Origin of the sequence: Kitasatospora sp. NPDC127035, assembly GCF_042726075.1 — a bacterium.
GTDB lineage: Bacteria > Actinomycetota > Actinomycetes > Streptomycetales > Streptomycetaceae > Kitasatospora.
Genome location: NZ_JBHXDN010000048.1, coordinates 1 through 56192 on the forward strand (window position 1 = coordinate 1; position 56192 = coordinate 56192).

48 protein-coding genes, 2 tRNA genes and 2 pseudogenes are annotated in these 56192 nt (G+C 74.0%); 18 read left to right on the forward strand and 34 right to left on the reverse strand.

Going from position 1 to position 56192, the window contains the following annotated elements; translation table 11 throughout:
• Positions 1–54 precede the first annotated feature (54 nt).
• Positions 55–774, reverse strand: a complete 720-nt coding sequence (locus ACFWIC_RS27840; protein WP_329948350.1) for a VTT domain-containing protein — start codon at positions 772–774, stop codon at positions 55–57.
• Positions 775–1177: 403 nt separating this feature from the next.
• Between ACFWIC_RS27840 and fbaA the strand changes: the two genes are divergently transcribed.
• From fbaA to ACFWIC_RS27860, 4 genes are all read left to right on the forward strand, one after another.
• Positions 1178–2200, forward strand: a complete 1023-nt coding sequence (gene fbaA / locus ACFWIC_RS27845; protein WP_329884871.1) for a class II fructose-bisphosphate aldolase — start codon at positions 1178–1180, stop codon at positions 2198–2200.
• Positions 2201–2256: 56 nt separating this feature from the next.
• On the forward strand, positions 2257–2670 hold the full coding sequence (locus tag ACFWIC_RS27850; RefSeq protein WP_329884870.1) for a DUF3151 domain-containing protein: 414 nt from the start codon (positions 2257–2259) through the stop codon (positions 2668–2670).
• Between the two features lie 356 nt (positions 2671–3026).
• Entirely contained in the window at positions 3027–3842 is an 816-nt protein-coding gene (locus ACFWIC_RS27855; protein ID WP_380355131.1) for a DUF3152 domain-containing protein, read from the forward strand.
• Between the two features lie 74 nt (positions 3843–3916).
• A complete protein-coding gene (locus tag ACFWIC_RS27860; RefSeq protein ID WP_380355134.1) occupies positions 3917–4684 on the forward strand; it encodes a hypothetical protein in 768 nt (255 codons plus the stop codon).
• Positions 4685–4760: 76 nt separating this feature from the next.
• On the opposite strand, the gene ACFWIC_RS27865 is transcribed toward ACFWIC_RS27860, so the two are convergent.
• The 4 genes from ACFWIC_RS27865 to purS all read right to left on the reverse strand — a co-directional run bounded on the left by ACFWIC_RS27865 (position 4761) and on the right by purS (position 8837).
• Complete coding sequence (locus tag ACFWIC_RS27865) at positions 4761–5588, reverse strand: sterol carrier family protein (protein ID WP_329948353.1); 828 nt, start codon at positions 5586–5588, stop codon at positions 4761–4763.
• Between the two features lie 65 nt (positions 5589–5653).
• A complete protein-coding gene (gene purL, locus ACFWIC_RS27870) occupies positions 5654–7909 on the reverse strand; it encodes a phosphoribosylformylglycinamidine synthase subunit PurL (protein WP_329884866.1) in 2256 nt (751 codons plus the stop codon).
• On the reverse strand, positions 7909–8586 hold the full coding sequence (gene purQ / locus ACFWIC_RS27875) for a phosphoribosylformylglycinamidine synthase subunit PurQ (protein WP_329948354.1): 678 nt from the start codon (positions 8584–8586) through the stop codon (positions 7909–7911). The genes purL and purQ overlap by 1 nt, the downstream gene beginning before the upstream one ends.
• Positions 8583–8837 carry a phosphoribosylformylglycinamidine synthase subunit PurS gene (purS, locus tag ACFWIC_RS27880; RefSeq protein ID WP_329884864.1) on the reverse strand — a complete coding sequence of 85 codons (255 nt, stop codon included), beginning with the start codon at positions 8835–8837 and terminating at the stop codon, positions 8583–8585. The genes purQ and purS overlap by 4 nt, the downstream gene beginning before the upstream one ends.
• Positions 8838–9303: 466 nt before the next feature.
• Here purS and ACFWIC_RS27885 point away from each other — a divergent pair, with 466 nt between their 5' ends.
• The 7 genes from ACFWIC_RS27885 to ACFWIC_RS27915 all read left to right on the forward strand — a co-directional run bounded on the left by ACFWIC_RS27885 (position 9304) and on the right by ACFWIC_RS27915 (position 13915).
• Positions 9304–9621 (forward strand): Lsr2 family protein, encoded by a 318-nt coding sequence (locus tag ACFWIC_RS27885; protein WP_030304494.1) that lies wholly within the window; start codon positions 9304–9306, stop codon positions 9619–9621.
• 131 nt (positions 9622–9752) lie between these two features.
• A tRNA-Gly gene (locus ACFWIC_RS27890) sits at positions 9753–9825 on the forward strand.
• 40 nt (positions 9826–9865) lie between these two features.
• A tRNA-Gly gene (locus ACFWIC_RS27895) sits at positions 9866–9941 on the forward strand.
• 180 nt (positions 9942–10121) lie between these two features.
• The gene (locus tag ACFWIC_RS27900) at positions 10122–11123 is read left to right on the forward strand and encodes an ABC transporter ATP-binding protein (protein WP_329948355.1); all 1002 of its coding nucleotides are present in this window, start codon (positions 10122–10124) and stop codon (positions 11121–11123) included.
• On the forward strand, positions 11120–11953 hold the full coding sequence (locus ACFWIC_RS27905) for an ABC transporter permease (protein WP_329948356.1): 834 nt from the start codon (positions 11120–11122) through the stop codon (positions 11951–11953). The genes ACFWIC_RS27900 and ACFWIC_RS27905 overlap by 4 nt, the downstream gene beginning before the upstream one ends.
• Positions 11954–12045: 92 nt before the next feature.
• Positions 12046–13269, forward strand: coding sequence for a histidine kinase (locus ACFWIC_RS27910; RefSeq protein WP_329948357.1), 1224 nt, complete (start codon positions 12046–12048; stop codon positions 13267–13269).
• Between the two features lie 25 nt (positions 13270–13294).
• On the forward strand, positions 13295–13915 hold the full coding sequence (locus ACFWIC_RS27915; RefSeq protein ID WP_329884860.1) for a response regulator transcription factor: 621 nt from the start codon (positions 13295–13297) through the stop codon (positions 13913–13915).
• A gap of 95 nt (positions 13916–14010) precedes the next feature.
• On the opposite strand, the gene ACFWIC_RS27920 is transcribed toward ACFWIC_RS27915, so the two are convergent.
• From ACFWIC_RS27920 to purD, 4 genes are all read right to left on the reverse strand, one after another.
• The gene (locus tag ACFWIC_RS27920) at positions 14011–14910 is read right to left on the reverse strand and encodes a phosphoribosylaminoimidazolesuccinocarboxamide synthase (RefSeq protein WP_329948358.1); all 900 of its coding nucleotides are present in this window, start codon (positions 14908–14910) and stop codon (positions 14011–14013) included.
• A 108-nt stretch (positions 14911–15018) separates the two neighbouring features.
• Entirely contained in the window at positions 15019–16560 is a 1542-nt protein-coding gene (locus tag ACFWIC_RS27925; RefSeq protein ID WP_329884858.1) for a N,N-dimethylformamidase beta subunit family domain-containing protein, read from the reverse strand.
• 225 nt (positions 16561–16785) lie between these two features.
• A complete protein-coding gene (locus ACFWIC_RS27930; protein WP_380520296.1) occupies positions 16786–18354 on the reverse strand; it encodes a hypothetical protein in 1569 nt (522 codons plus the stop codon).
• Positions 18355–19007: 653 nt separating this feature from the next.
• Positions 19008–20255 (reverse strand): phosphoribosylamine--glycine ligase, encoded by a 1248-nt coding sequence (gene purD / locus ACFWIC_RS27935; protein WP_380520297.1) that lies wholly within the window; start codon positions 20253–20255, stop codon positions 19008–19010.
• Between the two features lie 461 nt (positions 20256–20716).
• Between purD and ACFWIC_RS27940 the strand changes: the two genes are divergently transcribed.
• Entirely contained in the window at positions 20717–21502 is a 786-nt protein-coding gene (locus tag ACFWIC_RS27940) for an SLATT domain-containing protein (protein WP_329884855.1), read from the forward strand.
• 103 nt (positions 21503–21605) lie between these two features.
• Here ACFWIC_RS27940 and ACFWIC_RS27945 read toward each other — a convergent pair whose 3' ends face one another.
• The 3 genes from ACFWIC_RS27945 to ACFWIC_RS27955 form a co-directional block, all read right to left on the reverse strand.
• A complete protein-coding gene (locus tag ACFWIC_RS27945) occupies positions 21606–22253 on the reverse strand; it encodes a hypothetical protein (protein ID WP_329884854.1) in 648 nt (215 codons plus the stop codon).
• A 123-nt stretch (positions 22254–22376) separates the two neighbouring features.
• Positions 22377–23552, reverse strand: a complete 1176-nt coding sequence (locus tag ACFWIC_RS27950; protein ID WP_380520298.1) for a GntR family transcriptional regulator — start codon at positions 23550–23552, stop codon at positions 22377–22379.
• Between the two features lie 157 nt (positions 23553–23709).
• Positions 23710–24507 carry a carbon-nitrogen family hydrolase gene (locus ACFWIC_RS27955; protein WP_329948362.1) on the reverse strand — a complete coding sequence of 266 codons (798 nt, stop codon included), beginning with the start codon at positions 24505–24507 and terminating at the stop codon, positions 23710–23712.
• Between the two features lie 174 nt (positions 24508–24681).
• Between ACFWIC_RS27955 and ACFWIC_RS27960 the strand changes: the two genes are divergently transcribed.
• Positions 24682–25503 (forward strand): maleylpyruvate isomerase family mycothiol-dependent enzyme, encoded by an 822-nt coding sequence (locus tag ACFWIC_RS27960; RefSeq protein WP_329884851.1) that lies wholly within the window; start codon positions 24682–24684, stop codon positions 25501–25503.
• A 95-nt stretch (positions 25504–25598) separates the two neighbouring features.
• On the opposite strand, the gene ACFWIC_RS27965 is transcribed toward ACFWIC_RS27960, so the two are convergent.
• The 3 genes from ACFWIC_RS27965 to ACFWIC_RS27975 all read right to left on the reverse strand — a co-directional run bounded on the left by ACFWIC_RS27965 (position 25599) and on the right by ACFWIC_RS27975 (position 29760).
• The gene (locus ACFWIC_RS27965) at positions 25599–26963 is read right to left on the reverse strand and encodes a nitrate/nitrite transporter (protein WP_380355149.1); all 1365 of its coding nucleotides are present in this window, start codon (positions 26961–26963) and stop codon (positions 25599–25601) included.
• Between the two features lie 144 nt (positions 26964–27107).
• The gene (locus ACFWIC_RS27970) at positions 27108–28340 is read right to left on the reverse strand and encodes a M64 family metallopeptidase (RefSeq protein WP_329884849.1); all 1233 of its coding nucleotides are present in this window, start codon (positions 28338–28340) and stop codon (positions 27108–27110) included.
• A gap of 184 nt (positions 28341–28524) precedes the next feature.
• Complete coding sequence (locus ACFWIC_RS27975) at positions 28525–29760, reverse strand: benzoate/H(+) symporter BenE family transporter (protein ID WP_380520299.1); 1236 nt, start codon at positions 29758–29760, stop codon at positions 28525–28527.
• Positions 29761–29982: 222 nt separating this feature from the next.
• On the opposite strand from ACFWIC_RS27975, the gene ACFWIC_RS27980 reads away from it, so the two are divergent.
• Positions 29983–30969, forward strand: a complete 987-nt coding sequence (locus tag ACFWIC_RS27980; protein WP_380520300.1) for a hypothetical protein — start codon at positions 29983–29985, stop codon at positions 30967–30969.
• Between the two features lie 91 nt (positions 30970–31060).
• On the opposite strand, the gene ACFWIC_RS27985 is transcribed toward ACFWIC_RS27980, so the two are convergent.
• The 3 genes from ACFWIC_RS27985 to pdhA are packed head-to-tail and all read right to left on the reverse strand — an operon-like array spanning position 31061 to position 34678.
• The gene (locus tag ACFWIC_RS27985) at positions 31061–32536 is read right to left on the reverse strand and encodes a dihydrolipoamide acetyltransferase family protein (protein WP_380520301.1); all 1476 of its coding nucleotides are present in this window, start codon (positions 32534–32536) and stop codon (positions 31061–31063) included.
• A gap of 13 nt (positions 32537–32549) precedes the next feature.
• A complete protein-coding gene (locus tag ACFWIC_RS27990; protein ID WP_380355158.1) occupies positions 32550–33524 on the reverse strand; it encodes an alpha-ketoacid dehydrogenase subunit beta in 975 nt (324 codons plus the stop codon).
• Positions 33524–34678, reverse strand: coding sequence for a pyruvate dehydrogenase (acetyl-transferring) E1 component subunit alpha (gene pdhA, locus ACFWIC_RS27995; RefSeq protein WP_380355161.1), 1155 nt, complete (start codon positions 34676–34678; stop codon positions 33524–33526). The genes ACFWIC_RS27990 and pdhA overlap by 1 nt, the downstream gene beginning before the upstream one ends.
• 378 nt (positions 34679–35056) lie before the next feature.
• On the opposite strand from pdhA, the gene ACFWIC_RS28000 reads away from it, so the two are divergent.
• Positions 35057–35716: a response regulator transcription factor gene (locus tag ACFWIC_RS28000; protein WP_329884844.1), complete on the forward strand. Its 660-nt coding sequence runs from the start codon at positions 35057–35059 to the stop codon at positions 35714–35716.
• A 65-nt stretch (positions 35717–35781) separates the two neighbouring features.
• Positions 35782–36870 (forward strand): phosphotransferase, encoded by a 1089-nt coding sequence (locus ACFWIC_RS28005; protein WP_329884843.1) that lies wholly within the window; start codon positions 35782–35784, stop codon positions 36868–36870.
• A 9-nt stretch (positions 36871–36879) separates the two neighbouring features.
• Here the strand turns inward: ACFWIC_RS28005 and ACFWIC_RS28010 are convergent, their stop codons facing one another.
• The 12 genes and pseudogenes from ACFWIC_RS28010 to ACFWIC_RS28065 form a co-directional block, all read right to left on the reverse strand.
• Positions 36880–38682 (reverse strand): protein kinase, encoded by a 1803-nt coding sequence (locus tag ACFWIC_RS28010; RefSeq protein WP_329948367.1) that lies wholly within the window; start codon positions 38680–38682, stop codon positions 36880–36882.
• Positions 38683–38793: 111 nt separating this feature from the next.
• Positions 38794–40209, reverse strand: coding sequence for a protein kinase (locus tag ACFWIC_RS28015; protein ID WP_380520302.1), 1416 nt, complete (start codon positions 40207–40209; stop codon positions 38794–38796).
• A gap of 302 nt (positions 40210–40511) precedes the next feature.
• Entirely contained in the window at positions 40512–41120 is a 609-nt protein-coding gene (locus ACFWIC_RS28020) for a bacterial proteasome activator family protein (RefSeq protein ID WP_380355166.1), read from the reverse strand.
• Between the two features lie 218 nt (positions 41121–41338).
• On the reverse strand, positions 41339–42412 hold the full coding sequence (locus ACFWIC_RS28025) for a hypothetical protein (protein ID WP_380520303.1): 1074 nt from the start codon (positions 42410–42412) through the stop codon (positions 41339–41341).
• Positions 42413–42564: 152 nt separating this feature from the next.
• Positions 42565–43542, reverse strand: coding sequence for an NAD(P)H-quinone oxidoreductase (locus ACFWIC_RS28030; protein WP_329884839.1), 978 nt, complete (start codon positions 43540–43542; stop codon positions 42565–42567).
• A gap of 91 nt (positions 43543–43633) precedes the next feature.
• Positions 43634–44197 (reverse strand): YbaK/EbsC family protein, encoded by a 564-nt coding sequence (locus ACFWIC_RS28035; RefSeq protein ID WP_380520304.1) that lies wholly within the window; start codon positions 44195–44197, stop codon positions 43634–43636.
• Positions 44198–44223: 26 nt separating this feature from the next.
• Positions 44224–45279 carry a potassium channel family protein gene (locus ACFWIC_RS28040; protein WP_380355173.1) on the reverse strand — a complete coding sequence of 352 codons (1056 nt, stop codon included), beginning with the start codon at positions 45277–45279 and terminating at the stop codon, positions 44224–44226.
• Positions 45276–46487 carry a molybdopterin molybdotransferase MoeA gene (locus tag ACFWIC_RS28045; protein WP_329948372.1) on the reverse strand — a complete coding sequence of 404 codons (1212 nt, stop codon included), beginning with the start codon at positions 46485–46487 and terminating at the stop codon, positions 45276–45278. Before ACFWIC_RS28045 ends, ACFWIC_RS28040 begins: the two co-directional genes overlap by 4 nt.
• Positions 46484–46735, reverse strand: a pseudogene (locus ACFWIC_RS28050) (DUF6457 domain-containing protein); the annotation flags it as partial. The gene ACFWIC_RS28045 and the pseudogene ACFWIC_RS28050, both read right to left, overlap by 4 nt.
• Before the next feature lie 171 nt (positions 46736–46906).
• Positions 46907–47476 (reverse strand): annotated as a pseudogene (locus ACFWIC_RS28055) (molybdenum cofactor guanylyltransferase); the annotation flags it as partial.
• A 23-nt stretch (positions 47477–47499) separates the two neighbouring features.
• Positions 47500–48546 carry an MBL fold metallo-hydrolase gene (locus ACFWIC_RS28060; protein WP_380355178.1) on the reverse strand — a complete coding sequence of 349 codons (1047 nt, stop codon included), beginning with the start codon at positions 48544–48546 and terminating at the stop codon, positions 47500–47502.
• Between the two features lie 310 nt (positions 48547–48856).
• Positions 48857–49618, reverse strand: a complete 762-nt coding sequence (locus tag ACFWIC_RS28065) for a polyprenol monophosphomannose synthase (protein WP_329884835.1) — start codon at positions 49616–49618, stop codon at positions 48857–48859.
• A gap of 316 nt (positions 49619–49934) precedes the next feature.
• Between ACFWIC_RS28065 and manA the strand changes: the two genes are divergently transcribed.
• Complete coding sequence (manA, locus tag ACFWIC_RS28070; RefSeq protein ID WP_329948374.1) at positions 49935–51134, forward strand: mannose-6-phosphate isomerase, class I; 1200 nt, start codon at positions 49935–49937, stop codon at positions 51132–51134.
• Positions 51135–51222: 88 nt separating this feature from the next.
• Here the strand turns inward: manA and dnaB are convergent, their stop codons facing one another.
• Positions 51223–52863 carry a replicative DNA helicase gene (gene dnaB / locus ACFWIC_RS28075; RefSeq protein WP_380520305.1) on the reverse strand — a complete coding sequence of 547 codons (1641 nt, stop codon included), beginning with the start codon at positions 52861–52863 and terminating at the stop codon, positions 51223–51225.
• Between the two features lie 463 nt (positions 52864–53326).
• Here dnaB and ACFWIC_RS28080 point away from each other — a divergent pair, with 463 nt between their 5' ends.
• Entirely contained in the window at positions 53327–54652 is a 1326-nt protein-coding gene (locus tag ACFWIC_RS28080) for an MATE family efflux transporter (protein WP_329948375.1), read from the forward strand.
• 102 nt (positions 54653–54754) lie between these two features.
• Here the strand turns inward: ACFWIC_RS28080 and rplI are convergent, their stop codons facing one another.
• From rplI to ACFWIC_RS28095, 3 genes are all read right to left on the reverse strand, one after another.
• Positions 54755–55201, reverse strand: coding sequence for a 50S ribosomal protein L9 (gene rplI / locus ACFWIC_RS28085; protein ID WP_329884832.1), 447 nt, complete (start codon positions 55199–55201; stop codon positions 54755–54757).
• Between the two features lie 17 nt (positions 55202–55218).
• Complete coding sequence (gene rpsR / locus ACFWIC_RS28090) at positions 55219–55455, reverse strand: 30S ribosomal protein S18 (RefSeq protein ID WP_030304537.1); 237 nt, start codon at positions 55453–55455, stop codon at positions 55219–55221.
• Between the two features lie 79 nt (positions 55456–55534).
• Positions 55535–56152 (reverse strand): single-stranded DNA-binding protein, encoded by a 618-nt coding sequence (locus tag ACFWIC_RS28095; protein ID WP_329884830.1) that lies wholly within the window; start codon positions 56150–56152, stop codon positions 55535–55537.
• Positions 56153–56192: the final 40 nt, after the last annotated feature.

Consider the following 56192-nt stretch of genomic DNA (forward strand, 5'->3'; position numbering starts at 1 on the left):
GTCCTGTTTCACGTGAAACAGGACCGGGCCCCGGCCGTTCGTCGCTCTCGGGCCTCAGCCGCGCCGGTGCCGTCCGCCGCCGGCCTGGACGGCCTCGTCGTCCTCGGCCGCGGCGCCGCCGGCCTTCTTCTTCCGGCGCTCGCGCACGATCTCGATGAGGATCGGCGAGACGGAGAGCAGCACGATCAGCAGCACCGCCGGGATCAGGTACTTGTCGATCACCGGGGCGAGCGCGTCGCCGAAGAAGTAGCCGATCAGCAGCATCGACTCGGTCCAGAGCACGCCGCCGATGACGTTCCAGAGGAAGAAGGTCTTCGCCGGCATCTCCAGGGTGCCCGCGACGGGGTTCAGGAAGGTCCGGACGATCGGCATGAAGCGGGCGAGCACGACGGCCTTGCCCGGCCCGAACTTGTTGAAGTACTCCTCGGCCTTCAGCACGTACTCGCGGCGGAAGATCTTCGACTCGGGCTTGTCGAACATCTTCGGCCCGACCTTCACCCCGATCTGGTGCCCGAGCTGGGCGCCGACGATGGCGGCGATCGGGGCCCCGATCAGGAGAGTCGCGATCGGCAGCCGGGTGCCTTCGCCGAGGACCGACGAAGCGGCGTCCGAGGCGGCGACACCCGCGATGATGAGCAGCGAGTCACCCGGGAAGAAGAACCCGACCAGGAGGCCGGTCTCCGCGAAGATGATCGCGATCAGCCCGATGGCACCGAGGGACGAGATCAGTGATTTGGCGTCGAGCAGATTGACGGCCAGCTGGTTGTAGTCCACGGGCGCAGAATAGCGGGCTTGTCTTTACCAAAGCTTCGCGCCCGGGGCTGAGCGGGCCCTCATCCCTTCGTCGCATGCCGCTCCGCGCCCGCCGCACACCCCTGCGGGACACCCCGGCGGGCGCTCCCCGGGCCTCCCCGGGGAGCGCCCGGGGAGGCCCGCCGTCCCGACTGGCGGGCCACATGGTGGAGCCGGTGGGCGTTCTGGGAAGATGGCACGGGCGCCCGGTCCGCGGTGGCACCACCCTCATGGCCGACCCGCGGCGGTTGCCTCGAACCTTGGTACCGGCAGGCCGCACCGCAGAGCCGCGCATCGGCCCTGGTACCCCGGAGTCGTCACCAGGCGTACACAGCGTCGGACAGCACCGTCCGTACGCCGCAAAACCCGACAGGAGCGGATTCGCATGCCCATCGCAACTCCCGAGGTCTACAACGAGATGCTGGACCGGGCCAAGGCGGGAAAGTTCGCCTACCCGGCGATCAACGTGACCTCGTCGCAGACCCTGCACGCCGCGCTGCGCGGCTTCGCCGAGGCCGAGAGTGACGGCATCATCCAGATCTCGACCGGTGGTGCGGAGTTCCTGGGCGGCCAGCACAACAAGGACATGGTGACCGGCGCCGTCGCGCTCGCCGAGTTCGCGCACATCGTCGCCGCCAAGTACGACATCACCGTCGCGCTGCACACCGACCACTGCCCGAAGGACAAGCTGGACGGCTACGTCCGGCCGCTGCTGGCGGTCTCCGCCGAGCGCGTGGCCCAGGGCCGGAACCCGCTCTTCCAGTCGCACATGTGGGACGGCTCGGCCGAGACCCTGGCCGACAACCTGGCGATCGCCCAGGAGCTGCTCGCCCAGGCCGCCGCCGCCAAGATCATCCTTGAGGTCGAGATCACCCCGACCGGCGGCGAGGAGGACGGCGTCACCCACGAGATCAACGACGAGCTGTACACCACCGTCAACGACGCCGTCCGCACCGCCGAGGCGCTGGGCCTGGGCGAGAAGGGCCGCTACCTGCTGGCGGCCTCGTTCGGCAACGTGCACGGCGTCTACAAGCCGGGCAACGTGGTGCTGAAGCCGGAGCTGCTGCGCGAGCTGCAGGACGCGATCGGCAAGCAGTACGGCAAGAACGACCCGTTCGACTTCGTCTTCCACGGCGGCTCCGGCTCGACCACCGAGGAGATCGCCACCGCGCTGGAGAACGGTGTCGTGAAGATGAACCTGGACACCGACACCCAGTACGCCTTCACCCGCCCGGTCGTGGACCACGTGTTCCGCAACTACGACGGTGTCCTGAAGGTCGACGGCGAGGTCGGCAAGAAGAACACCTACGACCCCCGCACCTGGGGCAAGCTCGCCGAGGCGGGCATGGCCGCCCGCGTGCTGGAGGCCGCCAAGCAGCTGCGCTCGGCCGGCAACCGCCTGAAGTAGGGTCCCGCCCGACGGCAGGGTCTGCGGTCATGCCCCCCAGTGGTTCACTGGGGGGCATGACCATTCACAAGGACCTCCTCGGGGGTCCGCCTCCGACCCACCTGCCCGCCGAGCCCGCTCCGCTGGAGCTGCTGGCCGGCGGCGCCTCCCCGGCCGAGGTCGCGGCGAAGTACCCGACCTCCTCCCTCGCCTGGGCCCAGCTCGCCGACGACGCCTACGCCGCCGGCCGCACCGTCGAGTCCTACGCGTACGCCCGTACCGGCTACCACCGCGGGCTGGACGCGCTGCGCCGGGCCGGCTGGAAGGGCCACGGCCCGGTGCCGTGGGAGCACGAGCCGAACCGCGGCTTCCTGCGGGCGCTGCACGCGCTCGGGCGGGCCGCCGGCGCGATCGAGGAGAAGGAGGAGGCGGAGCGCTGCCTGCAGTTCCTCCGGGACAGCTCGCCGACCGCCGCCGCCACGCTCGGCTGACGACACCCGACGCGCCGGACGACCGCCCCTGCTGCCCGGACGGGCGGCAGGGGCGGTTTCGTCCGCTCCGCCCACCCGGAACGTGGACACCCGTCGGTCCACCGTGTCAGGGTGGGCGGGCGAGGGGGGCGCATCGGTTCGAGGTTCCGCGGCCCCACGGGTCGACAGGAAGCTCCACCGTGCCAGCAGCCAGCCCCGCCCCCCGCGGCGACCGCCCCCGTGGTTCCGGCACGAACGGTGCACGTCGGGCCCGCGCCCGTACCTCCGGGCCCGGCACCGCACGGCGCGGCACGGCTCCCCGCCCCCGGTCGTCCTCGCGCCGCCGCAGCAGGCCCCGCCGGCGGCTCGGGCCCGGCATGGTCGCGGCCCTGGTGGCCGCGGTGGCGATACTCGGCGGCACGCTGTTCGTCCTGAAGCGCCCCGACGCCCTGCCCGGCGCCGACCGGACCGCCCAGGGCCGGGTGGCCCCGGCCGACGGCAACGCCCCCGCCCCGACCCCTCCGGCGGCCCCGGCAGCCGCCCCCGTCGCGCCCACCCCGACGCCCACCCCGACGCCGACCGCCGCACCCACACCCACACCCACACCGGAACCGACCACGCCGGACCCCGGCTTCAAGGGCACGGGTACCTTCACCGTCGCCCAGGGCTCCGCCGCCCCGGTCGGCAAGGGCACCGTCCGCCGCTACCGGGTCGAGGTCGAGGACGGCATCGGCATCGATCCGCCGGCCGCCGCCGCACAGGTCCAGGCGATCCTCGCCGACAAGCGCGGCTGGACCAACGACCGCAGGAACGGCTTTCAACTGGTGTCCGGCGGCGCCTACGACTTCACCGTGAAGATCGCCTCACCCGCCACCGTCGACAGGATCTGCGGCGCCGCCGGACTGGACACCCGCGGCGAGGTGAACTGCAACGTCGGCAACCAGGTGCTGGTCAACGTCAAGCGCTGGACGATCGGGTCCCCCCAGTTCAGCGGCCCGATCGACGAGTACCGGGCACTGATCGTCAACCACGAGGTCGGCCACCGGATCGGCCACGGCCACGAGACCTGCCCGGGCCAGGGAAAGCCCGCGCCGGCCATGATGCAGCAGATCTACGGCCTCAAGGGCTGCGTGCCCAACGCCTGGCCGTACAGCCCCGAGGGCACCTACCTGGGCGGTCCCGCAGTCTCCTGAACCTGCCTGGAACGGGACGGAGTTGAGACACGTTCGGCGTACGGCCGGAACGGCTCCGGCCGTAGGCTGGCGCCATGATCAGCGCAACCGCCCCGACCGACGACCGCCTCGCGACCGCCCGTTCCGCGGCTGCGCGCCCCGCCCCCTCCCGCCACCGGCTGCTCGCCCTCGCGGGCACCGCCGGACTCCTGCTCGGCACGGCCGCCTGCGGCTCCGACGGCGGCGGCACCGGCGCGGCCGGCGCGGGCCGGCTCTCCTACGACCAGGCCCGGTCGACCGCCCAGGACCTGTCGGAGTCCGGCCCCTGCCCGTTCGGCCTGGACCTCGCGGCGGCCCTCAAGGGGGCCGGGGTGGACCTCCCGGTCACCGCCGGGGCCAAGGGGCACCTGACGGCCGAGACCGAGGTCGAGGCGGAGGTCCCGGCCCAGCCCTGGCCCTCCGGGGCCACCCCGCCCGCGGGGATACCCTCGATCCCGGCCACGCCCGCAAGGGCATGGGTGACCTGCCACTTCACGGCCGGCGCCACTCCGGTCCGGGTCGACCTGCTGGCCCTCGCGGAGCACGGCCCGGCGATCAGCCTGATGCTCCCGCACATCCAGCGGTTCGGGAACCTCGGTGTGGACCAGCTCCAGGACTTCGCCGACCGGCAGCCCGCCACCGGCCAGACCAAGGTCACCCCGGGCGGGGGTCTGGTGGGCGTCTCCCGACCGGCCGTCCGCGGCAAGGGGGACCTCGCGCTGACCCTCACCCAGACCACCGGCGAGGCCCCGACCGAGCCCGCCCTGACCGGCGAACCGCTGCGCAGGGCCACCGAACGGCTCGCCGCGCAACTGCGTCCCTGACCGACCGTCGACCGGCTCCGCCCATCACCCGGCCGCCGCCGCCCGACCGCATGCCGGCTGCCGCGGGCCGGCGGGCTCAGCCCAGGACCGGCAGGTGACCGCGCAGGTCGCTGCGCTCGCCGCCGGCCGACACCGCGGCGGCCTCCACCGCGTCCGCCCAGCCGGTCCGGCCGGTGGCCAGCCGGATCCAGGTGAGCGGATCGGTCTCGACCACGTTCGGCGGGGTGCCCCGGGTGTGCCGCGGCCCCTCGACGGCCTGCACCACCGCGTACGGCGGGATCCGCAGCTCGACGGCACCGCCGGGTGCCTGGTCGGCGAAGGCGTCGGCCAGCAGCCGGGTGACGGCGGCGACCGCCTGCCGGGCGTGCGGGAAGTCCGCCCGGCCGAGCGCGTCGGCCAGGTCGTCGGCGTGCACGACCGTCTCGACCAGCCGGGTCACCAGCATGTCGGTGAGCGTCATCGAGCCGAGCCGGATCTCGAACCGCCGGCCCGGGATCCGGGTGTCCTCCCCGTCCAGTGCGTCGACGAGCCCGTCCGCGGCCCGCGCGAAGGCTTCCGCCACGGAGGCCGGCTCACCGCCGAACTCGCCCGCGGCCTTCTCCCGCGCCTGCCCGTCGAGCAGCGGCGCGACCGTGCCGACCCGGGCGACCCACGCCAGCAGGTCGAGCGGCGGACGGCCCTCCAGCGGGTCGCCGAGGTGCGCGGGTACCCAGTCGATCTGGACGGCGAGGTGCGCGACCAGCTCGCGCACCCGCCACTCCCCCAGCCGGGTGGGCCGGGCGAGCAGCTCCGCCGCGTCCGGGCGGGCGCAGAACTCCCGGACGGCGTCGCGCAGCGCGACGGTCTGCTCGGCCAGCGCGGCGCTGACCTTGGAGTGCTGGTACGTACGGGACTTGGCAGGCATGCGCCCCAACATACGCCGGGGGGCGGACGGTTCCGCAGACCCGCCCGCCCCTCAGCACAGCCCGGTCAGGCGAGCAGAGCCTCGATGACGCCGGTGTGGACGTCCTTCAGCTCGGCCAGCGAGACGGTGAACAGGCCCTGCACGTCCAGCACGTCGCCGTCGACCACGCCGACCCGGGTGGCCGGCAGACCGCGCGCGGTGCACATGTCGTTGAACCGGAGCTCCTCGCTGCGCGGCACCGCGACGACCGCGCGGCCGGCCGACTCGGAGAACAGGAACACGAACGGGTCCTGGCCCTCGGGCACGATGATCCGCGCGCCGTGGCCGCCCTTGAGGCAGCTCTCCACCAGGGCCTGGCCGAGGCCGCCGTCGGAGAGGTCGTGCGCGGCGTCGATCATGCCGTCACGCGAGGCGGCGATCAGGATGTCGCCGAGCAGGCGCTCGCGCTCCAGGTCGACCTTGGGCGGCAGACCGCCCAGGTGGTCGTGGACCGCCTGCGACCAGGCCGAGCCGCCCAGCTCGTCCTCGGTGTCGCCGAGCAGGTAGAGCAGCTGCCCCTCCTCGGCGAAGGCCACCGGGGTGCGGCGGGTGACGTCGTCGATGACACCGAGCACCGCGACCACCGGGGTCGGGTGGATGGCGACCTCGCCGGTCTGGTTGTAGAGCGAGACGTTGCCGCCGGTGACCGGGGTGCCGAGCGTCAGGCAGGCGTCGGCCAGGCCGCGGGTGGCCTCGGCGAACTGCCACATCACGTCCGGGTCCTCGGGGGAGCCGAAGTTGAGGCAGTCGGAGACCGCGAGCGGCTTGGCGCCGCCGGCCGCGACGTTGCGGTACGCCTCGGCGAGGGCCAGCTGGGCACCGGTGTACGGGTCCAGCTTGGTGTAGCGGCCGTTGCCGTCGGTGGCGACCGAGACGCCGAGGTTGGTCTCCTCGTCGATCCGGATCATGCCCGAGTCCTCGCCGACCGAGAGCACGGTGTTGCCGAGCACGTAGCGGTCGTACTGGTCGGTGATCCAGGACTTGGAGGCCTGGTTCGGGTGACCGGCGAGCTTGAGCAGGTCGGCCTTGAGGCCCTCGCCGGTGGTCGGGCGGGCCAGCCGCTCGGCGGTCGGGGCGTCGGCCTGCAGCGCGTCCTGCCAGCTCGGGCGGGCGTAGGGGCGCTCGTAGGTCGGGCCCTCGTGGGCGACGGTGCGCGGCGGTACGTCGACGACCAGGTCACCGTGCCAGAAGATCTCCAGGCGCTCGCCCTCGGTCACCTCACCGATGACGGTGGCGATGACGTCCCACTTCTCGCAGATCTCCAGGAAGCGGTCGACCTTGTCGGGCTCGACGATGGCGCACATGCGCTCCTGCGACTCGCTCATGAGGATCTCCTCGGGCGAGAGCGTGTGGTCGCGCAGCGGCACGGTGTCGAGCTCGATCCGCATGCCGCCGGAGCCGGCCGAGGCCAACTCGCTGGTGGCGCAGGACAGGCCGGCGCCGCCGAGGTCCTGGATGCCCTTGACGAGCTTCTCCCGGAAGATCTCCAGGGTGCACTCGATGAGGAGCTTCTCCTGGAACGGGTCGCCGACCTGGACGGCCGGGCGCTTGGCCGGGCCGGTGGCGTCGAAGGTCTCGGAGGCGAGCACCGAGACACCGCCGATGCCGTCGCCGCCGGTCCGGGCCCCGTACAGGATGACCTTGTTGCCGGCGCCGGTGGCCTGCGCGAGGTGGATGTCCTCGTGCTTCATGACGCCCACGCACAGGGCGTTGACCAGCGGGTTGCCCTGGTAGCAGGAGTCGAAGACGACCTCGCCGCCGATGTTCGGCAGGCCCAGGCAGTTGCCGTAGCCGCCGATGCCCGCGACGATGCCGGGCAGCACGCGCCGGGTGTCCGGGTGGTCGGCCGCGCCGAACCGCAGCGGGTCCATCACGGCGACCGGGCGGGCGCCCATCGCCAGGATGTCGCGGACGATGCCGCCGATGCCGGTGGCCGCGCCCTGGTAGGGCTCGATGTACGACGGGTGGTTGTGCGACTCGACCTTGAAGGTGACCGCGTAACCCTGGCCGACGTCGACCACACCGGCGTTCTCGCCGATGCCGACGAGCATCGCGTCGGTCTCCGGCTTCTTCTCGCCGAACTGCTTCAGGTGGACCTTGGAGCTCTTGTACGAACAGTGCTCGGACCACATGACCGAGTACATGGCGAGTTCCGCGCCGGTCGGACGGCGGCCCAGAATCTCCCGGATCCGCGCGTACTCGTCCTTCTTGAGGCCGAGTTCGGCCCAGGGCTGGCCGGCGTCCGGGGTCTGCTCGGCGTTCTTGACGGTGTCGAGGCTCATCAGGCGTTCACCAGCTGCTTCAGGACGGAAGTGAAGAAGCCCAGGCCCTCGGTGGTGGGACCGGTGAGCGGCTCCACGGCGTGCTCGGGGTGCGGCATCAGGCCGACGACATTGCCGGCGGCGTTGGTGATGCCCGCGATGTCGCGGTACGAACCGTTGGGGTTGACGTCCAGGTAACGGGCGACCACACGGCCCTCCGCCTCCAGTTCGTCGAGGACGCGCTCGTCGGCGACGAAGCGGCCCTCGCCGTTCTTCAGCGGCACGACGATTTCCTGGCCGACCGCGTAATCCCGGGTCCAGGCAGTGCCGTTGTTCTCGATCCGCAGCTTCTGGTCGCGGCAGACGAAGTGCAGCGAGTCGTTGCGGGTGAGGGCGCCCGGCAGCAGGTGCGATTCACAGAGCACCTGGAAGCCGTTGCAGATACCGAGAACCGGCATTCCCAGCTTCGCCTGCTCGATGACGGTGTCCATCACCGGCGAGAAGCGGGAGATGGCGCCGCAGCGCAGATAGTCGCCGTAACTGAATCCGCCCGGCAGGACGACCGCGTCGACCTGGTGGAGATCCTTGTCACGGTGCCAGAGGGCGACCGGCTCGGCGCCGGCCAGGCGGACCGCACGACGGGCGTCGCGATCGTCGAGCGAGCCGGGGAAAGTGACGACGCCGACGCGGGTGGTCACTTCGCCTCCTCCTCGACGCGGACGGTGAAGTCCTCGATCACGGTGTTGGCGAGAAAGGTCTCGGCGGCTTCGCGGATACGGGCGAGCACGGCGTCGTCGACCGGGCCCTCCAGCTCCAGCTCGAAGCGCTTGCCCTGGCGGACGTCGGCGATCCCGGTGAATCCGAGACGGGGCAGCGCACGCTGCACCGCCTGTCCCTGGGGGTCGAGGATCTCCGGCTTGAGCATGACGTCGACTACGACGCGTGCCACTGGCACTCCCGGTGGTGTCTTCGTGAGGCGGGGGAACTCCAGACTACCGGGGGTTTCGGGCGGGATTGCTGGCCGGGCGGCGCGACGCGCGTAGACCCGAGACCCTTACGTCACAAGGGCTCCGGACGCCGGGCGCCCCCCGCACACCGTCCCATTTCGCCGGATTCCCGGACCCCAGCGAGAACACCCGAAGAGCACCCGAATACCGCCACTCCGGGACAGATCCCCCAACCGCGTGCCCGGGTATCCGACGCGGCGGCGAAGACACGTGAATATCCGGAAAAGAAAGCCGGACTCTTCGATTTCTCCCCGCTTCGGGTGCAGAATAGGGCCACCTGCCGCGGCAAGTGCTGCGTATCCGGCATGCCATCGGGCCTGCCCGTATGCGCTTGCGCGAGGGGTGCACATCAGGCCCCGGAGCGCACCCGCGCCCGGTCGGCCGAATTGCCCGAGAGGATTGACACCCATGGCTCAGCGTGTAGTTGTCACGCTCTCCGACGACCTGGACGGCGGCGCAGCCGCGGAAACCGTCCACTTCGGCGTCGACGGGAAGTCGTACGAGATCGATTTGTCCGTGGACAACGCGGAAAAGCTGCGGGAGGCCCTCGCTCCGTTCGTCGCGGCCGGCCGCCGCCAGAGCCGCACCGGGAAGTCCTTCCGGCGCACCGCGCTCACCCCGGACCCCGCCGCCGTGCGTGCCTGGGCCCAGTCCCGCGGCATGGAGCTGCCCGCCCGCGGCCGCATCCCCAAGCACGTCTACGAGGCGTTCGCCGAGGCGAACTGACCACCGCGGTACCCGGTCGTCCCGCCCAAACCCAAAGGGTGGGGCGACCACCCCGACGGATGCTGTAGAGTATTCCTCGTCGCCGCAACGGAGAGATCCGAAGAGGCGGAAGGTGCCCCACCAGGTACCGTGCGGACGTGGCTCAGTTGGTAGAGCATCACCTTGCCAAGGTGAGGGTCGCGAGTTCGAATCTCGTCGTCCGCTCGCAGTGCGCGAGCACAGCACAACTTCATATCTTTATCCTGCGGACGTGGCTCAGTTGGTAGAGCATCACCTTGCCAAGGTGAGGGTCGCGAGTTCGAATCTCGTCGTCCGCTCCATGACGAAGGGTCCTCTCGGTCGAGAGGGCCCTTCGGCGTTTCCGGCATTCGCCGGCGACCGCCCGCAGCACCCGGGCCCACCGACCGGTGACATATGTCATGGCCGACCCGTGGATCCGCACCCCGTTCCCGTGAGGCCGCGCACTGTCCGCGGTGCCCCGGCGACGGGAGGCTTGGGACATGGAAACCAGCCAGCCCCTCCACGGCGACCACGTGATCGAGGTCACCGACCTGCACCGTCACTACGGCACCGGCACCACCCGCTACCACGCGGTCCGCGGCGTCGACCTGACCGTCGGCCGCGGCGAGCTGTTCGCCCTGCTGGGCACCAACGGGGCCGGCAAGACCTCCACCATGGAGCTGATCGAGGGCCTCACCGCCCCGAGCGAGGGACGGGTCCGCGTCCTCGGCCACGACCCGCACGGCGAGCGCAGCGCCGTCCGGCCGCGCATCGGCATCATGCTCCAGGAGGGCGGTTTCCCCGGCGAGCTCACCGTCGCCGAGACCGGCCGTGCGTGGGCCGGGATGACCAGCAACGCCCGCCCGCTCGACGAGGCACTGGACCTGGTCGACCTCACCCACCGCCGCAACGTCCGGGTCAAGCAGCTCTCCGGCGGCGAGCGCCGCCGGCTCGACCTGGCGATGGCCCTGCTCGGCCGGCCCGAGGTGCTCTTCCTGGACGAGCCGAGCACCGGCCTCGACCCGGAGGCCCGCGTCGCCGTCTGGCGGCTGGTCCGCGAGCTGCGCGCCCAGGGCACCACGGTGCTGCTCACCACGCACTACCTGGAGGAGGCCGAGGAGCTCGCCGACCGGCTGGCCATCATGCACGGCGGCCGGGTCGTCACCACCGGCACGGTGGCCGAGGTGATCGCCGGCCGGCCGTCCCGGATCTCCTTCGAGCTCCCCGAGTTCACCGGCACCTCGCTGCCGCCGCTGGCCGGCGCCACGGTGACCGCCGACGGCCGGAAGATCACCGTCCAGACCCCGCGGCTCCAGGCCACCCTCACCGACCTGCTCGGCTGGGCCGCCCACCACGGCGTCGAACTCGGCGCGCTCGACGCCCGCAGCGCCTCCCTGGAGGAGGCCTTCCTGGCCATCGCCTCCGAGGCCGCCGACCGGCCCCCGGCCGGGACCCCCGCCGCTCCCACCGCCCGCCGCCGCCTGATCGGACTCGCCCGATGACCACCGCCACCGCCTCCGCCACCACCGCCGGTCCCCGGAGCACCACCGCCCGTCGGCTGCTGGCCCTCGGCCGGGCCGAGGGCATCCTGCTGCTGCGCAACCGGACCGCCCTGTTCACCGCCCTGCTGCTGCCGCTGCTGCTCATCGGCGGGCTGAAGAGCGTGCTCGACCAGCAGGCCGAGACCACCCCCGGCCTCGACGTCGACTCCCTGCTGGTCAACGGCGCCGTCGGGATGGTGCTGGCCTTCGTCGTCTACTACAACCTGACCGCCGCCTACGTGGCCCGCCGCGGCGAGCTGGTGCTCAAGCGGCTGCGCACCGGCGAGGCCCGGGACATCGAGATCCTGGCCGGCACCGCCGTCCCCTCCGTGGCCCTGGCCCTGCTGATGTGCGCCGTGATCGGCATCGCGGGGGCCTCGGTCCTGAACCTGACCGCGCCGGTCAACCCGCTGCTGCTGATCGTCGGCCTGGTCATGGCCGTCGGCACCCTGATGGCCCTGGCCGCCGTCTCCAGCGCCTTCACCAGGACCGTCGAGAGCGCCGGCATCACCACCATGCCGGTCCTGCTGATCTCCCAGTTCGGCTCCGGCCTGTTCTACCCGCTGGAGGTCATGCCGGACCGGCTCGCCGACTTCTGCCGCCTGCTGCCCACCACCCCGGCGTTCCAGCTGATCCGGGTCGGCTGGTTCGGCACCGACGGCTCGGCCGACGCCACCGGCTTCGCCGGCACCTGGTCCACCGCCGCGCCGCACCTGGTCACCGGCGCCGTCTGGCTGGCCCTCGCGGCCTGGGGCGCCGTCCGGTACTTCCGCTGGGAGCCGCGCCGCTGACCGGCCCGGACCGGGAACCGGTGGCCCGCACCCCGCTGCACCTCTGATAGGAAGGCAGCAGCACGATCATGGCCGGACGGGGAGCGGAGCAGATGGGTGTCGTGAATCCGGTGCGCAGGTGGCGAGGCTTCAGCAAGCCCCAGCGCTCCGAGCTCTACCTCCGCTGGTCGCTCTACCTGATGGCGCTCGCCCCGCTGCCGGCCGCCCTGCTGAGCAGCACCTCCGCCCCGGAGACCCGGCACTACCCGGCCTCCGTCCGGGTCAGCCTGGTCGTGGGCCTCGCCCTGGTCCTGGTCACCCTGCGCGCCTACCGCACCTCGCTGGACCACTACCTGAAGCGGCCCGCGGACCACCCCCGCTGGCTCCTGATCACCGGAGCCGTCGCGGTGGCCGGCTCCTGGGCGGTCATGCTGATCGGCCCCCGGACCGGCGACGGCCCGGACGGCGCGCCGTTCACCGCCTCGATCGTGATCGCCATGCTCTTCTCCTCCTTCGGTCCGGCCGCCGTGGGGCTGGCGCCGCGCACGGCGGCCCTCGCCGGACTCGGGGCGCTGCTGGCCGTCGCCCCCGCGATCATGCTGGCCGGCGTGGACCTCGCGACCACCTGCGGGATGCTGGTGTTCACCGCGTCCGCCATGACCTTCATGGGCTGCAGCTGCCGCAGCTTCGCCTGGCTCCAGTCGGTGGTCTGGGAGCTGGACTCGGCCCGCGAGGCCCAGGCGCAGCTGGCCGTCGCCGAGGAGCGCCTGCGGTTCTCCCGCGACCTGCACGACGTGATGGGCCGCAACCTCACCACCATCGCGCTCAAGAGCGAGCTGGCCTTCCAACTGGCCCGGCGCGGCCGGCCGGAGGCCGCCGACCAGATGGCCGAGGTGCAGCGGATCGCCCAGGAGTCGCAGCGCGAGGTCCGGGACGTGATCCGCGGCTACCGCACGGCGGACCTGCACGCGGAGGCGATCGGCGCCCGCGCGGTGCTCCGCTCGGCCGACGTGGCCTGCGAGATCGACCTCGGCGAGCACGCCCACGAGCTGCCGGCCCCGGTCCAGTCGGTGCTCGGCTGGGTGATCCGCGAGGCCACCACCAACGTGCTGCGGCACAGCGAGGCGGCCCGCTGCTCGATCCGGCTCCGCCGGGAGGACGACCGGGCGTTGCTGGAGCTGGAGAATGACGGGGTGCCGGCCGTCCCGCTGCCCTCCCAGGGCGGCGGTACTGGGCTGGGCGGCCTGCGCGAGCGGCTCGCCGTCCACGACGGCGAGCTGACCCTGCCGGTCGCCGCGCCGGGCAGCTTCCGGCTGCTCGCCAGCGTCCCGATCTGAACCGCTCCACCGGAAGGCACCCCCGATGACCGACTCCGCGCCCGTCCGCGTCCTGCTCGCCGACGACGAGCACCTGATCCGGGGCGCGCTGGCCGCGCTGCTCGCGCTGGAGGAGGACATCGTGGTGGTCGCCCAGGCCGCCTCGGGCCCGGAGGCCCTGGCGATGGCCGAGGCGCACCGGCCGGACGTCGCGGTGCTGGACCTGCAGATGCCCGGGCTGGACGGCATCGAGGTGGCCACCCGGCTGCGCACACTGCTGCCGGACTGCCGCTGCATGATCGTCACCGGCCACGGCCGGCCGGGCTACCTGAAGCGCGCGCTGGAGGTCGGGATCCGGGGCTTCCTGCCGAAGACCGTCTCGGCGGCCGACCTGGCCGGGATCATCCGCACCGTGCGGGCCGGCGGCCGGTACGTGGACCCGGAGCTGGCGGCGGACGCGATCGCCGCCGGGGAGACCCCGCTGACGCCGCGCGAGACGGACGTCCTGGAGCTGGCCGCCGACGGCACCTCGATCGCGGAGATCGCCGCGCGCGCGTCGCTCTCCCAGGGCACCGTCCGCAACTACCTCTCCTCGGCGGCCGCCAAGCTGGGCGCGGAGAACCGCCACGCGGCGGTGCGGATCGCCCGCGAGCACGGCTGGATCTGAGCCGGAACCGGCCCGCCCCGCCCTGCCCGCCCCGCCCTGCCCGCGGACGCCGCCGGGTCCGGGCGGGCGGACCCGGACGGACCCGGACGGTGGCCTCAGACCCAGCTGAGGCCGGTCAGCCGCTCGTAGGCCTCGACGTACTTGGCGCTGACCCGCTCGACGACCTCGGCGGGCAGCTGCGGCGGCGGCTGCTCGCCCTTCCGGTCCCAGCCGGAGGCCGGGGAGGTCAGCCAGTCGCGGACGATCTGCTTGTCGAAGGAGGGCTGGGCGTGGCCCGGCTCCCACTGGTCGACCGGCCAGAACCGCGAGGAGTCCGGGGTGAGGACCTCGTCGCCGATCACCAGCTCGCCGTCCAGCAGGCCGAACTCGAACTTGGTGTCGGCCAGGATGATGCCGCGGTCGCGCGCGATGTCCCGGGCCCGGGAGTAGACGGCCAGGGTGGTCTGCCGCAGCTGCACCGCCAGGTCCGCGCCGATCCGGCGGGCGGTCTCCTCGTACGGGACGTTCTCGTCGTGCTCGCCGACCTCGGCCTTGAGCGCCGGGGTGTAGATCGGGGCGGGCAGCTCGGAGCCGTCCTCCAGGCCCTCGGGCAGGGCGATGCCGCAGACGGTGCGGGAGTCGCGGTACTCCTCCAGGCCGGAGCCGGCCAGGTAGCCGCGGGCGACGCACTCGACCGGGATCATGTCGAGGCTGCGGCAGACCAGCGTGCGGCCCTTCCAGTCGGCGGGGGCGCCGGCCGGGACCTCGGTGGAGATCACGTGGTTGGGCACCAGGTCGGCGATCCGGTCGAACCACCACAGCGAGAGCTGGGTCAGGATGCGGCCCTTGTCCGGGATCTCGTTGGGCAGCACCCAGTCGTAGGCCGAGGTGCGGTCGCTGGCGACCATCACCAGCTCGCCGGACTCGGTCCGGTAGAGGTCGCGCACCTTGCCGGTGTGCAGGTGGACCAGGCCGGGCACCTGGACCGGCTCGGGCTTGGTGACAAATCCGCTCAAGGTCGTCTCAGTCCTCAGGGGTCGTTCGCGGGCGTGGGGCGCGAAAGGGGAGGTCACTGGGGTCGAGTCTGTCATGGCTCCCACCCGGACCCCGGAGGGGTCGGCCGCTCAGCCGTTCTTGCAGAGGTGGTCGAGCAGGTTGGCGGTGGCCCGCTGGATCCGCTCGTCGGTGAGGCCCGGGCGGTCCAGCGCGGGCGACCAGGCGAAGGTCCCGGAGGCGAAGACGTACGCGCCGCTGGGCGCCCGGTAGAGCGAGGTCTCCTGGTAGCGGGTGCGGCCGGCCAGGTCCCGGTACGGGGAGTGCGAGAGCAGCACCCGGTCGGTGTGGGCGGGCAGCGCGACCTTCGGGTAGTACCGGTCGGCCTCGCCGGCCACCAGACCGGGCAGCTCGTCGCCCTCCTGGACGCCGGTGCCCTCCCAGAGCCAGTGGCCGGTGTGCCGGGCGACCATCGGGACGGGCGCGGCGACCCGGCCGGAGTACTGCAGGCCGAGCAGGTGCTGCTCGGGCTCGCCGGCGTCGCGCCAGAGCGCGCTGGCGGCGCCGGGGGCGCCGGTGGCGGGGCTGCCCGGCTGGACCTTCTGGCGCTTGCGGCAGTTGAGCAGCCGGTTGGGCTCGCCGGAGGGCGCGGCGCTCAGCTCGACCCGCCAGTACATGGTGTTGGCGGACAGGAAGACCAGCGAGGTGCCGCCGTCCCGGGCCCGTTCGGCGGCCCGGCGCATCGGCTCGGACCAGTACTCGTCGTGGCCGGGGAAGACCAGCGCCTTGTGCCGGGCGGGGTCGACCAGCCCCGCGTGCAGGTCGGTGGCGGTGGCGTAGGAGAGGTCGTAGCCGTACCGCTCGGCCCAGCGGATGAAGTCGTAGGCGTGGCCGACGTGCAGCGGCAGTCCGGCGGTGGCGTGCGGGCGGTCGAAGGAGACGGTGACGGCCGCCTCGGGCTCGCCGACCAGCCGGCCGCCGCCGTCCCAGGCGTGGTAGAGGCTGGCACCGCTGCGGCCGTCCTCGGGAAAGAGGTTGTACGCCTGCCAGGTCACGTCGGGGACCACCAGCAGCAGCTCGGCGGCGCGCGCCTGGTCCTCGAAGTCCCGGACGGTGAAGGGGATGTGGCTGCGGTGCAGCATGTCGGCGGTGGTCAGCACGGCGACGTAGGCACCGGGCCTCCAGTGGGCCGGGATCTGCAGCCGCCAGGTGTGCCACCAGTGGTGGCAGGAGACGGTCCTCCCGGCGACCAGCGGGGCGGGCTGGACCATGCCGGCGATCAGCGGGCTGGACGTCATGTGGTGGGCGCCGTCGCCGGCGTAGTGGCCGATCCGGTAGACGTCGACGGTGAACTCGCGCGGCGGGTTGACGGTGACCCGGAAGTCCACGGAGCCGCCGGGGCGGACCACGCCGGCCGAGGCGAAGCCCTTGATCTGCTGCTCCTCGTCGTTGGAGCTGAGCGGGGTGCCGACCGGCGGCTTGCCCCGGAGGCCGGCGGACAGCCGCCGCTGTCCGGGGGCGTCCACCGAGACGTACCAGGGGACGGCGCCCTCGGCGCCCGCGAGGTACTGGTCCGGGCTGCGCAGCCAGGGCAACGGGCCCTGGCCGAAGGGATCGGAGACGCTGTGCGCGTGCGTCCCGGACTCCCAGCGGCGGTTGAGTTCGGTCCCCACGCGCGCCCCTCCCAGGTGCACCTACGCGGTTGGCATGTGCCTCCCGGATGTGCGTGCGGTCTAATACACCACACAGTGCTGGCGCTGCGTCACCCTACGGTAGCAACTAGTGGTGACGAATCTCCCGGCCCGGGCCCCGGAGGGCCTCCGGCCTGCGAAGACCCGGGGCGGCCGGCCGTTCCGGGGGCGCACATTCCGGGAGCACGCGCCCCCGGGTGCCGGTCGTCAGAGCCGGACGGGCTTCTCCAGCCGGACGCCGGCGGCGTCCAGCCAGGCCCGCAGCGGGCCGTCCTGGCCCTGCTCGACGGCCTGCGCGACCGGCTCGGCGAGGTCGGTGCGGCGGACCCCGCCGAGCTGCAGGACCGGGCCGTCCAGCCAGTCCAGGCCGGGAACGGCCCCGGCGGTGTCCACGGAGGCGCAGCAGACCATCGCCGTGACGTGGTCGACCAGCACGTCCCGCCCGGAGCGGACCGGTTCGAGCAGCGGCGCGGGTGCGGTGGTGCGGGCCAGCTGGGCGGTGAGCGCGGCGGCCAGCCGCTCGCCGTCGCCCTCCGCGAGCCGGACCAGCAGGCGGGTCAGCGTCGGGGCGCCGGGGCGGGCCTGCGGGGCGAGCCGGTCCAGCGCGGACTGCAGCTCCGCGGCCCGGGCGCGCCAGCCGGCGTCCACCACCTCGACCGGGTAGTCGGCCCACTCCAGCTCGCGCCAGGCGCCGGAGGCGGGCCGGCCGAAGAACAGCTCGGCGGCGAGCCGGGAGACCGCCGCGTCCACCGCGCCGGGCTCCTCCAGGAGGTCGCAGGCGGGGCGGTCGCCGAGCCGGCTGCTGTAGCCGTCGGCCAGCCGGTCGCGCCGGGACAGCTCGGTCAGCGCGGCGACCACACCCGCGTTCAGGTGCGCGGGGTGGCGGCCCAGCCGCCAGGCGGGCAGCGCGACCCGGGTGAGCAGCCGGTCCCAGCCCGCGTAGGCGAGGCCGACCTGCTCCTGGGCGGCGATCCGCAGGCCGTAGTCGACTTCGCGGGCCTGCTCGGACGCCCAGCCGGCGACGGCGCGTTCCAGTTCGGCGGCGTGCCCGCGGCAGGCGCCGAGCAGCCGTCGGGTGATCCGGTCGGTGAGCCCGGCCGGGCCCCGGCGGGCGGGCTGCGGGCCTTCGGGCGGGGCGCAGACCAGACCGGAGGCCGGGGCGGCGTCCAGGCTGGCGTCCAGGGCGCGCAGGAAGCGGCGTGCCGCGGCGATCTCGGGGTCGGCGGCGGCCGCGGTGCCGGCCACCACCGGGGCGAGGAGGGCGCGCAGCTCGCCGGCCCGCATCCACCAGAGGAACGGCGAACCGATCACCAGGACCGGCGCGGGCTGCTCGTGGTGGTCGGCCCGGCGGGACCGGCGGGCCGGGCGGGGCGGCGGGACGTCCTCCAGCCAGCTGTCGCAGTCCGGGGTGAGCGCGATGGCGGAGGGCGCGGGGACCTCCAGGCGGTCGGCCAGCTCGTCGATCAGCCGGTACAGCTCGGGGGCCTGTCCCCGGGCGATCGGGACGGCCGGGGTCTGCGGCGGCACGGCCCGGCGGTACGTCCGGGCGGCCAGCCCGGCCACCAGCAGGGTGAGCGCGGCGACCGCGCAGAGCACCCAGCGGGCGGCGTCCCAGCCGGCGGCGTCCGGGGAACCGGGGGCGCCGAGCCGGCCGGTGAACCGGCCTGCGAGCAGCACCGCCGCAGCGGCGGCGGGCAGCGCGGCGGCGGCCAGGGCGAGACCCCGGATCCGCAGGACCGCCTGGGCATGAGCGCGCGCGGTGTCGACAACGGCCATACGGTGCGGCACCCCCTTCGGAGCCCTCGGGCACCCGGTGACGGGGGTCCGAGCCGACTCGAACGATCAGTTCCGACCGGGGGACGGTGACGTCCGGTCCCCGGTAGTGCATGCTGCGTGGCGCTTCTGACATTCTCGACGCCCGTGTCCGGGTGGGTGTTCCGGATCGCCCCGGTTTCCACTCGTCCCGGTGACGCCGTCCGAATTCCGGACGACCGCACCCGGGCGTCGCACGAAGCGGCCCGGGCGTCCGACCCGGCCGGACGCCGTCCAGCATCCCCCCGCAGGACCGCCGCTACCCGGCGGCGGCCGGGAACGGCGCGGCCCGGGGCGCTGCGATCCAGCGCACCATAAGGCCGGGCGCCCGGCTGCGTCAGCCGGATGCGGCCGCTGTCACTCGATGGGCTGGATTCCGGCCGCCGAACGGTGCGGCGGCCCCGGATCCGCTCCGGCCCCTCCCGCCCCCGAAACGCCGGTCCGCGCTGCGGCCATGGGGGTTGTCCCGCCGCCCCGCCGGCCCAGCCGTCCCGCTCCGCCGGCCGACGGGCCGGGGACCGCGGGCCCGGGTCGGCGGGCGGGGCGGCCGGCCGGGAACGGCCCGGGCCCCCGGCGATCGCTCGCCGGGGGCCCGGGGGTGCCTGAGGGGGGAGCCGTCAGCCCGCCGCCTTCAGCGCGATGTCGGTCCGGTGCTGGCCGCCCTTGAGGGAGATCCGGTCGAGCGCCCGGTACGCCCGGTCCCGCGCCTCGGCGAGGCCGGTCCCGGTGGCGGTGACCGACAGGACCCGGCCGCCGGCGCTGAGCACCCGGCCGTCCTCGTCCAGCTTCGTCCCCGCGTGCAGCACGTACGCGGTGCCGTCGGCGGCCTCCGCCTCGGCCAGACCCTCGATCGGGTCACCGGTGCGCGGCGCCGCCGGGTAGCCCTCGGAGGCGATCACCACGGTGACCGCGGCGCCCTCGTCCCAGCGCAGCGGCTCCAGCTGGTCCAGCGTGCCGGTGGCCGAGGCGTGCAGGACGCCCGCCAGCGGGGTCCGCAGCCGGGCCAGCACGACCTGGGTCTCCGGGTCGCCGAAGCGGGCGTTGAACTCGATCACCCGGGTGCCGCGCGAGGTCAGCGCCAGGCCGGCGTAGAGCAGGCCGGAGAACGGGGTGCCCCGGCGGTGCAGCTCGTCCACGGTCGGCTGCAGGACGGTCTCCAGGACCTCCTCCACCAGGCCCTCGGGGGCCCAGGGCAGCGGCGAGTAGGCGCCCATGCCGCCGGTGTTCGGACCCTCGTCGCCGTCCAGCGCGCGCTTGAAGTCCTGGGCCGGCTGGAGCGGGAGCACGGTGGTGCCGTCGGTGATCGCGAAGAGCGAGACCTCGGGGCCGTCCAGGTACTCCTCGATGACCACCCGATCGCAGGCGGTGGCGTGGGCCAGCGCGGCCTCGCGGTCGGGGGTGACCACGACGCCCTTGCCGGCGGCCAGGCCGTCGTCCTTGACCACGTAGGGCGGGCCGAAGGCGTCCAGCGCCTCGGCCGCCTCCTCGGCGGTGGTGCAGACGTAGGAGCGGGCGGTGGGCACGCCGGCGCCGGCCATCACGTCCTTGGCGAAGGCCTTGGACCCCTCCAGCAGGGCGGCCTCCCCGGACGGGCCGAAGACGGGGATGCCGGCCGCGCGCACGGCGTCGGAGACGCCCGCGACCAGCGGGGCCTCCGGGCCGACCACGACCAGGTCGGAGCCGAGCCGCCGGGCGAGCGCCGCGACCTGCGCGCCGTCCAGCTGGTCGACCGGGTGGACCGTCGCCACCTGCGCGATCCCGGCGTTGCCCGGGGCACAGTGCAGCTCGGTCACGGCGGGATCTTGGGACAGAGAGCGGCACAGGGCGTGTTCGCGGGCGCCGCCGCCGATGACGAGGACCTTCACGCTGCGCAAGGGTAGCCGGTGGCCGGTTCGGGCCGCTCTCCGGTCCCGTCGGAAGCCACGAACGGAGGGCTCCGGTACACGCACGGCCCCGGAGGATCGTCCGATCCCGGCGCCGGACGGTAGGCGCGCAGTGCCCGGGTCAGGACAGCGGGTCACCGGGGCCTCGCTCGGACGGGTGAAATCTCGCCGACCGCCGCAACCCTCCCACCTCGGGATCCGGTGGCCGAATCCGGTAACGATCATTGGCGAAGCGGCCACACGGTCAGCCATTTGGCGGTAAGAAGTGCTGTTGGACCACTACCGGCCGCAGCCGGTACCGCCGCCCCGGGGCATCCGCGTCCGCCCCGGACCCGGCACGTGTCCGACGGTTCGACCGGTGTTTCACGGGCCGTCAGGCCGATGTCACGTCAGTCGGCGCACAGTCAGACCCAGCAGTCCGCCCGCCACAGGGAGCCCCACAGGTGAGCCAGCCGGAAATGCAGCCCGAGGAGAGTGCCTGGGGCAAGGAGATCGGCGAGGAGGACCCGCCGGCCGCGACCGTCGCGCGCCCTGCCTCCACCCGCCGCCGGTCCGATCTGAGCACCCGCCAGTTCCCCCTCGGGGACTGGGGCGAGCCCGCCGAGCGGCTGGAGGAGCTCTACCGCTGGTCGGAGGAGCGCGCGGTCGAGGCGATCGAGTGGTACCGGCGGGACCGGGTCTGGAAGCGCCGCTGGGCCCGGCTGCTGCGGTTCGGCACGGCCGGCTTCGCGATCGGCGGGGTGACCGCCCCGCTGGTCGACCTGACCGGGGCGGTGGCGAACGGCACCAGCTGGGGCTACGTCGGGCTGGCCCTCGCCGCCGCCTGCCACGGCGTGGACCGGGTGTTCGGCCTCACCTCCGGCTGGATGCGGGACGTCTCCACCGGGCAGGCGCTGCAACGCCGTCTGGAGGCCTTCCAGTTCGACTGGGCGTCGGAGTGCGTGCGGGAGGTGCTCGGCCCCACGGAGGGCACCGCGGGCGAGGCCGCCGAGCGGTGCCTCGGGGTGCTGCGGCGGTTCTGCGAGGACATCTCGGACATGGTCCGCACCGAGACCTCGGAGTGGATGCTGGAGTTCCGCGCCGGGATGACCCAGCTGCCCACCCAGGCCCCCGGGAGCTGGGGCGGTCGCACCGAGCCGGGCATCGGCGCCCAGGTGCGGGTGCTGCCGCCGCCGGGCACCCGGCCGACCATGCCGCGCCAGCGGCCGCCGGAGGGGCCGCTGCGCTAGCGGAGGCCGTACGGGCGGTTCCCGGGCGCCGCGCCGTGCGGCGCGTGAGCCCTGGGCGGCGTGAGGCGTGGGCAGCGCGGGCGGCGGGTGCCGAGCCGCCCCGTCAGGCGAAGACGATCATCGAGCCCTGGTGCAGGCTGCGGGTCGCCGCCGCGTACAGGCCCGCCCAGGCGTGCCGCTCCCGGGCGAACGGGTGCAGGTCGTCCAGCGGCGGGCCGAACGGCTGCTCCAGCCCGGTCGGGCCGAGCGGCCGGGTCGGGGCCGGCGGGTCGAACGGGTCGATGCCCAGCGCCGGGGCGACGGCCTGCAGCTCGCGCAGCAGCCCGTGGCTGGAGCCGAGCGGGCCGCCCGAGGCGAGCAGGGCCTCGTCCACCAGCGGAACGGCGAACTCGATCGGCACGTACGCGCCGGCGTGGTCGAAGTGCCAGACCAGGTGCGACTGCTCGGCGCTGCTCTCGAACATCTCCAGCAACTGCTCGTAGTCGCCGCCGAGCTCGTCGACCGGCGTGATGTCCAGACCGGTCAGACCCAGCAGGTAGGCCCGGCGCAGGAAGTGCAGCGAGTCGTAGTCGAAGGCGGCTATCGGCTCGACCGCCCCGCTGAGACCCGGTACGTAGTGGTACACCGGCACCTCGGGCAGGCCGTACGAGGCCAGCACCTGGTTGTAGAGCGCGAGGTCGTCCCGGAAGGGATTGTCGGGGCTGTGGCTCAGCACGTCCACCAGCGGGACGAGCCAGAGGTCGCAGGCCATGGGACGGCTCTTCCTCTCCGGGCATTGGGGGGGCCGACCGCGCGGGGCGGCGGACGGCGAACGGGCGGGTCGGTGCCCGGGGCAGTCGGTCCGAGGACCGGCCGGGGCGGACGACCGCCCACCCTACCGGCCCGGCGCGCGATGCGGATCGGGCCGCCCCTCCGGCAGTTGGCCGGGCTGCGGTTCGGGCAGCCGGCGGCCGAACCGCCCGTACGGGACGGAGCGGGGCTGCGGCACCAGACCGAGGCCCAGGCCCAGTTCACGGCCCAGTTCACGGCCCAGCTCGTGCTCCCGGCCGCGGGCGCCGCCGGCCGGCCGGACCGGCCCGGGGTCCCGGCCCGCCCCGCCCGGTCCGAGTTCGGCGTCGGCGCGCGCCGCCTCGCCCGGGACGGCCGCGCCCGGGACCGCCGCGCCGTCGGACGGGCCCTCCACCGGCGCGGCGATCCCCGGAGCGTCCGGCACACCCGCTCCGGCACCGCCCGGCGGGGCGTCCCCGGGAGCCGTCGGGTCCGGGCCGGTGCCCGGCAGGGCGGCACCGCCCGGCGGGACGGCCGCCCGCTCCGGCACCGGCCGACCGGCCAGCAGCGCCAGCACCCCCACCGACTCCACCGACTGCCCGGACAGCTCGGCCAGCAGCCGGACGGTGAAGAGGTTGTACTCGCAGACGATCCGGTGGACGGCCGCGAGGTCCCGGGCCTCGATCGCGTCCACCAGCTCGACGTGGCTGTCCCAGCAGACCCCGGACAGCTCGGGCATCGCCCGCAGGTGCGGCGCGGCGAACATCCAGGACTGCACCCGCAGCCAGTCCAGGTAGTCGGCGATCCGGCGGTTGCCGAGCAGCCCGGCGACCTCCTGCCAGAACCGGCGGTCGCACCCCACCATCACGTCGAGGTTCCCGGCGCGGGCCGCCCGCACCGCCGCGTCCGCACGGCGGCGCAGCGAGGGCAGCCGGCTCTCGTCCGTCGGTCCGGTACGCGCGGCCAGCTGCCGGAAGTAGCTGTCGGTGATCAGCACCCGGGACTCGAAGATCTCCAGGAAGTCCTCCCAGCCGAACTCGGGCACCGTGAAGCCCCGGTGGTGCTCGGCCCGGAGCAGCCCCTGCGCGGACAGGTCGACCAGTGCCTCCCTGGCCGGGGTCGCCGAGACCCCGTACAGCTCGGCGATCTCCTTGACGGTGAAGTTGCGCCCGGCCGCCAGGCGGCCGGCCATCATCTCCTCGCGCAGCGCGCCGGCGATCTGTTCGCGCAGGCTGTTCCGGTGGATCACGGGGCGGGTGTCGCCTGGGCCGGTGCCGAACATGCGCGCGACCTCCTCGGCGGGCTGGACGGCCTGACGGGGACAGACCGGCGGTAGAACGGCTGGTAACACGACGAAGGCTCATCTTCTCAAAAAGGACACCGACGTGTACAAGCCCCCCATACGCCCCGGGCGCGCCCCGCGCGCTCCTCCGCCGCCGCTACCTCTGCACGGGCGCCGGAATGCCCAGCAGACGGTCCCGGTGCACCGGGAACTCGGCGCGCGCCCTGGCCACCTCCGCCGGATCGAACTCCACGGTCAGCACCTCCTCCCCGGACCCCGCCTCGGCCAGCACCCGGCCCCACGGGTCCACCACGATGCTGTGGCCCGCCTGCTCCACCCCGCCGTGCGTGCCCGCCGTGTTGCAGGCCAGGACGTACGCCTGCTCCTCCACCGCGCGGGCCCGGTTCAGCAGCGTCCAGTGCTCCCGCCGCCGCTCCGGCCACGCCGCCGGAATCACCAGCAGCTGCGCACCCGCGTCCAGCAGGGCCCGGAACAGCTCCGGGAACCGCAGGTCATAGCAGGTCGCCAGGCCCAGCGTGCCGAGGTCCGTCGTGGCCGTGACGATCTCCTGGCCGGCGCCCATCGCCACCGCCTCCCCGCTGTCGAAACCGAAGCGGTGGATCTTGCGGTAGGTGTGCACCAGCTCGCCGTCCGGGGCGAAGAGCAGCGAGGTGTTGTAGATCGGCCCGTCCGGATCGCGCTCGACGATCGAACCGGCGTGCAGCCAGACACCGGCCGCCTTCGCGGCCGCCGCCATCGCGTCCGAGGTCGGCCCGTCCAGGGCCTCCGCGCCGTCCGACCAGAGGTCGTGGGCGAAACCGCCGAGCGGCCACAGCTCCGGCAGGACGACCAGATCGGCCCCCTGTTGCGCCCGGACCAGCGCGGCCGCGCGGGCCCGCCGCTCGGCGGGCGGCTCGGCGTCGGATACCCCGAGTTGGATCAATGAAGCGCGCACAGTACCACCGTCCACGGCAAGAGTCCTACGATCGTCACCCGAAAGCGCTGCCCTGCTATCACCCGGCAGCGTAACGTGCGGTTAGCGTGTGTGCCCGGAAGCCGGACCTTTCCCGGCCGACCCCGAACCCGGGGCACGCGTGGCAAGGCAGCTGACGGAGGGCCGGAGATTCCCGTGACGGACAACCAGACCGTGCAGGCTTACACCGAGGCGTGGACGCAGGCCATCGAGGCGATATCCGAGCTGGTGACGCCACTGCCGGAGAACTCCTGGAACCGGGCCACCGAATGCCCCGGCTGGTCCGTCCGGGACGTCGTCTCGCACGTCATCGCCGTCGAGTCCGAACTGCTCGGTGACCCCCGCCCGATCCACTCGCTCCCCCGCGACCTCCGCCACGTCGCCAGCGACTACGCCCGCTACATCGAGCTGCCGGTCGACAAGCGCCGCTGCCACACCGCGCTGGAGATGACCAGCGAGCTGGAGTACACGATCATCCGCCGCTCCCGCGCGCTGCGGAACGCCAAGCAGACCCCCACCGAACCGGTCCGCCGGCCGGGCGGCCCGCACGGCCGCGACGTGCCGTACCACGAGCTGCTGCGCCTGCGGGCCTTCGACGTCTGGGTGCACCAGCAGGACCTCCGCCGCGCCCTCGGGCTGCCCGGCGACCTCGACTCCCCGGCCGCGCTGATCGCCCGTGACGTCCTGCTGGAGGCGCTGCCGAAGGCGGTCGCCCACCAGGCCGGCGCCCCGGCCGGCACCGCCCTGGTCGTCGACGTCACCGGACGCGTCGAGTTCCTGCGCACCGTCCGGGTCGACTCCGCCGGCCGCGGCACCGTCGACGAGTCCATCAGCCTCGCGCCCGACGTGCAGCTCACCCTCGACTGGGAGACCTACGTCCGCCTCGCCTGCGGCCGGGGCCGCCCCGGCCCGGTCGCCGTCGAGGGCGACAAGGAGCTCGCCGACCGCGTCCTCACCAACTTCGCCGTCACCCCGTAGCCCTCCGTGCGGCCTCAGGAGGCGCAAACCGTCGACCTCCGCCCGGTAGGCGTCAGAAGTTCTGAGGGCTCCGAGGTTTCCGCAGGTCGGAAGCCCTACGGCGTCGCCGGTGCCAGCTTCCGGCGGAGCCGGAGGATCATCAGCGTGCCCACCGCGAGGGGGACGTACTGCCAGCAGAACGCCCAGCGGAAGGCGGTCGCGGAGTAGGTGTCGGCGCCGGCGGGGCTGAGGGTGTCGAGCAGGACGCCGATGCCGAGGAGCGTGATCATCGTGCCGATGAAGCCGCCCATGTTGACGATGCCGGAGGCCGTCCCGAGGCGTTCGACGGGGTTGCGGGCGCGGGCGTAGTCGAGGCCGACCAGGGAGGCCGGGCCGTTGCTGCCCATCACCAGGATGACCGCGACCAGCAGCCAGAGCGGGGGGTGGCCGCCGGGCCAGGCCAGGACGGCGGCCCAGAGCGCGGCGGTGGCGCCGATGGCGGTGAACACGATCGGCATCCGGGCGCGGGCGGTGCGGGAGAGCAGCCGGCCGAAGAGGAAGCCGAAGCTCATGTTGGCGAGCACCAGCAGGGTGAGCAGCCCGCCGGCCTCGGTGCGGGACATGCCCTGCGCCTCGACCAGGTAGGGCAGGCCCCAGAGCAGGCCGAAGGCGTTGCCGGGGAACTGGGTGGTGAAGTGCACCCAGAGCCCGAGCCGGGTGCCCGGCTCCCGCCAGGCCTCCCGCACCTGCCCCCCGACACCGGGCCGGGGCCCGGACAGCCCGCCGGGCCCGGCGGGCCCGGCGGGCCCGACAGGTACGGTGCCCGGCGCCTCCCGGAGGAACAGCGCGACCAGGGCGAACACCCCGATGCCGAGCAGGGCGATGGCGGTGAAGGTGGGCGTCCAGCCCTCGCTGTGCAGGGCCTGGGCGAGGACCACGGTGGTGACGAGGTTGCCGCCCATCCCGGCGAGGCCGGTCAGCTGCGCGACGAACGGGTTCCTGGCCGCCGGGAACCAGCGGGCGGCGATCCGCAGCACGCTGATGAAGGTCATGGCGTCGCCGCAGCCCAGCACCGCCCGGGAGGCGAGCGCGGGGGCGAACGCGTCGGAGAAGGCGAAGGCGAGCTGCCCGGTGCTGAGCAGCAGGATGCCGAGCAGCAGGACCCGGCGCGGTCCGAACCGGTCGACCAGCAGCCCGACGGGTATCTGCATGGCCGCGTAGACCAGGACCTGGAGGATCGAGAACGTGGAGAGCGCGGAGGCGCCGATGCCGAAGCGGTCGGCGGCGTCGAGTCCGGCCACGCCGAGGCTGGTGCGGTGGATGACGGCGAGGACGTAGACGCTGACGCCGATGGACCAGGCCAGCCAGGCGGCCCGCCCGCCCGGCGGGTGGGCCACGACCGGGGGCGCGGACACCGCGGCGGTGGCACCGGGAGCGACGGCCGGCAGGGGGCTGGCTGGACGGGCTGGCTCCACGGTCATAGTGCGCCCAGCGTAGTCATCCCATCATTGGACGCCCAGACCGGGGTGACCGAGGACGGACACCGGCCGTCCCGATCCGGCCACTCCCGGTCCTGCCCGCCCTGCCCCTGCCCCCTGCCCCCTTTCCGCCCGCCCCGTGCTCCCCTACCCCACCACCGTCCAGGAGACCGACCGCGTCATGTACCGGTCCCGGAAGGCCTCGTCGCGGACCCAGTCGGTGGTGTCCCGGACCGTGGCGGTGACGGTGGCGCTGTGCCCGGGCGCGAGCCCCAGCAGCGCGGTGTCGAGCCAGCTGCGGTCCGCCGCCTGCGGCTCCACCGGGACGCCGTCCACCGTCCAGTCGACCCGCAGCTGCCGGGCGCCGGCCAGCGGCAGCGGCCGGGCCTCCAGCCGGGGCCGGCCGGTGACCTCACCGGGGGGCGGGACCGGGGTGTCGGTCGGCCGGACCCGCCGGTAGATCTCCTCGATGATCGCCTCCCGCGACGGCAGGTTGTACGCGCCGCCGAGGGTTCGCATCACCGAGTCAGGGGTGGGCCGGTAGACGCCGTTGGCGCTGCGGTACGCCCCGATCGTCCCGGCGCCGTCCGGGGACTCCGCGCCGAGCCAGCGCCACCACTTGACCTGCTTGCGGCGCATCTCGTCGGCGTTCTCGACGGCGAGGTTGGGGTAGTCGGCGTCGTCCGGCGCGCTGTCGTACTCGTCGCCGAGGTCGCCGACGGTGTGCCCTATCTCGTGCTGGATGATCCGGCCCGCGTCCGGGCTGCCGCCGGCCAGGGTGGTCACCCCGGTCCCGCCGGCACCGCCGTACTCCCCGGAGTTGGCGAGGGCGATCAGGTACTGCGGGCCGTCGCCCCGGCCGGCGAAACGGGCCGTCTCGTCCTCGTCGGCGCAGAGCAGCCGGGCGGTGCCCTCGCACCAGAAGTGCATGCCGAGCGGGGTGGCCGCCTGGCGTCCGCGACTCTCGGTCTCGGCGATGCCCGAGACCGGGGAGACCACCTCGACACGCCTTATGTTGAAGAACCCCTGGTAGCTGCGGAACGGCTCGATCTCCATCAGGGCGTGCCAGGCCCGGTCGGCCTGCTCGCGGAACAGCTCCTGCTCGGCCTCGGTGTACCCGTCGCCGAGCAGGACGAGGGTGATCCGGTTGGCCGGGTCGCCGGTCCGCCGTATGTCGACGGTCGGCGCGGTGCCGGCGACGCGCACGTCGGCCCGGAGCGCGGCGTGCGGCGGCACCGCCCGGTCGGCGGGGGCGCCGGGACCGATCACCCCGAACGGTGACGGGCCGGCCAGTTCGAGCGCGGCCGGGAGTACGGCGGTGGACACCAGCACGAGCGCGGCCAGACTCCGGACGAGCCGGCCAGGGTTGCCAGGCGGCATACGGGTGCGTCCTCGACGTTCCGGTCACCCGGTGTCGCCCGGGTGGTGGACGCGAAGACGTACCCGGCCCGGTGTGTCGGCCTCACCGGTCGACGAAAATGTCACCGACCTGGCCGAACGACAGGCACCTCACCAGTCATACCTATGAGTCCTGTCAGGTGGATGATCACCCCGGGCCGTGACCTCAGCGGCCCCGGTCCCGCCGGGCCTCCAGCACCAGATGGGTGACGAGGCCGAACAGCAGGCCCCAGAAGGCCGCGCCGATGCCGAACAGGCTCATCCCGGAGGCGGTCGCCAGGAAGGTCACCACCGCCGCGTCCCGGCCGCGCTCCTCGGCGACCGCCGCGGCCAGGCTGCCCTGCAGCGAGGCCAGCAGCGCCACCCCGGCGATCACCGCGATCAGTTCCTTCGGCAGTCCGGTGAACAGGCTCACCAGGACCCCTCCGAAACTGCCCACCACCAGGTAGAGCAGGCCCGCCGACATCCCGGCCACATAACGACGGCGCGGGTCGGGGTGGCTCTCCGGGCCGGCGCAGATGGCGGCGGTGATCGCGGCCAGGTTGACGCCGGGCGAGCCGAGCGACGCCAGCAGGACGGAGACCCCGCCCGTGGATCCGATCAGCAGCCGGTCGTCCGGCCGGTAGCCGAAGGCCCGCATCACGCCGAGGCCGGGCGCGTTCTGCGAGGCCAGCGCGACGATGGTGAGGGGCAGCGCCAGACCCACCATGGCCGGCCCGGTGAACGCGGGCACGGTGAACACCGGCCGGGTCGGCCCGCCGGATCCGAGGTCCAGCGGCAGACCGACGGTGACGGCCGCCAGCACCCCGCCGACCAGCAGCGCGGCCGGCACGGCGTACCGGGGGGCCGTCCGCCTGGCGAGCAGGAAGGCCGCGAAGCTGCCGAGCACCAGGACGGGCGCCCCCTTCACCGCGCCGAAGATCCCGGCGCCGAAGGAGAAGAGGATGCCCGCCAGCATCGCGTTGACGATCCCGGCCGGGACGGCGGCGATCAGCCGGCCGAACAGCCCGGTGACCCCGAACAGCGCCACCACCACCCCGCTCACCAGGAAGGCGCCGATCGCCTCCCGGTAGGGGTAGTCGCCGAGGCTGGTCACCAGCAGGGCGGCGCCGGGGGTGGACCAGGCGGTGATCACCGGCGTCCTGGTCCACCAGCTGAGCAGCAGGCAGGTCAGCCCGCTGCCGACCGCGACCGCCCAGATCCAGGAGGCGGTCTGCGCCTGGTCCAGCCGCCCGGCGGCGGCCGCCGCGAGCACCACGACCAGCGGACCGGAGAACGACACCACGATGCACACCAGTCCGGCCAGCAGCGCCGGGACGGAGGCGTCCCGCCGCAGCGAGCGGCGTTCCTCGGGGTGGTCGGTAGGACCCTCGGCCGCACGGGTTATCAGCTCCTCTGCCATCCCGGCAGTATCGCGGAGCAGCCCCCACCGCGGGCGGTTCGAGGATTCCCGGAAAAACTTCCGAACCCACCTGCAACCCCCGGCGGGGACGGACGTCTATACGGATGAAGGCACGGAGAGCGAGACCGGCGAGGGCCGGGGGGCGCTACCGCTCGCGAGCAGCGGACGCCGGTCACCTTCACCTCACACACCCGCACCACCATGACCCTGGGGAGACACGTCATGAGCAAGTCCGTTATGCCCGTATTCGCGAAGAACATCCGCCCGCTCTCCGGCCGCCGCCTCGCCACCGTCGCCGCCACCGCCGTCCTCGTCGGCTCCGTCCAGCTCATGACCGCCGACACCTCCTGGGCCTGCGGGGACGACCGGATCGGCGGCCCGCACCCGGCCACCGGCACCGAGCACCACGCCCCCGGAACCCTGGTCTCCCCGGACGCCGCCCTCACCTCCGCCAAGTCCTCGGTCGTCGCGGACGGCGGCTGGAACGAGGTCTCCCTGAAGGTCACCAACAAGACCGGCACCGAGGCCCACGGGATGGAGCCCCAGTTCGCCGTCTACACGCCGGGTGAGCGCGCGGCGGTGCGTTCGAAGGATGTCCGGATCCAGTTCCTGGACCACACCGGCGCGTGGAAGAACGTCCCGGCGACCGAAGGCTGCTACCGCATCATCGACGCCGGCGACGCCCAGCGCCAGAGGATGTCCGACAACACGTCGGTCACCTTCAGGTTCCGCTTCTCCCTCGCCCCGACCACTCCCGAGGACGTCACCACGATCAACCTGCTGGCCTCGGTCGGCCGCGCCGGCGCGGGCGCCCCGGGTGCGACCGACCTGAAGGCGGTCAAGGTGACGCGGCCCCAGGGCACGGGCGCCGCCCAGCCCACCGCGAAGCCCACCGCGAAGCCCTCCGCCACGGCCAAGCCCGCCACCCCGAAGCCCGCCGCCAAGCCGACCGGCACCGCCAAGCCCGCTCCCGCCGAGCCGGTCGCCGCGCAGACTCCGGCCGCCTCCCCCGGCACCGCGGCCACCGGGGCCCCCGCGGCCACGCCCACCACCGCACCGGCCACCACCGCGCCCGCCGGCACCCCGGAGCTCGCCCAGACCGGCGCCGGCACCCCCAACGGCCTCCTCGCCGCCCTCGCCGGCACCCTCGCCACCGCCGGCGCAGCCGTCCTGGTCGCCGTGCGCCGCCTGCGCGGCGCCCGCCACTGAGCCAGGGCGGTAGCGGCCGACGCACGGGGTAGACGAAGGGCCCTGCCTCCGCACGGCGGTGCGGAGGCAGGGCCCTTTCGGCAGCCGGGGCTCAGCCCCAGGTGATCAGACGCTTCGGGTACTCCAGGATGCCCGCCACGTCGGCCAGCACCCGCGAGCCCAGCTCCCCGTCCACCAGGCGGTGGTCGAAGGAGAGCGCCAGTGTGGTCACCTGTCGCGGGACCACCTTGCCCTTGTGCACCCACGGCAGTTCCCGGACCGCGCCGAAGGCCAGGATCGCGGCCTCGCCCGGGTTGAGGATCGGGGTGCCGGTGTCGACGCCGAAGACGCCGACGTTGGTGATGGTGACCGTGCCGCCCTGCATGTCGTTCGGCGAGGTCTTGCCCTGGCGGGCGGTGTCGATCAGCTCCCCGAGCGACACCGCCAGGCCCCCGAGGGTCTTGCCGCCCGCGTCCTTGATGTTGGGGACGATCAGGCCGCGCGGGGTGGCCGCGGCGATGCCGAGGTTCACCTGACCCTTGATGACGATCTCCTGGGCCGCCTCGTCCCACTGGGCGTTGATCTCCGGGTGGCGCTTGATCGCGGTGAGCAGCGCCTTGGCGACCAGCAGCAGCGGGCTGACCCGGACGTCCCGGCCCAGCTCGCCGCTCTCCTTGAGCCGGCGGACGAACTTCATCGTGCGGGTGACGTCGACCTGGACGAACTCGGTGACGTGCGGGGCGGTGAAGGCCGAGGCCACCATCGCCTGCGCGATCGCCTTGCGGACGCCCTTGATCGGCACCCGGACGTCGCCCGCGACCGGAACGGCCACCTGGGCGGCGACCGTCGGCTCGGCGGCCGGGGCCGGGGCCGCGGCCTCGACCGCGGCGGGCACCGGAGCGGTGGACGCTGCCGCGTGGGCGTGCAGGTCCTCGCGGGTGACGACGCCGTCGGGGCCGGTCGGGGTGACGGCCCGCAGGTCGATCCCGAGGTCCTTGGCGAGCTTGCGCACCGGCGGCTTGGCCAGCGGGCGGTCACCGGTGACGGCGGCGGGCGCCACCGCCGGTGCGGGCACCGCCGCGGGAGCGGGAGCCACGACGGGGGCCGGGGCCACGACCGGGGCCGGAACCGGAGTCACGGCCGGAGCCGGGGCCACCGGGGCCGAGGTGGAGGCGGTCGCCACCACGGTCGTGCGGCGGGCCCGGCGCTGGGCGACACCGGTCCGCGGGCCGTAGCCGACCAGCACCTCGCGCCGCTCGGGCTCGACCTCGGCGGCCGGGGCCGGCGGAGCCGCCGGGGCCGCGACGGCGGGGGCGGGAGCCCCTGCCTCGCCGGCCACCGCGACCGAGATGATCACGGCGCCGACGTCGACCGTCGCGCCCTCCGGGAAGAACAGCTGCTCGACGACCCCGTTGAACGGGATCGGCAGCTCCACGGCGGCCTTGGCGGTCTCCACCTCGCAGACGATCTGGCCGTCCGTCACGGTGTCACCGGGCTTGACGTGCCAGCTGAGGATCTCGGCCTCGGTGAGGCCCTCGCCCACGTCGGGCATCTTGAACTCGCGGAGCGAGCGAACTTCGGTGGTCATCTTCGCTCCCCGCTCAGTAGGCGAACGCGCGGTCGACGGCGTCGAGCACGCGGTCCAGGTCGGGCAGGAACGCCTCCTCGACCCGGGACGGCGGATAGGGCGCGTGGTAGCCGCCGACCCGCAGGATCGGCGCCTCCAGGTGGTAGAAGCAGCGCTCGGTGAGGCGGGCGGCCAGCTCGGCGCCCATGCCCAGGAAGACCGGCGCCTCGTGCACCACGATGCCGCGGCCGGTGCGCTTGACCGACTCCTCCAGGGCGGCGAAGTCCACCGGGGAGAGCGAACGCAGGTCGACCACCTCCAGCCGGCGGCCGTCCTCCTCGGCGGCCGCGGCGGCCTCCAGGCAGACCTTGACCATCGGGCCGTAGGCGATCAGCGTGGCGTCGGTGCCGGGGCGGACGATCCGGGCGTCGTGCAGCCCCAGGTCGGCGGCGTCGCCGATCTCGCCCTTGTCCCAGTAGCGGCGCTTGGGCTCCAGGAAGATCACCGGGTCGTCCGACTCGATGGCCTGGCGCAGCATCCAGTGCGCGTCGTGCGCGTTGGAGGGGGCGACCACGCGCAGACCGGCGGTGTGCGCGAAGTAGGCCTCGTGCGACTCGCTGTGGTGCTCGACCGCGCCGATGCCGCCCGCGAACGGGATGCGGACGGTGACCGGCATCTTCACGTGACCGAGCGCGCGGGCGTGCATCTTCGCCAGCTGGGAGACGATCTGGTCGAAGGCCGGGTAGACGAAGCCGTCGAACTGGATCTCCACCACCGGGCGGTAGCCGCGCAGGGCCAGGCCGATCGCGGTGCCGACGATGCCGGACTCGGCGAGCGGCGTGTCGATCACCCGGTCCTCGCCGAAGTCCTTCTGCAGGCCGTCGGTGATCCGGAAGACGCCACCGAGCTTGCCGATGTCCTCGCCCATCAGGACGGTCTTCGGGTCGTTCTCCAGCGACTTCCGCAGCGCGTCGTTGAGCGCCTTGGCGATGCTGAGCTGACCGGCCATCAGAGGTTCTCCCCCGCCTCGAAGGAGGCCGCGTACTCGACGTACCCGGCCCGTTCCTCATCGACCAGCGTGTGCGGCTCGGCGTAGACGTGGTCGAAGATCAGGGTCGGGTCCGGGTCCGGCATGCCGCGCACGCCCTCGCGCACCCGCAGCCCCAGCTGCTCGCTCTCGGCGTCGATCGAGGCGAAGAACTCCTCGTCGGCCAGGCCCTCCTTCTCCAGGAGGACCTTGAGCCGGCTGATCGGGTCCTTGGCCTTCCAGGCCTCGGTCTCCTCGGCGAGCCGGTAGCGGGTGGGGTCGTCGGAGGTGGTGTGCGCACCCATCCGGTAGGTGAAGGCCTCGATCAGGACGGGGCCGTTGCCGCTGCGCGCGTGCTCCAGCGCCCAGCGGGTGACGGCCAGGCACGCCAGCACGTCGTTGCCGTCGACCCGGACGCCCGGGAAGCCGAAGCCGGAGGCGCGGCGGTACAGCGGGATCTTGGTCTGGGTGGTGGTGGGCTCGGAGATCGCCCACTGGTTGTTCTGGCAGAAGAACACCACGGGCGCGTTGTAGACCGAGGCGAAGGTGAAGGCCTCGTTGACGTCGCCCTGGCTGGAGGCACCGTCGCCGAAGTACGCGATGACCGCGTCGTCGGAGCCGTCCTTGGTGATGCCCATCGCGTAGCCGGTGGCGTGCAGGGTCTGCGCGCCGATCACGATGGTGTAGAGGTGGAAGTTCTTCTCGTTCGGGTCCCAGCCGCCGTGGTTCACGCCGCGGAACATGCCGAGCAGGTTCAGCGGGTCCACGTCACGGCACCAGGCGACACCGTGCTCGCGGTAGGTCGGGAAGGCGTAGTCGCCGGGGCGCAGCGCGCGCCCGGAGCCGACCTGGGCGGCCTCCTGGCCGAGCAGCGAGGCCCAGAGGCCCAGCTCCCCCTGTCGCTGCAGGGAGGTCGCCTCGGCGTCGAACCGGCGCACCAGCACCAGGTCACGGTAGAGGGCGCGAAGCTCGTCGGGCTCCACCGTGAGCGGGTAGTCCGGGTGCTCGACCCGCTCGCCTTCCGGGGTGAGCAGTTGCACGAGCTCCGGCTGGGCGTCCGTACCCGTGGCGCGGAGGGTGTCAGGGACGCCGGGGGCCGCCTTCTTGCGGGCCCTCGCCGTGCTTTTGACGGTCACGTTCACTCCTCGGTCTGTCCGGCCGCCCGGGGTCGCCGGTGACCGGTCCGGTCACCGCCTCGCGGGGCGCGCGTGGGTGTGCGCACCTACTGCGGGGCAGGTGGTGATCCTCTTCCGACGTCGCCCTCACGAGAACGTTACCCAGCGTCCGCCCCGGGCGCGTCTGCGCTAGGACGTCCTAGTTGTTGGATGCCGACAACTACGGGTGTGGCGCAGCTCTCAATTCGGTCGCCATCAGGACACCTGCGCACGTTATCCGGGCGGGGGCTCCCGCGTAAGGGGGTTACCGGCATCGCTTTCTCCCGCTCTGGCCGGATCGCGCCCCCGCCCTGGTGCGGGCGATAGGTCTTTCGTAGGGTGATATGGGAGGCTTTGCGCGTGACTGATATTGGACAAATCAGGGTATTCCTGCTCGACGACCACGAAGTGGTCCGGCGGGGCGTCCACGAACTCCTCTCGGTCGAGGACGACATCGAGGTGGTCGGCGAGGCCGGCACCGCCGCCGAGGCGCTCACCAGGATCCCGGCCGTCCACCCCGACGTCGCGGTGCTCGACGTCCGCCTGCCGGACGGCAACGGCGTCGAGGTCTGCCGGGAGATCCGCTCCCGGCTGCCGGAGATCAAGTGCCTGATGCTGACCTCCTTCTCCGACGACGAGGCGCTGTTCGACTCGATCATGGCGGGTGCCTCCGGTTACGTGCTGAAGGCGATCCGCGGCACCGACCTGATCACCGCCGTGCGGGACGTCGCCGCCGGGAAGTCGCTGCTCGACCCGGTGGCCACCAGCCGGGTGCTCGCCCGGCTGCGCGACGGCGGCGAGAAGGAGGACGAACGACTGTCCCAGCTCACCAAGCAGGAGCGCCGCATCCTCGACCTGATCGGCGAAGGGATGACCAATCGTCAGATCGGGAACGAGTTGCACCTCGCCGAAAAGACGGTCAAGAACTACGTCTCCAGTCTGCTCGCCAAGATGGGGATGGAGCGACGGACCCAGGCGGCCGCCTTCGTGGCACGGCACCAGGCGGACCACCAGCACTGACTCGCGAGCTGCACACATCTGACGCCCTGTCAAGGGCCCCCGCCGGGGGGCCCTAACCTCTGGCTGTGACTTTCAGCCAGACCCTTGCCTGTGCACCAGCCCGTCCCGACCTCACGGCCCCCCCGATAGGAACGCTCAGCCCGCCCGTCCCGCACGCCGCCCTCGCCGAGATCCTCCGCCGCTACCGGGTGGGCCGCCTGCTCACCGCCGAACCCGTCGCCGAAGGCCTGCTGAACCGGGGCTACCGCGTCACCACCGAAGCCGGCACCTACTTCCTGAAGTGCTACGTCGACGCCGCGACCGCCGGGCGCGAGGCCGTCGCCGGCCACCACCGCGCGATGGCCGCGCTCTCCGCCCTGGGGCTGCCCGTCGCCCCTCCGCTCGCCCTCGCCGAACGGACCGGCACCGTCGCCGCCTTCGGCGGCCGGCTGTTCGCCCTCTTCCCCTGGGTGGACGGCCGGCACCGGCACGGTACGGACCTCTCCCTGCCGCAGTGCGACGACCTCGGCACGCTGCTCGGCCGACTGCACGGCGCCCTCGACGACGTCTGCGCCCCCGTCGCCCAGCCCTCCGGCTACCGGAGCGCCGACGCGCGCGACAGCTCCGTACTCGCCCGTGAACTGCGCTCGCACGCCCGCGAGCACCGCCCGTTCGACGACCTGGACGCCCTGGTCGAACGGCGTCTCTCCGAACGGCTGGAGCTGCTCGCCGACCACGCGCACCGGCGTCCCGCCCCGCAGACCGCCCCGCCCACCGGCTGGACCCACGGCGACTTCCACGGGCTCAACCTGCTGCACGACGGCAGCCGGATCTCGGCGGTCCTGGACTGGGACAAGCTCGGGCCCCAGCCGCGCGCCGAGGAGGCCGTGCGCGCGGCCACCCTGGTCTTCAACGACCGGGCCACGGGGGTGCTGGACCTCGTCCGCGTCCGGCACTACTCGCAGTCGTACCGGGCCACCGGGGCCGCCACCGCCGAACACCTGGCCGCCGCCGTGCACCGGGTCTGGTGGGAGCGGCTGAACGACTTCTGGATGCTCCAGTGGCGCTACCAGCGGGCCGACCACCGGGCCGACCCGCTCTACCCCGCCTCGGCGGGCCAGTTGGCGTGGTGGTGCCAGGAGTACGAGCAGGTCCTGGACGCCTTCGCCAACTGACCCCTCGGGTCAGCCCGCGGTCGCCGGCGGGGAGACCGGCGGCTTCGGCGAGGTGTTGCCCCCGGGCGGTGCCGTCGTCGCCGGCGGCGGCTGGGTCGCCGTCGACGTCGCCGGCGGCGCGGTCGTCGCGCCGCCGCCCGCGGTGGTCGGGGCGGTGGTGGGCGGCGCGGTCGGCGTCCCGGTCGCCGGCGGAGCCGTCGTCGCGGGCTTGCTGCCGGTCGTGCTCGGGGTCGACGACATGGTGTGCTTGCCGCCCGAGGTGGCAGGCGGCTGGCTCTGGTTGCCGCCGTTGCCGCCGTTCCCGTTGCCGGTGTCGGTCGGCTGCTGCGGGCGCCGGGTGTTCTGGGTGGTCGGGGCCGTGGTCACGGCGCCGCCCGTGGTGGGCGTGGTGGCCTCCGGCGCCGTCGACACCACACCGGGCGGCGGGGTCGTCGGCTGGATCTTCCCGCCGGAGCCTTCGTCGTTGCCACTGAGCGCCAGGGCGATCCCGGCGCCGGACGCGACGATCACCGCCACGATGCCGGCCACCCAGCGCCACGGCCCGCGGCCCCCCCGGTCGCGTCCGTGGCCGCCGCCGCCGGAGCCGTCGCCGCCGTCACCGCCGCCGTACGGTCCGCCGGCCGCCGGGTAGGGCGAGGACGGGGTGTGCGGGCCGCCCGGCACCTGGTACGGCAGCATCGCCGTCGGGTCCCCCGGGACGCCGGCCCCGAGCACCGCGGTCTCGTCCGCGCCGGGCACCGGCATGCCGCCGTAGCCCTGACCGGCCGCGGCCAGGCCGGAGGCCGCGGAACCGGCCGCCCAGGCACCCGTGCCGCCCTGCAGTTCGCGCAACGCGTGTTCGAGGTGCGCGCGGAACTCGTCGGCGTCCTGGAAGCGGTCGTCCGGGTTCTTCGCGAGCGAGCGCAGCACCAGCGGGTCGAGCGCCGCCGGTACCCGCGGGTTGGCCTGCGAGGGCGGCACCGGCATGTCCTGGACGTGCTGGTAGACCACCGAGAGCGGCGTGTCGCCGGTGAACGGCGGGCGCAGGGTCAGCAGCTCGTAGAGCATGCAGCCGGCCGCGTACAGGTCGGAGCGGTGGTCGACCGGCTTGCCGAGCGCCTGCTCGGGCGAGAGGTACTGCGGGGTGCCCATGACCATGCCGGTCTGGGTCATGGTGGAGGCGGTCCCGGTCAGCGCGCGGGCGATGCCGAAGTCCATCACCTTGACCGCGCCGGTGGTCGTGATGATGACGTTGGCCGGCTTGATGTCCCGGTGCACGATGCCGTGCCGGTGGCTGTAGGCGAGCGCCTCCAGCACCCCGGCGATGATCAGCAGCGCCTGGTCGACCGGCGGCTCCGACTCGTCCACCAGCAGCTCGCGGACGGTCCGGCCCTCGACCAGCTCCATCACGATGTACGGCGTCGACTCCTCGCCGACGTACTCCTCGCCGGTGTCGTACACCGCGACGATCGCGTGGTGGTTGAGCGCCGCGACGGCGTGCGCCTCCCGGGTGAAGCGGAGCCGGGCGATCTCGTCCTGGGCCAGCTCGCCGCGGAGCAGCTTGACCGCGACGGTCCGGCCGAGCCGGACGTCCTGGGCGGCGAGCACCTCGGCCATGCCGCCCCGGCCGAGCCGGTGGGTCAGCCGGTAGCGGCCGTCGCCGACCGTGCCCAGCGGGGCGGCGGTGCCACGGCCCGGCGTCTGCGGGCCGCCGAACGGCGGGAGCGCGGTGGTGGCGGCGTCGCTACCGGTTCCGGGCGTCCTCGGGGCACCACCGGCCGAACCGGTCGCCCAGGCGCCCTCGTCGTCGTCCGGCTGCTGCGTCTGTGCCATCGCTCCTCGCCCCGGGCCTTCGCTCGGATCGCGGTGCCCTGTCGCCTCGTTTGCCCGAACGCTACCGCCTCCGGCCCGCCCCCGTGGCACGCCCGATCCGGACGGAATGCGTCAGAGCAGGCCATTCCGGTCGGCCGGACCGTCCAGGTGGAGCACGGTGGCCGTCCGCTCCGAGACCCGCGAGGTCGACCCGCCGGCGGTCTCGTTCTTGGCTCGGTTGACCACGATCGCAATGATGATGACGGCCAGCACGATCACGCCGACGATGATGCCGACGATCACCAGGGCCGTGGAGCAGCCACCGCTGTTCGACGCGGGGGCCGGCTGGAACGGCGCCGGCATCGGCTGCGGCGGCGGGGTGTGCGCCTGCGGGAAGTGCGGCGGCGGCGTCTGGAACGCCGGCGGCGGGGTCTGGTAGGCCTGCGGCTGCGGCGGCGGGGTGTGCGCCTGCTGCGGGAAGTGCGGCGGCGGCGTCTGGAACGCCGGCGGCGGGGTCTGGTAGGCCGGCGGCCGGTGGAACGGCTGCGGCGTCTGCGGGGCCTGCGGGGCCTGCGGGACGGACGGGACCGGCGGGGCGGCGTGCACCGAACGCGGGCCGTCGGTGATCACCAGCGGGGAGCTGGCCGCCAGGGGGCTGCCGCCGCCCTTGGCCACCGCGATCAGCCGCTCGGCCTCGTCCCGCATCGCCGCCGCGCTCGCGAACCGGTGCGCCGGGTCCTTCCGCAGCGCCGTGGCGACGAACTCGTCGACCGCCGGGTCGAGCGCCCGGTTGAGCGTGGACGGCGCCGGCGGCTCCTCCTGGACGTGCTTGTAGGCGATCGAGAAGGCCGAGTCGCCGTCGAAGACCAGCTGGCCGGTGATCATCTCGAAGAGCATCACGCCGACCGAGTACAGGTCGGAGCGCGCGTCCACCGGCTTGCCCAGCGCCTGCTCGGGCGAGAGGTACTGCGGCGTGCCGACCACCATGCCGGTCTGGGTCATCGAGGTGACCCCGCTCTCCAGCGCGCGGGCGATGCCGAAGTCCATGACCTTGACGACGCCCTTGCGGTCGAACATGACGTTGCCGGGCTTGATGTCACGGTGCACCAGGCCCTGGTCGTGCGAGGCCTCCAGCGCGTTCAGCACGCCGACGGTGACCCGCAGCGCCTCCTCGACGGGCATCGCGCCGTGCTGGGCGACCGCCTCGTTGATCGCGTCCCGCAGGCCCTTGCCGTCGACCAGCTGCATCACGATGTACGGCGTGGTGGAGCCGTCGGGGGCCACGTCCTCGCCGGTGTCGTAGACCCGGACGATGTTCTCGTGCTCCAGACGGGCCACGGCCTGCGCCTCACGGCGGAACCGCTCCTTGAACGACGCGTCCCGGCCGAGCTCGGCGTGCATGCTCTTCAGCGCCACCGGCCGCTTCAGGACGTTGTCGTACGCGAGGTGCACGGAGGCCATGCCGCCCTCGCCCAGCACCCGCTGCAGCACGTACCGGCCGTTGCCCAGGGAGTAGCCCTCGACCTCCGCGTTGCCGTGCTCGCTCATGGTCCTCTGCTCCCCCTCGTCGCGGCAGTGCCGCCGCGACCGTGACGTTCGGTCTCGTCCGTGCGTGTCCGGGCCCGGCCCGACGGCCTGCCCGACCCCTGTCGCGGCGCTCGCCCGGCCTGCGACAGGGGCCCAGGGTATCGGCTCGCGGCGCCGGTGATCGGCTCAGGGCCGACACTGTGTCCGGTCCGCGACCCGGTACCGGTCGGTAGTGCGTTCGACACCGGGTCGTCGTGGTACGCCCGATGCCGTGACGGCCGCCGCGGTGCGGCGGCGCGCCGTCCCGCGGTGTCCCGCCGGGCCTACAGGTACGGGCCGGAACGGATGCCGCGGCCCTCGCCCGGGTCGTCGCCCTCCGGCTCGCCGCCGTGCAGACCGGGCGGCAGCGCCCGCCGCATCTGCTCCAGCTGCGCCCGCGCCGCCATCTGCTGCGCGAACAGGGCGGTCTGGATGCCGTGGAACAGGCCCTCCAGCCACCCCACCAGCTGCGCCTGCGCGATCCGCAGCTCGGCCTCGGTCGGGATCGAGTCCTCGGTGAACGGCAGCGAGAGCCGTTCCAGCTCCGCGACCAGCTCGGGCGCCAGGCCGAGCTCCAGCTCCTTGATCGAACTGGCGTGGATGTCCTTCAGCCGGGCCCGGCTGGCCTCGTCGAGGGGGGCCGCCCGGACCTCCTCCAGCAGCTGCTTGATCATGCTGCCGATCCGCATCACCTTGGCCGGCTGCTCGACCATCTCGGTCACCGGCAGTTCACGCGGGCCGTCACCGTCGTCGTTCCCCGGCGAACCGGGGAACCCGTGGCCCACCGGCAGGCCGTCCGGTCCGACGATCAGCACCTTCTGGCCGTCCTGCGACTGCCCGCCCATGCCCTGGTAGAGCTCCTGCGACGAGCGCTCGTTCATCGGATTCGTCATGAATCACATTCTCCCTCACTGGGGTTGGTCGGGTGGAGGCCCCCGACCGCACCGCCCCGGACCGGCATCGGCCGCCGCACGCGTACCGCCGCCTGCCCGGACACGACGCTACGCCCCCCGGGCGGGCCGCCGGTATCCGTACGGATACTCAGTTCGCCCGGGGCCGGGGCACGCCCGCCACCGCGGGTGCCGACCGACCTCCCCGGCCCGGGCGCCGCTCAGTTCCTGCGCAGCCGGAGGCCGATCAGCCCCAGGCCGCAGCCGATCAGGCCGAGGCCGGCGCCGAGCGGCAGCTGGAGGGTGGAGGCGTCGTGCCAGCGGGCGGGCAGCACGACCGGGGCCGCCACGGCCTGCGCGTCGGGCCGGCCGAGCGCCACCACCGCGCTCCCCGTGGTGTCGGCGGAGTCGGTCGGCCCCCCGGCACCGGCGGGGTCCGCCCCGGGGGCGGCGGTCGCGGAGGGCTGCTCCGGCGGCTGCTCGACGGAGTGCTCCCGGCCGCGCTCCGGCGCGGACCGCACACGTTCGGGCGCCGAGCCCGGGCGGTGCCGGAACCACTTCTGGTCCCGATCGGCCCGGAGCCCGCCGGCGCCGGGCCGGGGGTGAGCGCTCTGGACCCGCGGCGGCGTGACGGCGGTCGGGGTCGCCGCGGTGGCGACGGCGGTCGCCGACACGGCCGGGACGGGAGACGTGACCGGCGGCGTGTCCGGCGTGTCCGGCGTGTCCGGCGCGGCCGAGGGCTCCGGCTCCGGGGCGGGAACGGGCCCCGGCGCGGCCGGCCCCGTGGCGGCGGGTCGCGGGGTGGACGGCTCCGAGGTCGCCGGCCCGGTGGCGGCGGGCCCGGAGACCGGGGCCGGCGAGGAGGCGGGCCCGGTGGCGGCTCCACCGGACGGCCCGGACGGCCCCGCCGGGGCCGGGGAGGGCGAACCGGAACGCACCACCCCGCCCGAGGGCAGCGCCGCGCCCGGCTCCGCCGACACGCCCACCCCGCCCGCCGCGGCAGGTTCGTCCGCCGCAGGGGGTTCGTCCGCCCCTGCGGTCCCGGACAGCGTGCCGGACCCGGTCGAGGGGGGCGGGGCGAGGGAGGCGGGCCGGACGGCGGCGCCGGGTCCGACCGGGGCGGCGACCGCCACCGGGACCGTCAGCGGCACCGCGAGACCGAGCACCGCCACCGCCAGCAGGCGCCGCGAGCACCGCTCGGCGCGCCGGGCGAGGACACGCCCGGCGCGGCGGGAACGGCGGTGCGACAACGCTGCGGGCAGCGGCCCGAGGAACGCGTACGAAGGTGCGGCCACGATCGAGGTCCTTCCGCGACGGCCGACCGCGCAGGGCGGGTCGGCGGCGGGACAGCTCCCGAACAGCCTCACACAATCCGACATTCAGGGCATTTCGAACCACCCTGGGCCGTTCACCCCCCGGTTCCCGCCCGCCCTCGGACCCGGCCCCGTCAGGCCCGCAGCACCACCTTGCCGACCTGCTCGCCAGCCTCCAGTGCCCGGTGCGCGGCGGCCGCGTCGGCCAGCGGCACCACCCGGTCGATCACGGGCTTCACCACGCCCGACTCCACCAGCGGCCAGACGTGCTCGCGCACCGCCGCCACGATCGCCGCCTTCTCGGCGAGCGGCCGGCCGCGCAGGTTGGTGGCGATCACCGCGCCGCGCTTGCGCAGCAGGGTGTTCAGGTTGAGCTCGCCCTGCACGCCGCCCTGCAGCCCGATGATCACCAGCCGCCCGTTGACCGCCAGCGCGTCCACGTTCCGCTGCAGGTACCGGGCGCCCATGATGTCCAGGATCACGTCCGCCCCGGCCCCGTCGGTGGCCTCCCGCAGCACCTCGACGAAGTCCTGCTCCCGGTAGTCGATCAGGACGTCGGCGCCCAGCTCCGCGCACCGGGCGAGCTTCCCGGCGCTGCCCGCCGTCACCGCCACCCGGGCGCCGACCGCCTTGGCCAGCTGGATCGCCATCGTCCCGATGCCGCTGGCGCCGCCGTGCACCAGCACGGTCTCGCCCGGACGCAGGTTGGCGGTGAGGAACACGTTGGACCAGACGGTGCAGGCGACCTCCGGCAGCGCGGCGGCCTCCTCCGGGGTCAGCCCCTTCGGTACCGGCAGCAGCTGCCCGACCGGGACCGCCACCCGCTCCGCGTACCCGCCGCCGACCAGCAGCGCGCAGACCTCGTCGCCGACCGCCCAGCCGGCCACCCCGGGACCCAGGGCGGTGATCCGGCCCGCGCACTCCAGACCGGGGTAGGGCGAGCTGCCGGGCGGCGGGTTGTAGAGGCCCTGCCGCTGGAGCAGGTCGGCGCGGTTGACGGCGGTCGCCGCCACCTCGACCAGGACCTCGCCCTCACCGGGCACCGGATCCGGCACCTCGGCCCAGACCAGCGCCTCGGGCCCACCGGGTTCAGGAATCGTCATCGCATGCATGATCCCGACGCTACTCCGCGGCACCCCGGTCGGGACCGCTCCCGGTGCCCGCCCGACCGGATCCGGTCGGGCCCGGCCGGGACCGGTCGCGTCAGCCCGCCAGATCCGGCAGCACCACGGCGCCCGGCAGCCCGGCCAGCACCCGGCCCGGCAGGATCAGCTTGCCCCGCCGCCGCCCGCTGCCCACCAGCACGTACGGCGCCGCGGCCACCGCCTCGTCGACCAGCAGCGGCCAGTCCGCGGGCAGACCGACCGGGGTGATGCCGCCGTACTCCATGCCGCTCGCGGCGACGGCCGTGTCCATCGGCGCGAACGACGCCTTGCGGGCCTCCAGGTGCCGGCGGACCGCGCGGTTGACGTCCACCCGGGTGGTCGCCAGTGCCAGGCAGGCGGCCAGGGTCGTCCCGCCGCCGCGCTTGGCGGCGACCACCACGCAGTTCGCCGAGGCCTCCGGCGGGACGCCGTAGGTCTCGCAGAAGACGGCGGTGTCGGCCTTCTCCGGGTCGGTGTCCACGTACAGCACGGACCGGGCGGCCTCCCGGTCGTCCCAGTTCTTGAGGGCGTCCGCCACCGGCCCGGCCAGCTGGTCGACCACGTCCAGCGCGGGTCCGAAGGCGTCGAAGGTGCCGAAGGGGAGCTGCGGTTGATCGGTCATGGTGCCCGACCCTACGGGCAACCGGATCACTTGATGACGATCACCCGGTCGGTCAGCTGCAGCGTCTGCGCCTCCTGCTCGGTGTAGTTGATCACCCGGCGGCCGCGGACCACCGCCACCACCAGGTCCTCGCACTCCCGCGGGCTGTGCCCGGCCTCGGCCCGGGTGACCGGGCGCTCGATCACGTCCAGGCCGTTGCCGTAGGTCAGCAGGTCCTCCATGACCTCGCCGGCGTGCGGGCTGAGCATCGACATGCCGAGCAGCCGGCCGGCCGAACTGGAGCTGGTGACCACGACGTCCGCGCCGCTCTGCCGGAGCAGCGGGGCGTTCTCGTCCTCGCGGACGGCGGCGACGATGGTGGCCGCCCTGGTGAGCTGGCGCGCCGTCAGGGTGACCAGTGCGGCGGTGTCGTCCCGCTCCGGCGCGACCACCACCCGGGCGGCGGTGGGCAGTCCGGCACGGATCAGGGTGTCGGTCCGGGTGGCGTCGCCGACCACGCCGACCAGGCCGTGCTGGGCGGCCTGGTCGACCACCTTGCGCTGCGGGTCGACCACCACGATCTCGTCCTTGCGCACTCCCTGGCCGAGCAGCGTGTCGACGGCGCTGCGGCCCTTGGTGCCGTAGCCGATCACGACGGTGTGCTCGCGCACGGTGGACCTCCAGCGGTTCAACCGCCACTGTTGACGGGTGCGTTCGGTGAGCACCTCAAGGGTGGTGCCGACCAGGATGATCAGGAAGACCACCCGGAGCGGCGTGATCACGAAGATGTTGGTGAGGCGGGCACCCTCGCTGTACGGGGTGATGTCGCCGTACCCGGTGGTGGAGAGCGTCACGGTGGCGTAGTACGCCGCGTCGAGGAAGCTCAGCCCGCCGCCGGCGTTGTCGTTGTAGCCGTCGCGGTCCAGCCAGACGACCAACGTGGTGGCCAGCAGCACGGCGAGCGCGATCAGCAGCCGGACGCCGACCTGCCGGACGGCGGGCGCCGACCGCCGGGCCGGCAGCACGATCCCGGCGTCCGCCCAGGGCTCGGTCCCGGGGGTGAGCGGGCCGGGGAACCGCTCGCGCCTGCGTCGGGTGTTCACGGGGCCTCCACCAGTTCGATCAGGTCGCCGGCCGCCGCGCCGCCGGGCGGTACCACCGCCAGTGCGTCGGCCCGGGCCAGACCCCGGAGCATCGCCGGTCCGTCGTACCGGAGCTGGACGATCCCTTGGTCGGTGCGCAGGACCGGGAGCAGCCGGGTGTCCGCCGGGTGCCCGGGCAGGTCGTCGACGGCCGCCGCCCGGACCGGGCGGGCGGTGGAGCGGCCGGCCAGCCCGTGCAGCAGCGGCAGTGCGAGCGTGACCGCCCCCGCCACGGCGGCCAGCGGATTGCCGGGCAGGCCCACCAGGTGGCGACCGCCGGGCAGTTCGGCGAGCAGCATCGGATGGCCGGGGCGCACGGCGACCCCGTCCACCAGCAGCCGGGCGCCGACCTCGGCGAGCGCCCGGTGCAGGTAGTCCACCGGTCCGGCGGCCGTGCCGCCGGTGGTGACCACCACGTCGGCGGTGGAGTGCCGCAGGGCGTCCCGCAGTAGACCGAAGTCGTCCCGGACGGCGCGCGGTTCGCCGGTCGTGGCCCCGGCGGCGCACAGCCACGGCGGCAGCAGCGGGCCGAGCGCGTCCCGGACCAGGCCGGGCCGGGGCAGGCCGGAGCCGAGCAGTTCGTCGCCGAGGACCAGCAGCTCGACCACCGGGCGGCGGCGGACGGTCAGCAGGTCGTGGCCGCAGGCGGCCGCCAGGCCCAGCACGGCCGGACCGACCGGGGTGCCGGCCGGGAGCAGCGGCTCGCCGAGCCGGCACTCCTGGCCGCGCGGGCGGACGTCCTGGCCGGTGGTCAGCGAGCCGGGCGTGCGGTCGTACAGCAACGGGCCGGCCGGCTCGCCGTGCTCCCGGCGGAGTACGGCGGTGGCGCCGGGCGGCAGTTGGGCGCCGGTGGCGATCTCCACGGCGGCGCCGTCGGCGAGCGCCCCGGTGGCCGGCCGACCGGCCAGCTGCCGTCCGGCCACCCGCCAGGGGCCGGGGCCGGCGACCGCCCAGCCGTCCATGGCCGAGGTGTCGAAGGCGGGCAGGTCCGTGAGCGCGGCGAGCGGCTCGGCGAGGGTGTGGCCGAGCGCCCCGGCCAGCGGCAGGCGCAGCGGCGGCAGCGGCGTCCGGCCGGCCCGGCGGGCGGTGTCCCTGGCCCGCGCCCAGCTCGTCGGTCGGGCAGGGGCCGGCGGCTGGTCGAGCACGGCGAGCTCCTCCACCGTGCTCACGTCCGCCCCGGCTCGGCGTCCGCCGCCCACCGCTCGGCGAGTGCGGCGGTCCGCCGGGCCGCCTCGGCGACGGCCTCGGGGCCGCCGCCCTGCCGGGCGGCCGCGTAGCCGATCAGAAAGGCGGTCAGCGGCGCGGCGGGCCGGGCCACCCCGTGGGCGACCACCCGGGCCAGGTCGAGCAGTCCGTGGACGTCGACGTCCAGGTCGATGTCCAGCTCGGCCCGGACCTCGGCGATCCAGTCATCCAGCGTGCGCTCCATGCGCCCATGCTGCCCGATCGGTGGTTTCCCCGGCATGTTTGCCCGGTGAGCGGCGCGCGTCGTTTCGCTCACGCCCAGGCGCCGGCGCACGTGAGCGGGCCGGAGGTGGGGGCCGGGGGTGGGCCGGGCGGCGGGCTAGGCGGTGGGTCCGGTGGTGTCGCGTTCGCGGGCCCGGGCCAGGTCCTCCCAGGTGTCGCAGTCGTACGTGACGTCGTCGGTGTCGGCCAGCCGGAGGGTGCGCAGCCCGCCGGTCAGGCGGCGCAGCGGCAGCCCCGCGGGGTCTCCGGCGGCGGCCAGCGCGGCCCGCAGGGCGGCGGCGCGGTAGGCGGCGGCCAGCGGCTGGTCACGTCCGCCGGCGTCGACCAGGACGGCCGCCTCGGTGTCCGGCGCGGCGGCGTCGAGGGCGGCGGCCAGCCGGTGGACGGTCCGCTCGTCGAGGAACGGCAGGTCGGCGGCGAACAGCAGCACCAGGTCGGCGGTCACCTCGGCCAGGCCGGCGGCCACGGCGGCCACCGGCCCGCCGCCGGGCGGCCGTTCACGGGTCCACCGGACGCCGGGGCGGGCGGTGGACCGGGCCGGGCCGACCACGACGGTGGTGCGGGCTCCGGCGCAGGCCGCGAGCACCCGGTCCAGCAGGGTGGCCTCGCCCACGGTCAGGCCGGGCTTGTCCGCCCCGCCGAGCCGCCGGGCGGCGCCGCCGGCCGGGACGATCACGTCGTACGGGGTCATGCCGCCAGTATCCGCCGGACGGGTCAGGACCCGTCCGACCCGGCCCCCGGCTCCTTCGCAGGCCCGTCCGGCCCGGCGGCGGTCTCCCCCGGCGCGTCCGGCTCCGCGGACTCCTCCGGGCCACCCGGCTCCGTGGTCTCCTCCGGGCCACCCGGCTCCGCAGGTTCCGCCGGCCCTGCCGCCCGCGCCGTGTTGGCGGCGGCGCTCAGCTCCAGCACCGCCGGGAGGGTCAGCTCCCCGTACCGCTCGTTCACCGCCGCGGCCAGCGCCTCCGGGTCGTCCGGGTGCTCGGCCAGCAGACGGTCGAAGTCCTGCAGGTACTCGCCGGTGAAGGCGAGCACCCGGGCCGCCTCGTCGCCCTGCTCCGGCGCTCGGTGCCCGGCGATCACCCGCTCGACCCCGAGGTCGGCGATCCGGCCGAGGTTGCGGGTCCACGCGGTGCGCTGCTCCGGCGTGGTGTCGGCGGTCCAGACGTGGGTGCCGTTGTAGACGAAGTCCCCGGCGATCACGGTGCGGATGCTCGGCACGTGGACCACCGTGGAGCCGTCGCAGTCGCCCTGGCCGAGCAGCAGCACCGGGATCACCTGGCGGTCGAGCATCAGCGGCTGGGGCAGCAGCGGGGCCGGCACCAGCGGGTGGTCCGGGATGTCGTCCCCGAAGACCGGCTTCCACTGGGCGACCTTGGCGGCGGCGGTGCGCAGGATGCCGTCCACCACCGGCGGAGCGGCCAGCAGCTGTGCCTCGGGGAAGAGCCGGAGCACCTCCTCGGCACCGAAGTAGTGGTCCGGGTGGTGGTGGGTGACCACGATGGCGAGCAGCCGGCGGCCCTTGCCGGCGACCCACTCGGCCAGCTCGCGGCCGGCGCTGCGGGTCAGCTGGGCGTCGACCAGGATCGCGGTGCGCTCGCCGAGGATCAGCGTGGAGGTGGCGAAGAAGGCCGACTCGGGGCCGGTGAAGACGGCGGTCTCCAGCGGTCGGACCGGCGGTTCGGCGGCGGCTCCGTCGGCCGCGTCCACCGGGGCCGCCGCGTCCACCGGGGCGGCGTTCTCCTCGGGCGAGGACGACGTCACTGGCTGCTCCCTCTGGTCTGCGGTCCTGTTCGGCGGTCCTGTTCGGCGGTCCGGCCTGCGGTCCGGTCGGCCGGTTGCCCGGTCGGCCGGTTGCCCGGCGCTCCCGCACCTCGGACCCGGCGGGGGCCGGGCCGCGGTCCGGCCTGCGGTACGGCCGGGCGGGTGGCGGGTCGGACGGCCGTCGTCCGGGTCCCCGCGCCCTACAGCATGGGAGTACGGCGCGCCGAAAGCGCGGAAGGCGCGCCCGACGGGGCACGCCTTCCCACTCGCGGTTCCGGGCCCGGCCCGGAACCCGGCCGCTCCGGCCGGCTCAGGCCTTCCGGCCGGTCAGCCGGGCCACCCGGTCGGCGACACCCCAGGAGGTGACCTTCCAGAGCGCCTCGACCACGATGTGCCGGCTCATCTTGGACGCGCCCAGCTCCCGCTCGACGAAGGTGATCGGCACCTCGGCCACCTTGAAGCCGGCCTTCACCGTCCGCCACGCCAGGTCGACCTGGAAGCAGTACCCGGCGGAGGCGACCTCGTCCATGCCCAGGCCCAGCAGGGTCTCCTTGCGGAACGCCCGGTAGCCGCCGGTGACGTCCCGGATCGGCACGCCGAGCATGAGCCGCGAGTAGGTCGAGCCGCCGCGGGAGAGCAGCAGGCGGGACTTCGGCCAGTTCACCACCCGGCCGCCCGGCACCCAGCGCGAGCCCAGCACCAGGTCGGCGCCGCGCAGCGCGGTCAGCAGCCGGTCCAGTTCCTCGGGGCGGTGCGAGCCGTCGGCGTCCATCTCGACCAGCACGTCGTAGCCCTGGTCGATGCCCCAGCGGAAGCCCGCCAGGTAGGCGGCGCCCAGGCCCTCCTTGCCCTTGCGGTGCAGGACGTGGACGTGCGGGTCCTCGGCGGCCAGCTTGTCGGCCAGCTCACCGGTGCCGTCCGGGCTGTTGTCGTCGGCGACCAGGACGTGGACCTCGGGAACGGCGGCGCGGACCCTGCCGACGATCGACTCGACGTTCTCCGCCTCGTTGAAGGTCGGGATGATCACCAGCACCCTGCCGAGATCAGCAAAACTCTGCTGGTTGACGGTCACGTACTAACCTCTCGGCCGGTGGCGGGAAGTGCCAGTCACCGTTGCCCGCACTCATCAGAAGACGCGGTCCCCGGCGGCGTCCCGCCGACCTGGAGACCACTGTGGAAAACACTGGGTCCTGGCATCCTACTACCGCGTCATCGGACTGCCCCGCCGCCCGAGGCACTCCCGGTCGGTACCGGCCGTTTCCCCCGGGGAGGGGCCGGTCGGCTAGGGTCGATGCCCGGCCTTTGCCCGGATCGCCCGCCCGTCCGGGGACCGCCGCCCGGCGGCAGGGACCCGTCAGCCACTGCAGCAAAGGAGCAGGACCGCGCCCATGGACAAGCTCGTCAACACCGTCCGCCCGTACGCCTGGGGATCGGTCACCGCACTCCCCGAGCTGCTCGGACAGGAGCCGACCGGCGAACCGCAGGCCGAGCTCTGGATGGGCGCCCACCCCGGCGACCCCTCCCGGGCCGACCGGGGCGACGGGCCGCGCCGGCTGGACGAGCTGATCGCCGCCGACCCGGAACGCGAGCTGGGCGCCGCCTCGGTGGCCAGGTTCGGGCCCACGCTGCCGTTCCTGCTCAAGGTGCTCGCGCCCGGCATCCCGATCTCCATCCAGGCCCACCCCTCGCTCGACCAGGCGCGGGCCGGGTACGCCGCCGAGAACGCCCGGGGCATCCCGCTGGACGCCCCGCACCGGAACTACCGCGACGACAACCACAAGCCCGAACTCATCTGCGCGCTCGGTGACTTCGACGGCCTCTGCGGCTTCCGCCGGCCCGCCGGGGCGGCCGCGCTGCTGGCCGGGCTGCGGGTGCCCGCGCTGGAGCCGCTGATCGCCCTGCTGGGGGCCGGCGACGAGGCCGAGGCGCTCAGCCGTGCCCTGGCCGCCGCCCTCGACCTGGACGGTCCGGCCGCCGGGGCCGCGGTCCGGGACACCGCCGAGGCGGTCGACAAGGCCGCCGCCGAGGACCCGGACGGCCCGTACGCCCCGTACACCCGGATCACCCGCGACTTCCCGGGGGACCGCGGGCTGATCGCCGGCCTGCTGCTCAACCACGTCCGGCTCCGGGCCGGTCAGGCGCTCTACCTCGGCGCCGGTGTGCCGCACGCCTACCTGCACGGCGTCTGCGTGGAACTGCAGGCCAACTCGGACAACGTGCTGCGGGCGGGGCTCACCCCCAAGCACATCGACGTGCCGGAGCTGCTCGAAGTGGTGGAGTTCGCCGCCTGCTCGCCGGCGCCGCTGCTGCCGGTACCGGTCGACGGGACGCCCGGCGAGGAGCTCTACCCCGTGCCGATCGACGAGTTCCGGCTCTCCCGGTTCGCCCTGGACGGCCGTGACCGGGAGGTGGACGGCCGGGCCCCGCAGATCCTGCTCTGCACCGCCGGGACCGCCCGGCTCACCGCCGCCGACGGCACCGCCCTGGACCTCGCCCGCGGCGAGTCCGCCTTCCTGCCGGCCACCGGCACCACCACCCGCCTCACCGGCACCGGCGCCACCGTCTTCCGCGCGACCGTCACGCTCTGACGCCGGCGGGCCCGGGCGGCGTCCGCCCCGGCCCGTCCGGGTCCGCCCCTTCCGGGTCTGCCCCTCCCCCGTGCGACGGCTCCGGCCGTCAGTCCCGGGTCATGTCGACGAAGCGGGAGTAGTGGCCCTGGAAGGCCACGGTGATGGTGGCGGTGGGGCCGTTTCGGTGCTTGGCGACGATCAGGTCGGCCTCGCCCGCCCGCGGTGACTCCTTCTCGTAGGCGTCCTCGCGGTGGAGCAGGATGACCATGTCGGCGTCCTGCTCGATCGAGCCGGACTCACGCAGGTCGGAGACCATCGGCCGCTTGTCGGTGCGCTGCTCGGGGCCACGGTTCAGCTGGGAGAGCGCGATCACCGGCACCTCCAGCTCCTTGGCCAGCAGCTTGAGGTTTCGCGACATGTCGGAGACCTCCTGCTGGCGGTTCTCGGCCCGGCGGGAGCCGCCGGACTGCATCAGCTGGAGGTAGTCGATGACGACGAGCTTGATGTCGTTGCGCTGCTTGAGCCGGCGGCACTTCGCGCGGATCTCCATCATCGACAGGTTCGGCGAGTCGTCGATGAAGAGCGGTGCCTCGCTGACGTCCGGCATCCGGCGGGCGACCCGGGTCCAGTCGTCGTCGGTCATGGACCCGGAGCGCATGTGGTGCAGCGCCACCCGGGCCTCCGCGGAGAGCAGGCGCATGGCGATCTCGTTGCGGCCCATTTCGAGCGAGAAGATCACGCTCGGCAGCTTGTGCTGGATCGAGCAGGCCCGGGCGAAGTCCAGCGCCAGGGTGGACTTTCCCATGGCGGGACGCGCCGCGATGACGATCATCTGACCGGGGTGCAGGCCGTTGGTCAGGGCGTCGAAGTCGGCGAAGCCGGTCGGGACGCCGGACATCTGGCCGTTGCGGGAGCCGATCGACTCGATCTCGTCGAGGGCGCCCTCCATGATGTCGGCGAGCGGTGCGTAGTCCTCGTTGGTGCGCTGCTCGGTGACGGCGTAGATCTCCGCCTGGGCCGCGTTGACGATCTCGTCGACGTCGCCCTCGGCGGCGTAGCCCATGCCGGCGATCCGGGTGCCGGCCTCGACCAGCCGGCGCAGCACCGCGCGCTCGTGGACGATCTGGGCGTAGTACTCGGCGTTGGCCGCGGTGGGGACGGAGTTGACCAGGGTGTGCAGGTAGCCCGGGCCGCCGACCCGCTGGAGCTCGCCGCGCTTGGTCAGCTCGCCGGCCACGGTGATCGGGTCGGCCGGCTCGCCGCGGGCGTAGAGGTCGAGGATGGCGCCGTGGACCAGCTCGTGCGCGGGCCGGTAGTAGTCGGCCGGCTTGAGCACCTCGACCACGTCGGCGATGGCGTCCTTGGACAGCAGCATGCCGCCGAGGACGGACTGCTCGGCGGCGAGGTCCTGCGGGGGGACGCGTTCGAAGCCGTCGAGGCCGCCCTCGGCGCGCTCCTCCTCGCCGCCCTGGCGCCGCTTGCCGCCGCCGTCCCGCTGGAAGCCCCCGGAACCCCCGGAGCCTCCGGAAGCGCCCTTGCCGCCCTTCTGGAAGCCGCCCCCGGAACCGCCCCCCGAGCCGCCCTGGCCCGCTCCGCCGCCGCGTCCGCGCGAGACCGGCAGCCGGTCGCCGGGGCCGTCCGGGAACGGGGCGTCGGCGAAGGCGCCGACCGGGAACGGGTCGTCTGCGGTCTGCCAGTCGTCCTCGGGCGGCGGGGCGTCGTGGTCGTCGTACTGGGGGCCGGTCACGCGTGTTCCCCGATCAGCGAGTGGTGCGAGTTGGAGCGGTCCTTGCCGGTGGCCGGCTGCGGCGGAGCCTCGTTCCGCGCCACCGCATTTCTACGCCACCGCACCGACAAATCGGACGCCGGAGCGGGTGGGAGTGTCGGGCGGAGGGCCCACGCTAAGGTGCCGGGAGCCCTTCAGCCAAGGCGGTTATCCACAGGGGGTGTGGACGAGCGGCCCACGACTGTGGAGAAGTACCGCAAACCTGTGGACGCCCCTGTGGAAAGCCCTGTGGATAACCAGACCATCGATCCACCGTCAACCCGCTGACCTGCAATTCCCTCGTCCCGGGGCTGTGCATGAGAAATACTTCACACACAGCCGGGTGGCGGTGGCCACAGACGTCGGCGAGCCGGTCGCTCACACTTCCGAGTAAGCGACGAAATGCCCTGGCGCCTGTTACCTGTGGATGAGTAGCCTGGACCCCATGACCCTCCTCACGGACCGCCGCCGGCACGACCGGGAAATCCTCGCCCTGGCCGTCCCGGCCTTCGGCGCCCTGGTCGCCGAGCCGCTCTTCCTGATGGCCGACTCGGCCGTCGTGGGCCACCTCGGCACCGCGCAGCTGGCCGGTGTCGGCGTGGCCTCGGCCGCGCTCACCACCGCCACCGGGGTCTTCGTCTTCCTCGCCTACGCCACCACCGCCGCGGTCGCCCGCCGGATCGGCGCCGGGGACCGCCGGGCCGCCGTCCAGCAGGGCATCGACGGCATCTGGCTCGCCCTGGCCCTGTCGGCCGGAGTGGTCGTCCTGACCCTGCTCCTCGCCCCCTGGGCGGCCGGGGTGCTGGGCGCCTCGCCGACGGCCGCCCCGTACGCCGTGACCTACCTGCGGATCAGTGCGCTGGGCATACCGGCGGTCCTGATGGTGATGGCGGCCACCGGTGTGCTGCGCGGTCTCCAGGACACCCGGACGCCGCTGGTGGTGGCGGTCGCCGGCTTCACCGCCAACCTCGGCCTGAACGCCGGGCTGGTGTACGGCGCCGGACTCGGCGTGGCCGGTTCGGCCTGGGGCACCGTCCTGGCACAGACCGGGATGGCCGGCGCCTACCTGTACGTGGTGGTGCGCGGTGCCCGCCGCGAGCAGGCCTCGCTGCGGCCGGACGCGGCCGGGATCCGGGCGAGCGCGAAGGCCGGCGGCCCGCTGATGGTCCGCACCCTGAGCCTGCGCGCCATCCTGATGATCGCCACCGCGGTGGCCGCCGGGCTGGGCGACGACCGGATGGCGGCGCACCAGATCGCCATGACGGTCTTCCTCTTCATCGCCTTCGCGCTGGACGCGATCGCGATCGCGGGCCAGGCCATCATCGGCCGCTACCTGGGTGCCGGGGACGTCCCGGGGGCCAGGGCCGCCACCCGGCGGATGATCGAGTGGGGCGTCGGTGCCGGTGTGCTGCTGGGCCTGCTGGTGGTGGTCGCCCGGCCGCTGTACGTCCCGCTCTTCACCCCGGACCCGGCGGTCCAGGCCCAGCTGAACACCGTCCTGCTGCTGCTCGCGCTCTGCCAGCCGGTCTCCGGGCTGGTCTTCGTCCTGGACGGGGTGCTGATGGGCGCCGGGGACGGCCCGTACCTGGCCTGGGCGATGCTCGCCACCCTCGCGGTGTTCGCGCCGGCCGCCCTCGCGGTGCCCGCGAGCGGCACCGGCCTGGCCGGGCTCTGGTGGGCGATGAACCTCTTCATGCTGGTCCGCGGCGGCTTCCTGGTCCGCCGGGCGCTGGGCGGCCGGTGGCTGGTCACCGGGGCGGTCCGGAGCTGAGGCCCGGACCGGCGGTCCCGCCCGGGAACGACCGAGGGCCGGCCTCCCCGCACGGGGGAGGCCGGCCCTCGGGCCACTGCTACGGCGCTTCAGCTACCGGGTTCAGGCAGCCACGACGGCGACGTCGAGGTTGGCCTGGACGTCGGAGTGCAGCTTGACCGAGACCTTGTGGGTGCCCACGGTCTTGATCGGCGAGGAGATCGCGACGGCGCGCTTGTCCACGGCCGGGCCGCCGGCGGCCTTGATGGCCTCGACGACGTCGGCCTGGGTCACCGAGCCGAACAGACGGCCGGCCTCGCCGGAGCGAACGGCCAGCTTGACCTGGACGCCCTCGAGCTTGCCCTTGACCTCGTTGGCAGCCTCAAGGGTCTGGATCTCGTGGATCTTGCGGGCGCGACGGATCGCGTCCACGTCCTTCTGGCCGCCCTTGGTCCAGCGGATGGCGAAGCCACGCGGGACCAGGTAGTTGCGGGCGTAGCCGTCCTTGACCTCGACGACCTCGCCGGCGGAGCCGAGACCCGGCACCTCGTGCGTGAGGATGATCTTCATTACTTGGTCACCCTCTCTTAGCGCGCGGTGCTGGTGTAGGGCAGCAGCGCCATCTCACGGCTGTTCTTCACGGCCGTGGCGACGTCACGCTGGTGCTGGGTGCAGTTGCCGGTGACCCGGCGGGCACGGATCTTGCCACGGTCGGAGATGAACTTCCGCAGCAGGTTCGTGTCCTTGTAGTCAACGTAGTTGACCTTGTCCTTGCAGAAGACGCAAACCTTCTTCTTCGGCTTGCGAGCAGGCGGCTTCGCCATTGTGCGCTCCATTTGGGGTTCACGGCCGGGCGGGCGTCCGAGGACGCCGGCGGCCCGTCCGCACGAAATCTGTCAGCTCTTAGAACGGGGGCTCTTCCGAGAAGCCGCCACCGGCCGGGGCACCCCAACCGCCGCCGCCACCCTGGTTGCTGTTGCCACCGGATGAGGGGGTGCTGGAAGCCCACGGGTCGTCGGAGGGACCGGACTGGCCACCGGAGTTGCCACCCCAGTTGCCGCCCTGCTGTCCGCCGCTGCCGCCGCCCCAGTTGCCACCGCTCTGGCCGCCGCCCTGCGGGCCGCCGCCGAAGCCGCCGCCGCCGGGAGCACCGGACCGGTTGGCCCGGGTGACCTTCGCGGTCGCCGAGCGCAGGCTCGGACCGACCTCGTCGACCTCAACCTCGAAGACCGTCCGCTTCTCGCCTTCCTTGGTCTCGTAAGACCGCTGGCGCAGTCGGCCCTGCACGATGACGCGCATGCCGCGCTGCAGCGACTCGGCCACGTTCTCCGCCGGCTGCCGCCAGACGTTGCACGTGAGGAAGAGGCTCTCGCCGTCCTTCCACTCGTTCGTCTGACGGTCGAAGGTGCGGGGGGTGGACGCGATACGGAACTTCGCGACCGCCGCACCCGACGGGGTGAAGCGCAGCTCGGGGTCGTCGACGAGATTGCCGACGAGGGTGATGACGGTCTCGCCTGCCATGGTGGTGATGACCTCTCGGGAAGATGTCCGTTCACCGCTG

Bases quoted from the DNA above. Each gene is read 5' to 3' on its own strand.
- ACFWIC_RS27980 (WP_380520300.1), top strand. From the start codon at position 29,983: ATGAGCAAGTCCGTTATGCCCGTATTCGCGAAGAACATCCGCCCGCTC.
- ACFWIC_RS27900 (WP_329948355.1), top strand. From the start codon at position 10,122: ATGGAAACCAGCCAGCCCCTCCACGGCGACCACGTGATCGAGGTCACC.
- ACFWIC_RS27865 (WP_329948353.1), bottom strand. From the start codon at position 5,588: ATGCCTGCCAAGTCCCGTACGTACCAGCACTCCAAGGTCAGCGCCGCG.
- ACFWIC_RS27965 (WP_380355149.1), bottom strand. From the start codon at position 26,963: ATGACCGTGGAGCCAGCCCGTCCAGCCAGCCCCCTGCCGGCCGTCGCT.
- ACFWIC_RS28095 (WP_329884830.1), bottom strand. From the start codon at position 56,152: ATGGCAGGCGAGACCGTCATCACCCTCGTCGGCAATCTCGTCGACGAC.
- ACFWIC_RS27855 (WP_380355131.1), top strand. From the start codon at position 3,027: ATGGTCGCGGCCCTGGTGGCCGCGGTGGCGATACTCGGCGGCACGCTG.
- manA (WP_329948374.1), top strand. From the start codon at position 49,935: ATGGACAAGCTCGTCAACACCGTCCGCCCGTACGCCTGGGGATCGGTC.
- ACFWIC_RS28030 (WP_329884839.1), bottom strand. From the start codon at position 43,542: ATGCATGCGATGACGATTCCTGAACCCGGTGGGCCCGAGGCGCTGGTC.
- ACFWIC_RS28035 (WP_380520304.1), bottom strand. From the start codon at position 44,197: ATGACCGATCAACCGCAGCTCCCCTTCGGCACCTTCGACGCCTTCGGA.
- ACFWIC_RS27860 (WP_380355134.1), top strand. From the start codon at position 3,917: ATGATCAGCGCAACCGCCCCGACCGACGACCGCCTCGCGACCGCCCGT.
- ACFWIC_RS28010 (WP_329948367.1), bottom strand. From the start codon at position 38,682: ATGGCACAGACGCAGCAGCCGGACGACGACGAGGGCGCCTGGGCGACC.
- ACFWIC_RS28015 (WP_380520302.1), bottom strand. From the start codon at position 40,209: ATGAGCGAGCACGGCAACGCGGAGGTCGAGGGCTACTCCCTGGGCAAC.
- ACFWIC_RS28080 (WP_329948375.1), top strand. From the start codon at position 53,327: ATGACCCTCCTCACGGACCGCCGCCGGCACGACCGGGAAATCCTCGCC.
- ACFWIC_RS27975 (WP_380520299.1), bottom strand. From the start codon at position 29,760: ATGGCAGAGGAGCTGATAACCCGTGCGGCCGAGGGTCCTACCGACCAC.
- purL (WP_329884866.1), bottom strand. From the start codon at position 7,909: ATGAGCCTCGACACCGTCAAGAACGCCGAGCAGACCCCGGACGCCGGC.
- ACFWIC_RS27970 (WP_329884849.1), bottom strand. From the start codon at position 28,340: ATGCCGCCTGGCAACCCTGGCCGGCTCGTCCGGAGTCTGGCCGCGCTC.
- ACFWIC_RS27915 (WP_329884860.1), top strand. From the start codon at position 13,295: ATGACCGACTCCGCGCCCGTCCGCGTCCTGCTCGCCGACGACGAGCAC.
- ACFWIC_RS27930 (WP_380520296.1), bottom strand. From the start codon at position 18,354: ATGGCCGTTGTCGACACCGCGCGCGCTCATGCCCAGGCGGTCCTGCGG.
- ACFWIC_RS27985 (WP_380520301.1), bottom strand. From the start codon at position 32,536: ATGACCACCGAAGTTCGCTCGCTCCGCGAGTTCAAGATGCCCGACGTG.
- ACFWIC_RS28020 (WP_380355166.1), bottom strand. From the start codon at position 41,120: ATGACGAATCCGATGAACGAGCGCTCGTCGCAGGAGCTCTACCAGGGC.
- rplI (WP_329884832.1), bottom strand. From the start codon at position 55,201: ATGAAGATCATCCTCACGCACGAGGTGCCGGGTCTCGGCTCCGCCGGC.
- ACFWIC_RS27885 (WP_030304494.1), top strand. From the start codon at position 9,304: ATGGCTCAGCGTGTAGTTGTCACGCTCTCCGACGACCTGGACGGCGGC.
- ACFWIC_RS27945 (WP_329884854.1), bottom strand. From the start codon at position 22,253: ATGGCCTGCGACCTCTGGCTCGTCCCGCTGGTGGACGTGCTGAGCCAC.
- ACFWIC_RS27990 (WP_380355158.1), bottom strand. From the start codon at position 33,524: ATGGCCGGTCAGCTCAGCATCGCCAAGGCGCTCAACGACGCGCTGCGG.
- ACFWIC_RS27910 (WP_329948357.1), top strand. From the start codon at position 12,046: ATGGGTGTCGTGAATCCGGTGCGCAGGTGGCGAGGCTTCAGCAAGCCC.
- rpsR (WP_030304537.1), bottom strand. From the start codon at position 55,455: ATGGCGAAGCCGCCTGCTCGCAAGCCGAAGAAGAAGGTTTGCGTCTTC.
- ACFWIC_RS27905 (WP_329948356.1), top strand. From the start codon at position 11,120: ATGACCACCGCCACCGCCTCCGCCACCACCGCCGGTCCCCGGAGCACC.
- ACFWIC_RS27950 (WP_380520298.1), bottom strand. From the start codon at position 23,552: ATGTTCGGCACCGGCCCAGGCGACACCCGCCCCGTGATCCACCGGAAC.
- fbaA (WP_329884871.1), top strand. From the start codon at position 1,178: ATGCCCATCGCAACTCCCGAGGTCTACAACGAGATGCTGGACCGGGCC.
- ACFWIC_RS27850 (WP_329884870.1), top strand. From the start codon at position 2,257: ATGACCATTCACAAGGACCTCCTCGGGGGTCCGCCTCCGACCCACCTG.